The sequence below is a fragment of the Xylanimonas protaetiae genome (assembly GCF_004135385.1).
GTDB classification, from domain to species: Bacteria; Actinomycetota; Actinomycetes; order Actinomycetales; family Cellulomonadaceae; genus Xylanimonas; species Xylanimonas protaetiae.
This window is the reverse complement of record NZ_CP035493.1, coordinates 1,830,734-1,885,958: the sequence shown is the minus strand read 5'-3', so window position 1 is coordinate 1,885,958 and position 55,225 is coordinate 1,830,734. Positions and strand designations below refer to the sequence as shown.

At 71.2% G+C, this 55,225-nt stretch carries 62 protein-coding genes, 1 tRNA gene and 2 pseudogenes (2 of these 65 cut by a window edge); 10 read left to right on the top strand and 55 right to left on the bottom strand.

What is annotated here, in order from left to right:
- The 5 genes from ET471_RS08750 to ET471_RS08730 all read right to left on the bottom strand — a co-directional run.
- Positions 1-536, bottom strand: the 5' portion of a protein-coding gene (locus tag ET471_RS08750) for a peptide deformylase (RefSeq protein WP_129187626.1). The gene continues 133 nt to the left of window position 1, outside the view; 536 of the gene's 669 nt are visible here — the first part of the coding sequence; its start codon is at positions 534-536; its stop codon lies beyond the left edge, outside the window.
- Positions 533-1,897, bottom strand: a complete 1,365-nt coding sequence (gene glmM / locus ET471_RS08745; RefSeq protein ID WP_129187625.1) for a phosphoglucosamine mutase — start codon at positions 1,895-1,897, stop codon at positions 533-535. Before glmM ends, ET471_RS08750 begins: the two co-directional genes overlap by 4 nt.
- Before the next feature lie 156 nt (positions 1,898-2,053).
- Positions 2,054-2,548: a 30S ribosomal protein S9 gene (rpsI, locus tag ET471_RS08740; protein WP_129187624.1), complete on the bottom strand. Its 495-nt coding sequence runs from the start codon at positions 2,546-2,548 to the stop codon at positions 2,054-2,056.
- A gap of 35 nt (positions 2,549-2,583) precedes the next feature.
- Positions 2,584-3,033: a 50S ribosomal protein L13 gene (gene rplM / locus ET471_RS08735; protein WP_129187623.1), complete on the bottom strand. Its 450-nt coding sequence runs from the start codon at positions 3,031-3,033 to the stop codon at positions 2,584-2,586.
- 299 nt (positions 3,034-3,332) lie between these two features.
- Positions 3,333-3,893: a DUF937 domain-containing protein gene (locus tag ET471_RS08730; RefSeq protein WP_129187622.1), complete on the bottom strand. Its 561-nt coding sequence runs from the start codon at positions 3,891-3,893 to the stop codon at positions 3,333-3,335.
- A gap of 164 nt (positions 3,894-4,057) precedes the next feature.
- Here ET471_RS08730 and ET471_RS08725 point away from each other — a divergent pair, with 164 nt between their 5' ends.
- A complete protein-coding gene (locus ET471_RS08725) occupies positions 4,058-4,474 on the top strand; it encodes a DUF5709 domain-containing protein (RefSeq protein WP_129187621.1) in 417 nt (138 codons plus the stop codon).
- Here ET471_RS08725 and truA read toward each other — a convergent pair.
- Positions 4,471-5,364 (bottom strand): tRNA pseudouridine(38-40) synthase TruA, encoded by an 894-nt coding sequence (truA, locus tag ET471_RS08720; protein WP_129187620.1) that lies wholly within the window; start codon positions 5,362-5,364, stop codon positions 4,471-4,473. The two genes, ET471_RS08725 and truA, sit on opposite strands and share 4 nt — an antisense overlap.
- 35 nt (positions 5,365-5,399) lie before the next feature.
- Between truA and ET471_RS08715 the strand changes: the two genes are divergently transcribed.
- Positions 5,400-6,173, top strand: a complete 774-nt coding sequence (locus ET471_RS08715) for an ROK family protein (protein ID WP_129187619.1) — start codon at positions 5,400-5,402, stop codon at positions 6,171-6,173.
- A 77-nt stretch (positions 6,174-6,250) separates the two neighbouring features.
- Here the strand turns inward: ET471_RS08715 and rplQ are convergent, their stop codons facing one another.
- The 48 genes and pseudogenes from rplQ to ET471_RS08480 form a co-directional block, all read right to left on the bottom strand.
- A complete protein-coding gene (gene rplQ / locus ET471_RS08710; RefSeq protein WP_129187618.1) occupies positions 6,251-6,787 on the bottom strand; it encodes a 50S ribosomal protein L17 in 537 nt (178 codons plus the stop codon).
- 91 nt (positions 6,788-6,878) lie between these two features.
- Entirely contained in the window at positions 6,879-7,886 is a 1,008-nt protein-coding gene (locus ET471_RS08705) for a DNA-directed RNA polymerase subunit alpha (protein ID WP_129187617.1), read from the bottom strand.
- A gap of 148 nt (positions 7,887-8,034) precedes the next feature.
- A complete protein-coding gene (rpsK, locus tag ET471_RS08700; protein WP_129187616.1) occupies positions 8,035-8,442 on the bottom strand; it encodes a 30S ribosomal protein S11 in 408 nt (135 codons plus the stop codon).
- A 76-nt stretch (positions 8,443-8,518) separates the two neighbouring features.
- Positions 8,519-8,893, bottom strand: a complete 375-nt coding sequence (gene rpsM / locus ET471_RS08695) for a 30S ribosomal protein S13 (protein WP_129187615.1) — start codon at positions 8,891-8,893, stop codon at positions 8,519-8,521.
- Positions 8,894-9,055: 162 nt separating this feature from the next.
- Positions 9,056-9,169, bottom strand: a complete 114-nt coding sequence (rpmJ, locus tag ET471_RS08690; RefSeq protein WP_009740505.1) for a 50S ribosomal protein L36 — start codon at positions 9,167-9,169, stop codon at positions 9,056-9,058.
- 128 nt (positions 9,170-9,297) lie between these two features.
- On the bottom strand, positions 9,298-9,519 hold the full coding sequence (gene infA / locus ET471_RS08685) for a translation initiation factor IF-1 (protein ID WP_012877432.1): 222 nt from the start codon (positions 9,517-9,519) through the stop codon (positions 9,298-9,300).
- Between the two features lie 241 nt (positions 9,520-9,760).
- Positions 9,761-10,621, bottom strand: coding sequence for a type I methionyl aminopeptidase (gene map / locus ET471_RS08680; protein WP_129187614.1), 861 nt, complete (start codon positions 10,619-10,621; stop codon positions 9,761-9,763).
- Between the two features lie 10 nt (positions 10,622-10,631).
- Positions 10,632-11,267, bottom strand: coding sequence for an adenylate kinase (locus ET471_RS08675; protein WP_129187613.1), 636 nt, complete (start codon positions 11,265-11,267; stop codon positions 10,632-10,634).
- The gene (gene secY, locus ET471_RS08670) at positions 11,264-12,562 is read right to left on the bottom strand and encodes a preprotein translocase subunit SecY (protein ID WP_129187612.1); all 1,299 of its coding nucleotides are present in this window, start codon (positions 12,560-12,562) and stop codon (positions 11,264-11,266) included. Before secY ends, ET471_RS08675 begins: the two co-directional genes overlap by 4 nt.
- A gap of 279 nt (positions 12,563-12,841) precedes the next feature.
- Positions 12,842-13,333 (bottom strand): 50S ribosomal protein L15, encoded by a 492-nt coding sequence (rplO, locus tag ET471_RS08665; RefSeq protein WP_129187611.1) that lies wholly within the window; start codon positions 13,331-13,333, stop codon positions 12,842-12,844.
- Between the two features lie 2 nt (positions 13,334-13,335).
- On the bottom strand, positions 13,336-13,518 hold the full coding sequence (gene rpmD / locus ET471_RS08660) for a 50S ribosomal protein L30 (RefSeq protein ID WP_012877427.1): 183 nt from the start codon (positions 13,516-13,518) through the stop codon (positions 13,336-13,338).
- Positions 13,518-14,177 carry a 30S ribosomal protein S5 gene (rpsE, locus tag ET471_RS08655; protein WP_129187610.1) on the bottom strand — a complete coding sequence of 220 codons (660 nt, stop codon included), beginning with the start codon at positions 14,175-14,177 and terminating at the stop codon, positions 13,518-13,520. Before rpsE ends, rpmD begins: the two co-directional genes overlap by 1 nt.
- Before the next feature lie 46 nt (positions 14,178-14,223).
- Positions 14,224-14,595, bottom strand: coding sequence for a 50S ribosomal protein L18 (gene rplR / locus ET471_RS08650; RefSeq protein WP_129187609.1), 372 nt, complete (start codon positions 14,593-14,595; stop codon positions 14,224-14,226).
- Complete coding sequence (gene rplF / locus ET471_RS08645) at positions 14,595-15,131, bottom strand: 50S ribosomal protein L6 (protein ID WP_129187608.1); 537 nt, start codon at positions 15,129-15,131, stop codon at positions 14,595-14,597. Before rplF ends, rplR begins: the two co-directional genes overlap by 1 nt.
- An 18-nt stretch (positions 15,132-15,149) precedes the next feature.
- Positions 15,150-15,548 carry a 30S ribosomal protein S8 gene (gene rpsH / locus ET471_RS08640; RefSeq protein ID WP_129187607.1) on the bottom strand — a complete coding sequence of 133 codons (399 nt, stop codon included), beginning with the start codon at positions 15,546-15,548 and terminating at the stop codon, positions 15,150-15,152.
- A gap of 93 nt (positions 15,549-15,641) precedes the next feature.
- Complete coding sequence (locus ET471_RS08635; protein WP_012877422.1) at positions 15,642-15,827, bottom strand: type Z 30S ribosomal protein S14; 186 nt, start codon at positions 15,825-15,827, stop codon at positions 15,642-15,644.
- A 1-nt stretch (position 15,828) separates the two neighbouring features.
- On the bottom strand, positions 15,829-16,404 hold the full coding sequence (rplE, locus tag ET471_RS08630; RefSeq protein ID WP_129187606.1) for a 50S ribosomal protein L5: 576 nt from the start codon (positions 16,402-16,404) through the stop codon (positions 15,829-15,831).
- A complete protein-coding gene (gene rplX, locus ET471_RS08625; RefSeq protein WP_129187605.1) occupies positions 16,404-16,745 on the bottom strand; it encodes a 50S ribosomal protein L24 in 342 nt (113 codons plus the stop codon). Before rplX ends, rplE begins: the two co-directional genes overlap by 1 nt.
- 2 nt (positions 16,746-16,747) lie before the next feature.
- Positions 16,748-17,116, bottom strand: coding sequence for a 50S ribosomal protein L14 (rplN, locus tag ET471_RS08620; RefSeq protein WP_129187604.1), 369 nt, complete (start codon positions 17,114-17,116; stop codon positions 16,748-16,750).
- A 204-nt stretch (positions 17,117-17,320) separates the two neighbouring features.
- Positions 17,321-17,608 carry a 30S ribosomal protein S17 gene (rpsQ, locus tag ET471_RS08615; protein WP_129187603.1) on the bottom strand — a complete coding sequence of 96 codons (288 nt, stop codon included), beginning with the start codon at positions 17,606-17,608 and terminating at the stop codon, positions 17,321-17,323.
- Positions 17,609-17,615: 7 nt separating this feature from the next.
- Entirely contained in the window at positions 17,616-17,852 is a 237-nt protein-coding gene (rpmC, locus tag ET471_RS08610; protein ID WP_129187602.1) for a 50S ribosomal protein L29, read from the bottom strand.
- On the bottom strand, positions 17,852-18,271 hold the full coding sequence (gene rplP / locus ET471_RS08605; RefSeq protein ID WP_129187601.1) for a 50S ribosomal protein L16: 420 nt from the start codon (positions 18,269-18,271) through the stop codon (positions 17,852-17,854). The genes rpmC and rplP overlap by 1 nt, the downstream gene beginning before the upstream one ends.
- 2 nt (positions 18,272-18,273) lie before the next feature.
- The gene (gene rpsC, locus ET471_RS08600; protein ID WP_129187600.1) at positions 18,274-19,110 is read right to left on the bottom strand and encodes a 30S ribosomal protein S3; all 837 of its coding nucleotides are present in this window, start codon (positions 19,108-19,110) and stop codon (positions 18,274-18,276) included.
- Positions 19,110-19,478 (bottom strand): 50S ribosomal protein L22, encoded by a 369-nt coding sequence (rplV, locus tag ET471_RS08595; protein WP_129187599.1) that lies wholly within the window; start codon positions 19,476-19,478, stop codon positions 19,110-19,112. Before rplV ends, rpsC begins: the two co-directional genes overlap by 1 nt.
- A gap of 73 nt (positions 19,479-19,551) precedes the next feature.
- On the bottom strand, positions 19,552-19,833 hold the full coding sequence (gene rpsS / locus ET471_RS08590) for a 30S ribosomal protein S19 (protein ID WP_129187598.1): 282 nt from the start codon (positions 19,831-19,833) through the stop codon (positions 19,552-19,554).
- A gap of 15 nt (positions 19,834-19,848) precedes the next feature.
- A complete protein-coding gene (gene rplB, locus ET471_RS08585; RefSeq protein ID WP_129187597.1) occupies positions 19,849-20,685 on the bottom strand; it encodes a 50S ribosomal protein L2 in 837 nt (278 codons plus the stop codon).
- A 33-nt stretch (positions 20,686-20,718) separates the two neighbouring features.
- Positions 20,719-21,021 (bottom strand): 50S ribosomal protein L23, encoded by a 303-nt coding sequence (gene rplW / locus ET471_RS08580; protein WP_129187596.1) that lies wholly within the window; start codon positions 21,019-21,021, stop codon positions 20,719-20,721.
- Positions 21,018-21,713: a 50S ribosomal protein L4 gene (rplD, locus tag ET471_RS08575; protein WP_129187595.1), complete on the bottom strand. Its 696-nt coding sequence runs from the start codon at positions 21,711-21,713 to the stop codon at positions 21,018-21,020. Before rplD ends, rplW begins: the two co-directional genes overlap by 4 nt.
- A 5-nt stretch (positions 21,714-21,718) precedes the next feature.
- Positions 21,719-22,372, bottom strand: a complete 654-nt coding sequence (rplC, locus tag ET471_RS08570; RefSeq protein ID WP_129187594.1) for a 50S ribosomal protein L3 — start codon at positions 22,370-22,372, stop codon at positions 21,719-21,721.
- Between the two features lie 17 nt (positions 22,373-22,389).
- Complete coding sequence (gene rpsJ, locus ET471_RS08565; RefSeq protein ID WP_012877409.1) at positions 22,390-22,698, bottom strand: 30S ribosomal protein S10; 309 nt, start codon at positions 22,696-22,698, stop codon at positions 22,390-22,392.
- A gap of 476 nt (positions 22,699-23,174) precedes the next feature.
- Complete coding sequence (locus tag ET471_RS08560) at positions 23,175-24,110, bottom strand: ribokinase (RefSeq protein ID WP_129187593.1); 936 nt, start codon at positions 24,108-24,110, stop codon at positions 23,175-23,177.
- 127 nt (positions 24,111-24,237) lie between these two features.
- A complete protein-coding gene (tuf, locus tag ET471_RS08555; protein ID WP_129187592.1) occupies positions 24,238-25,443 on the bottom strand; it encodes an elongation factor Tu in 1,206 nt (401 codons plus the stop codon).
- Positions 25,444-25,567: 124 nt separating this feature from the next.
- Positions 25,568-27,685: an elongation factor G gene (fusA, locus tag ET471_RS08550; protein WP_129187591.1), complete on the bottom strand. Its 2,118-nt coding sequence runs from the start codon at positions 27,683-27,685 to the stop codon at positions 25,568-25,570.
- Between the two features lie 73 nt (positions 27,686-27,758).
- Positions 27,759-28,229, bottom strand: coding sequence for a 30S ribosomal protein S7 (rpsG, locus tag ET471_RS08545; protein ID WP_129187590.1), 471 nt, complete (start codon positions 28,227-28,229; stop codon positions 27,759-27,761).
- On the bottom strand, positions 28,229-28,603 hold the full coding sequence (gene rpsL / locus ET471_RS08540) for a 30S ribosomal protein S12 (RefSeq protein ID WP_012877405.1): 375 nt from the start codon (positions 28,601-28,603) through the stop codon (positions 28,229-28,231). Before rpsL ends, rpsG begins: the two co-directional genes overlap by 1 nt.
- 267 nt (positions 28,604-28,870) lie before the next feature.
- A complete protein-coding gene (locus tag ET471_RS08535) occupies positions 28,871-32,746 on the bottom strand; it encodes a DNA-directed RNA polymerase subunit beta' (RefSeq protein WP_129187589.1) in 3,876 nt (1,291 codons plus the stop codon).
- A gap of 31 nt (positions 32,747-32,777) precedes the next feature.
- Positions 32,778-36,278: a DNA-directed RNA polymerase subunit beta gene (gene rpoB, locus ET471_RS08530; RefSeq protein WP_129187588.1), complete on the bottom strand. Its 3,501-nt coding sequence runs from the start codon at positions 36,276-36,278 to the stop codon at positions 32,778-32,780.
- Positions 36,279-36,733: 455 nt separating this feature from the next.
- The gene (rplL, locus tag ET471_RS08525; RefSeq protein WP_129187587.1) at positions 36,734-37,117 is read right to left on the bottom strand and encodes a 50S ribosomal protein L7/L12; all 384 of its coding nucleotides are present in this window, start codon (positions 37,115-37,117) and stop codon (positions 36,734-36,736) included.
- 95 nt (positions 37,118-37,212) lie between these two features.
- Positions 37,213-37,734 carry a 50S ribosomal protein L10 gene (gene rplJ / locus ET471_RS18530; RefSeq protein WP_242496521.1) on the bottom strand — a complete coding sequence of 174 codons (522 nt, stop codon included), beginning with the start codon at positions 37,732-37,734 and terminating at the stop codon, positions 37,213-37,215.
- Between the two features lie 408 nt (positions 37,735-38,142).
- Positions 38,143-40,218, bottom strand: a pseudogene (locus ET471_RS18965) (CHAT domain-containing protein); the annotation flags it as partial.
- Positions 40,219-40,706: 488 nt separating this feature from the next.
- On the bottom strand, positions 40,707-42,608 hold the full coding sequence (locus ET471_RS08515; protein WP_129187585.1) for a S8/S53 family peptidase: 1,902 nt from the start codon (positions 42,606-42,608) through the stop codon (positions 40,707-40,709).
- Positions 42,605-43,105 (bottom strand): hypothetical protein, encoded by a 501-nt coding sequence (locus ET471_RS08510; RefSeq protein WP_129187584.1) that lies wholly within the window; start codon positions 43,103-43,105, stop codon positions 42,605-42,607. Before ET471_RS08510 ends, ET471_RS08515 begins: the two co-directional genes overlap by 4 nt.
- Complete coding sequence (locus tag ET471_RS08505) at positions 43,093-43,746, bottom strand: RNA polymerase sigma factor (RefSeq protein ID WP_242496476.1); 654 nt, start codon at positions 43,744-43,746, stop codon at positions 43,093-43,095. Before ET471_RS08505 ends, ET471_RS08510 begins: the two co-directional genes overlap by 13 nt.
- 304 nt (positions 43,747-44,050) lie before the next feature.
- A complete protein-coding gene (gene rplA / locus ET471_RS08500) occupies positions 44,051-44,767 on the bottom strand; it encodes a 50S ribosomal protein L1 (protein ID WP_129187582.1) in 717 nt (238 codons plus the stop codon).
- Between the two features lie 77 nt (positions 44,768-44,844).
- Complete coding sequence (gene rplK / locus ET471_RS08495; protein ID WP_129187581.1) at positions 44,845-45,276, bottom strand: 50S ribosomal protein L11; 432 nt, start codon at positions 45,274-45,276, stop codon at positions 44,845-44,847.
- 101 nt (positions 45,277-45,377) lie between these two features.
- Positions 45,378-46,190 carry a transcription termination/antitermination protein NusG gene (gene nusG / locus ET471_RS08490; protein ID WP_129187580.1) on the bottom strand — a complete coding sequence of 271 codons (813 nt, stop codon included), beginning with the start codon at positions 46,188-46,190 and terminating at the stop codon, positions 45,378-45,380.
- 50 nt (positions 46,191-46,240) lie between these two features.
- On the bottom strand, positions 46,241-46,501 hold the full coding sequence (gene secE / locus ET471_RS08485; protein WP_129187579.1) for a preprotein translocase subunit SecE: 261 nt from the start codon (positions 46,499-46,501) through the stop codon (positions 46,241-46,243).
- A gap of 91 nt (positions 46,502-46,592) precedes the next feature.
- A tRNA-Trp gene (locus tag ET471_RS08480) sits at positions 46,593-46,668 on the bottom strand.
- A gap of 189 nt (positions 46,669-46,857) precedes the next feature.
- Between ET471_RS08480 and ET471_RS08475 the strand changes: the two genes are divergently transcribed.
- From ET471_RS08475 to ET471_RS08445, 7 genes are all read left to right on the top strand, one after another.
- Positions 46,858-47,763 (top strand): ABC transporter ATP-binding protein, encoded by a 906-nt coding sequence (locus ET471_RS08475; RefSeq protein ID WP_129187578.1) that lies wholly within the window; start codon positions 46,858-46,860, stop codon positions 47,761-47,763.
- Positions 47,760-48,611, top strand: coding sequence for an ABC transporter permease (locus ET471_RS08470; RefSeq protein WP_129187577.1), 852 nt, complete (start codon positions 47,760-47,762; stop codon positions 48,609-48,611). The genes ET471_RS08475 and ET471_RS08470 overlap by 4 nt, the downstream gene beginning before the upstream one ends.
- Positions 48,612-48,744: 133 nt before the next feature.
- Complete coding sequence (locus ET471_RS08465) at positions 48,745-50,004, top strand: sensor histidine kinase (RefSeq protein ID WP_129187576.1); 1,260 nt, start codon at positions 48,745-48,747, stop codon at positions 50,002-50,004.
- The gene (locus tag ET471_RS08460; protein WP_129187575.1) at positions 50,001-50,621 is read left to right on the top strand and encodes a response regulator; all 621 of its coding nucleotides are present in this window, start codon (positions 50,001-50,003) and stop codon (positions 50,619-50,621) included. The genes ET471_RS08465 and ET471_RS08460 overlap by 4 nt, the downstream gene beginning before the upstream one ends.
- Positions 50,622-50,735: 114 nt before the next feature.
- Positions 50,736-51,758, top strand: coding sequence for an adenosine deaminase (locus tag ET471_RS08455; RefSeq protein WP_129187574.1), 1,023 nt, complete (start codon positions 50,736-50,738; stop codon positions 51,756-51,758).
- The gene (locus ET471_RS08450; RefSeq protein ID WP_129187573.1) at positions 51,755-51,967 is read left to right on the top strand and encodes a hypothetical protein; all 213 of its coding nucleotides are present in this window, start codon (positions 51,755-51,757) and stop codon (positions 51,965-51,967) included. Before ET471_RS08455 ends, ET471_RS08450 begins: the two co-directional genes overlap by 4 nt.
- 205 nt (positions 51,968-52,172) lie before the next feature.
- The gene (locus tag ET471_RS08445) at positions 52,173-53,141 is read left to right on the top strand and encodes a L,D-transpeptidase family protein (protein ID WP_129187572.1); all 969 of its coding nucleotides are present in this window, start codon (positions 52,173-52,175) and stop codon (positions 53,139-53,141) included.
- Between the two features lie 4 nt (positions 53,142-53,145).
- Here ET471_RS08445 and ET471_RS08440 read toward each other — a convergent pair whose 3' ends face one another.
- Positions 53,146-54,318 carry a UDP-N-acetylmuramate dehydrogenase gene (locus ET471_RS08440; protein ID WP_129187571.1) on the bottom strand — a complete coding sequence of 391 codons (1,173 nt, stop codon included), beginning with the start codon at positions 54,316-54,318 and terminating at the stop codon, positions 53,146-53,148.
- A gap of 218 nt (positions 54,319-54,536) precedes the next feature.
- On the opposite strand from ET471_RS08440, the pseudogene ET471_RS08435 reads away from it, so the two are divergent.
- Positions 54,537-55,225: pseudogene (locus tag ET471_RS08435) on the top strand (LacI family DNA-binding transcriptional regulator); it runs 459 nt beyond the window's last position.

Here is a 55,225-nt window from a genome sequence, read left to right as displayed (position 1 = left end):
TGGTCGGTCTCGTGCTGGATGATGCGGGCGGGCCAGCCGGTCAGCACCTCGTCGACGGGCGCGCCGTCGACGTCCTGGGCCGTCAGGCGCACGCGGTGATGGCGGGCGACGAGCGCGTGCCACCCCTCGACGGACAGGCAGCCCTCGAAGAACGGCACGCGCCGCGGGGCGCCGCCGTCCTCCTCCTCGACCGGCTCGTACGCCGGGTTGACCAGCAGCCGGAACGGCAGCGGCGTGCGCTCGCGCGGGTCCGTCTCGTTGCCGCGGTCCTCGACCACCGCCAGCGCCAGGCCGATGCCCACCTGCGTGGCGGCGAGCCCGACGCCCGGGGCGGCGTGCATGGTGCGGCGCATGACCTCGGCGAGCCGCGGCAGCAGGTCGCCGAGCTGGCCGGTGTACGGCGCGACCGGGGTGCGCAGCACCGGGTCGCCCGACTGCACGATCGGCAGCACGCCCGTCGGGCCGGCCGCGCGCAGCCGGTCCGCGACGGTGCGGTACAGCTCGTCGTCGACGGGCCCGCCGAACCCCGTGCTCACAGCGCCAGCCGCTCGCGCACGACGGCGGCCAGGGAGTCGGCCACGCCGTCGGCCTGCTGCTGCGTCGCGGCCTCGACCATGACGCGCACGAGGGGCTCCGTGCCGGACGAGCGGAGCAGCACGCGGCCAGTCTCGCCCAGCAGGCTCTCCGCGGCGGCGACTGCGGAGAGCACGCCCTCGTCGCTGGTCGCGCGCGCCTTGTCGACGCCCTTGACGTTGACGAGCGTCTGCGGCAGGCGCGGGATCTGCGCGGCGAGCTCCGCGAGCCGCTTGCCGGACCGCTTGACCTCGGCCGCGAGGTGCAGCGCGGTGAGCACGCCGTCGCCCGTCGTCGCGTGCTCCGCGAGGATGATGTGGCCCGACTGCTCGCCGCCGAGCCCGTGGCCGTTCGCGCGCATCTCCTCGAGCACGTAGCGGTCGCCCACGCCCGTCTGGACCGTGGTGATGCCCGACTCCCGCATCGCGATCAGCAGGCCCAGGTTGCTCATCACGGTCACGACGAGCGTGTCGTTGGGCAGCCGCTGCTCGGCCTTCATGGCCCGGGCGAGGATGCCGAGGATCTGGTCGCCGTCCACCAGCACGCCCCCGTGGTCGACGGCGAGGCAGCGGTCGGCGTCGCCGTCGAACGCGACGCCGAAGTCGGCCTCGGCGGCCACGACGACGGCCTGGAGCTGCTCGGGGTGCGTGGACCCGGCCTTCTCGTTGATGTTGCGGCCGTCGGGGCTCGCGTTCATGACGACGACGTCGGCGCCGGCCTGGCGCAGCGCCTCCGGCCCGACGACGCTGGCCGCGCCGTTCGCGGCGTCGACCGCGATGCGCAGGCCCTCGAGCGGCCGGTGGTCCGCGGTGGTGCCGATGCTGGCGACGAGGTGCTCGACGTACCGCCCGACGGCGCTGCCGTTGTCGACGCGCACGCGCCCGACGCCGGCGCCCGTGGGCAGCTCCCAGGTCTCCTGGATCCACGCCTCGATGCGGTCCTCGACGGCGTCGTCGAGCTTGAGGCCGCCGCGCTGGAAGAACTTGATGCCGTTGTCCGGCATGGGGTTGTGCGAGGCGGAGATCATGACGCCGAGGTCGCAGTCGAGCTCGCTGACCAGGTACGCCAGCGCCGGCGTCGGCAGCACGCCCAGGTCGACGACGTCGACGCCCGCGCTCGCGAGGCCGGCGGTCACGCCGGCGCCCAGGAACTCGCCCGAGGCGCGCGGGTCACGGCCGAGCACGGCCTTGGAGCGGTGGCCGGGAGCCTGGGGGGCCGCGGCGAGCTCGTGGGCGGCCGCGCTGCCGAGGGCCAGGGCCAGCTCCGCCGTCACGTCGCGGTTCGCGAGCCCCCGCACCCCGTCGGTGCCGAACAACCGTGCCATCAGTACTCCTCCTGAAAAAGACGCCGAGCCGATCGTAGCCGCGCTCCCGGCCCGGCCCGGCCCGGCGGCGCACCGTCCCACGGTGGGACGGTGCCCGGGGACGGCGACGGCCCCGCCGGACGATGTCCGACGGGGCCGTCGTGGAAGTGCTGAGGATCAGCGCTTGGAGTACTGCGGGGCCTTGCGGGCCTTCTTGAGACCGGCCTTCTTGCGCTCGACGACGCGGGCGTCACGAGTCAGGAAGCCGGCCTTCTTGAGGGCCGGGCGGTTGGCGTCGCGGTCGATCTCGTTGAGCGCGCGGGCGATGCCGAGGCGCAGGGCGCCGGCCTGGCCGGACGAGCCGCCACCCGAGATGCGGGCGACGACGTCGAAGCGGCCCTCGACCTCGACGAGCTTCAGCGGGGAGTTGACCAGCTGCTGGTGCACCTTGTTCGGGAAGTAGTCCTCGAGGGTGCGGCCGTTGATCTTCCACTGGCCCGTGCCGGGGACGAGGCGCACGCGCGCCACGGCCTCCTTGCGGCGACCCAGGGCCTGGCCCGGGGCCGTGATGGACTGACCGCGGTTGGCGACGGGCGCCTCGGTCTCCGTCGTGTAGGTGCTGGGCGTCTCGTCCAGCTCGGTGTCGATGGTGTCGACGGTGGTCTCTGCCACTTTGCGAATCCTTTGGTGTCGTCTTCAGCAGCGGCTCAGGCCTGCTGCGAAACCTGGGTGATCTCGAACGGCTGGGGCTGCTGGGCCGCGTGCGGGTGCTCCGCACCGCGGTAGACCTTCAGCTTGCCGAGCTGCTGACGGCCGAGGGTCGTCTTGGGGATCATCCCGCGGACGGCCTTCTCGATGGCGCGCTCGGGGTTCTTCTCCAGGAGCTCGCCGTAGGCGACGGAACGCAGACCACCCGGGTAACCGGAGTGGCGGTAGGCCAGCTTCGTGGTCCGCTTGTTGCCGGACAGGGCAACCTTGTCGGCGTTGATGACGATGACGAAGTCACCGCCGTCGACGTGCGGGGCGAAGGTCGGCTTGTGCTTCCCGCGCAGGAGGGTGGCAACGTGGGTTGCCAGACGGCCCAGGACGACGTCGGTCGCGTCGATGACGTACCAGTCGCGCTGAACGTCGCCGGGCTTCGGGGTGTACGTACGCACGGTTCGTAACCTTTTCGTGTTCGGTGTCGTCGGGCTAGAAGCGGTGCCCGAAGAGTCGGTGTTGTGCGCGGGAGGTTCCATGACTGACGTCCCGGCCTTGCGACCGCATGTGCGAGTGGGCGCGCTGCGATCGCGGGACGTCGGAACTAGAGCACAACGACTGGATATCTTAGCCCGACCTGCGACCGATCTCCAAAGCGAGACGGGTCGCCCCGGTCACAGCGCGCCCGGCACGCCGACGCCCCGCCGGCCGTCCTCCGGGCCGACGGGGCGTCGGGGCCGTGCGTCGAGGCGCCAGGTCAGCGCCGGCCGCCGCCCAGCAGGCCGCCGAGCCCGCCCAGCAGGCCGCCGATGTCGAGGCCGCCCCCGCCGGAGCCTCCCCCGCCCAGGAGCCCGCCCAGCAGGCCGCCGAGGCCGCCCGGCTCCTCCTGCGCGGCCGCCTGGGGCGCCGCGGCCTGCTGCTTGCCCTGCAGCTGCTTGGCGATGAACGACATCGCGATCGGCGCGAGCGCCGGGAGCAGCTTGCTGAGGATGTTCGGCTGCTGGCCGGTCGTCTCCGCGACCTTGGCTACGACGGCGTCCTTCTGGTCGCCGAAGATGTGCCCGGCGATCTTGTCGCCGTCGTCGGTGTCGACGTCGTCGATGTTGATACCGCCCTCGACGAGCTGCGGGCTGTGCTGCGTGAGCGCCTCCTGGAGCGAGGCGGCGCCCGCGGGGTCGTCGGCGTTGGCCTTGAGGCCGCCGAGGATCGCGGGGAGCAGGCCGCCCGCCGCCGACTGCACGGTGCCGGCGTCGACGCCGAGCTTCCCTGCGATCTGGTCGAGCGGGAGCGACGTGAGCAGGTCGTCCAATCCAGCCATGTGGGGCTCCAGTGTCCGTGGGCGCTCCCGGGTCGCGCCCCTGAGACCGACGGTAGCCCCGGGGCCCCGCGCCCGCGCGCGGGGTCGCGCGGCCCCGCGGCCTGGCGGCCCACCCGGTGACGTCTCGTGCTGCGGACCTCCGCGCAGGGGAGGATCGTGGGCACATGAGCGAGCAGACTCCTGGCACGGCCCCGGATCCCGAGACCGGGGCCGAGGGCGACAGCGACCAGCTGTCCGCCGACGACACCCTGTTCGACCGCGGGAGCTACGACCCGCTCGACGAGGGCTACTCACCGCCCGAGCGGTCGCGCGCCAACCACTGGGGCGAGACGGCCTGGGAGCAGTCGCACGACGAGCCGCTGGACGCCCGCCTCGCGGCCGAGGAGCCCGACTGGTGGGAGACCGAGCGCCAGCGCCCGCAGGACACGTCCCGCGCGGGCCGCCTCGTGGCCGACGACGACGCCGACCCGGACGGCGACGGCGCCGCCCGCTCGAACGACCTCTACGGCCAGGACGCGGGCGTCGACGGCGCCGCGGCGACGGCGGAGGAGGCCGCGATGCACTGGACGACCGACATCTAGGGCGTGTCCCAGACGTCCTCGTCCATCCGCATCGCGCGGATGCGGTCCGCCCGGGCCGCAAGCTCGTCGTCGGGCGGGTAGACGACCTCCTCGAGCGTGAGCCCGTGCGCGGGCACGACGGCGGCGTTCAGCTCACGCCGCCGCGACGCGAGCACCTCGGACGGCCAGGCGACGTCCTTGCGCCCCTCCCCCACGGCGATCGACGCCCCGACCAAGGAGCGCACCATGTTGTGGCAGAACGCGTCCGCCACCACGCGGGCGACGACGAGCCCCGCGTCCGGCCCGCCGGCGGGCCGCTCCCAGTCGAGCTCCTTGAGCTCGCGGATGGTCGTCGCGCCCGGCCGGGGCTTGCAGTAGGCGGCGAAGTCGCGCACGCCGCGCAGCGCCTGGACGGCGTCGTGCATCGCGACGACGTCGAGCGGCCGCCGGTGCCAGAGCACGTGCGTGCGGCGCAGCGGGTCGCGCAGGGCGGCGTCGTCGGCGATCCGGAACGCGTAGCGGCGGTAGAGCGCGGAGAACCGCGCGTCGAACCCGGCGGGTGCGAGGGTGGCGCGGTGCACGACGACGTCGGGCGGCAGCACCCCGGCGAGCCGCGCGACGAGCGACTCGCCCGGCCCTCGGTCGGAGCGGCCCGGCAGCGCGTCCCAGCGCGCGACGGGGATGTCGACGTGCGCGACCTGCCCGCGGGCGTGCACCCCGGCGTCGGTGCGCCCGGCGACCGTCAGGCGCGGCGCGGGCAGCCCGAGCGCCGTCGTGCGCAGCAGCCGCTCCAGCCCCTCCTCGAGCGCGCCCTGCACGGTGCGCAGCGTGGGCTGCCGCGCCCAGCCCGCGAAGAGCGTGCCGTCGTAGGCGAGGTCCAGGCGGACGCGGACGGTCTCGACGTCGTTCACCGGGCCATTCTCACCGACTCGGCGATGATGGCAGGGTGTCCGAGACGTTCACCCTCGCGGTCGACTGCGGCGGCGGCGGCATCAAGGCGGCGGTCCTCGACGAGGCCGGCACCGCCCACGCCGCCCCGGTCCGCGTGCCGACGCCGTACCCGCTCCCCCCGGCGCTGCTCGTCGACACCATCGCGGACATCGCCACGGGCCTGCCCCGCGCGCACCGCGTGACCGTGGGGATGCCGGGCGTGATCCGCCACGGCGTCGTCGTGCACACGCCGCACTACATCACCCGGTCCGGGCCCCGCTCGCGCGTGGAGCCCGAGCTGCGCGACGCCTGGGAGAGCTTCGACGTGCGTGCCGCGGTCGCCGAGCGGCTCGGCATCCCGGCGCTGGTGCTCAACGACGCCGAGGTCCACGGCGCCGGGGTCGTCGCAGGGTCGGGCTTCGAGCTCGTCCTCACGCTCGGCACGGGCCTCGGCGCCGCCCTGTTCGACGGCGGCCGCCTCGCGCCGCACCTCGAGTGGTCCCGCGCGCCCGTGCGCCGCGGCGCCACGTACGACGAGTACATCGGCGAGCCGGAGCGGCGCCGCCTGGGCGACGGGCTGTGGTCGCGGCGCGTCCTCACGATGGTCGAGGGGCTGCGGCCGGTGTTCTGGTGGGACCGGCTCTACCTGGGCGGCGGCAACTCCCGCCGCATCACGCCGACCGTCCTGGGCCGCCTCGGCGACGACGTCGTCGTCGTGCCGAACTCCGCCGCCCTCGTGGGCGGGGCGCGCGCGTGGGAGCTGCCACGGGAGACCCTCGGGCTGATCTGACCGGCCCGGGAACGCGAGAGGGCCCCGCACCGTGACGGTGCGGGGCCCTCTCGACGCGGCGCGGGAGGCGCGGAGGCTCAGGCCTCCTTGGTCTCCTCGACCGTGGTCTCCTCGGCGGCAGCCTCGACGACCTCGGTCTCGACGGGAGCCTCGACGGTCTCCTCGACGACGGTCTCCTCGACCTTCGCGGCCTTCTTCGGCGCGGCCTTGGCGGTGGCCTTCTCGGCCTCCTTGACGACGGCCTGCTTCGGGCTGACGGGCTCGAGGACGAGCTCGATCACGGCCATGGGAGCGTTGTCGCCCTTGCGGTTGCCGACCTTGGTGACGCGCGTGTAGCCACCGTTGCGCTCGGCCACGGCCGGGGCGATCTCGGTGAACAGCGTGTGCACCACGCCCTTGTCGCGGACCACGGTCAGGACGCGACGGCGGGCGTGCAGGTCGCCGCGCTTGGCGAACGTGATGAGACGCTCGGCCAGCGGCTGGACGCGCTTCGCCTTGGTGACGGTGGTGGTGATGCGGCCGTGCTCGAAGAGCGCCGTGGCGAGGTTCGCGAGGATGAGACGCTCGTGAGCCGGGCCACCGCCGAGCCGCGGACCCTTGGTGGGGGTAGGCATGTCAGGTTCTCCTTGAGGGGGTTCCCTGCCGGGGGCTCAGCGCGCGCCCGGCAGGCCTGCGCCAGGTCGCTCGGACCTGGCGCAGGGAATGTCAGTACGACTGCTCGTCGTAGGCCGCGTCGTCGCCACCGTCGTAGAACGCGGCGGACGGGTCGAAGTCGAGCGGCGAGTCCTTGAGCGCCAGGCCGAGCTCGGCCAGCTTCTCCTTGACCTCGTTGATCGACTTCGCACCGAAGTTGCGGATGTCGAGCAGGTCCGCCTCGCTGCGCGCGACGAGCTCACCGACCTGGTGGATGCCCTCGCGCTTGAGGCAGTTGTACGAGCGGATCGTGAGGTTGAGCTCCTCGATCGGCAGCGCCAGGTCCGCGGCCAGCGCGGAGTCCGTCGGCGACGGGCCGATCTCGATGCCCTCGGCCTCGACGTTCAGCTCGCGGGCCAGGCCGAACAGCTCGACGAGCGTCTTGCCGGCGGAGGCGAGAGCGTCGCGCGGCGTGATGGCCGGCTTGGTCTCGACGTCGACGATCAGCTTGTCGAAGTCCGTGCGCTGCTCCACACGGGTGGCCTCGACCTTGTACGTGACCTTGAGGACCGGCGAGTAGATCGAGTCGACCGGGATGCGGCCGATCTCGGCGTCCAGCGACTTGTTCTGCGCCGCGGAGACGTAGCCACGACCGCGCTCGACGGTCAGCTCGATCTCGAGCTTGCCCTTCTCGTTGAGCGTGGCGATGTGCAGGTCGGGGTTGTGCACCTCGACGCCCGCCGGCGGGACGATGTCCGCGGCGGTGACGGCCCCGGCACCCTGCTTGCGCAGGTACATGACGACCGGCTCGTCGTTCTCCGAGGAGACGACCAGGTTCTTGATGTTGAGGATGATCTCGGTGACGTCCTCCTTCACCCCCGGCACGGTGGTGAACTCGTGGAGCACACCGTCGATGCGGATGGAGGTGACGGCCGCGCCCGGGATGGACGACAGCAGGGTGCGGCGCAGCGAGTTGCCGAGCGTGTAGCCGAAGCCGGGCTCCAGCGGCTCGATGGCAAACCGGGTGCGGTGCTCCGAGATGACCTCTTCGGTCAGGGTGGGGCGCTGTGCGATCAGCACTGTGGTTGTCCTTTCGGTGTGCGTCCGCTATTTGACGCATCACAGGTTGCGCGGGACATCTGCTCGCGAAGGCCGGGTCGGACCAGGTCCGTCCGCCCGACCAGGGTCGACCGGCCGGGCACCGTCGGTGCCCGGCCGGTCGGGTAGGTCAGACGCGGCGACGCTTCGGCGGGCGAACGCCGTTGTGGGCCTGGGGCGTCACGTCCTGGATCGAGCCGACCTCGAGGCCGGTCGCCTGCAGGGAGCGGATGGCGGTCTCACGACCGGAACCCGGGCCCTTGACGAAGACGTCGACCTTCTTGACACCGTGCTCCTGGGCGCGGCGGGCGGCCGACTCGGCGGCGAGCTGCGCGGCGAACGGCGTCGACTTGCGCGAGCCCTTGAAGCCCACGTGGCCGGCCGAGGCCCACGAGATCACGGCACCGGTCGGGTCCGTGATGGACACGATGGTGTTGTTGAACGTCGACTTGATGTGCGCCTGGCCGACGGGGACGTTCTTCTTGTCCTTGCGGCGCGGCTTGCGCGTGCCGGCAGCGGCACGAGACTTGGGAGGCATGTGCTCGTTCTCTCCTAGTACTGAGGTCGTCGGACCGGAGCGGGCCGTGAGGCCCGGCTACCCGGACTGCTAGACGTCAGCGGGCCTTCTTCTTGCCCGCGACGGTGCGCTTCGGACCCTTGCGGGTGCGCGCGTTGGTCTTGGTGCGCTGACCGCGCACCGGCAGCCCGCGACGGTGGCGCAGACCCTGGTACGTGCCGATCTCCACCTTGCGGCGGATGTCGGCGGCGACCTCGCGGCGGAGGTCACCCTCGAGCTTGTAGCTGCCCTCGAGGTAGTCGCGGAGAGCGACGAGCTGGGCGTCGTCGAGGTCCTTGACGCGGACGTCCGAGCTGATGCCGGTCGCAGCCAGCGTCTCGGTCGCGCGGGTACGGCCGACGCCGTAGATGTAGGTGAGCGCGATCTCGACCCGCTTCTCGCGGGGGAGGTCGACGCCGATAAGACGTGCCATGTGCCTGACGGCTCCTGTACTTCACCGGAGGTCTTCCGCATCGTCGTCCCGCGGAGCTGCGGGCCCCGGCCTCCGGGCCGAGGGTTCCACCGCCTCCTTCGTCAGGGGCGGACTTGTGGCGATGCGCTGGCGGCGACGGCTAGGCCGTCACCAGGTGCTGCGTCAGCCCTGGCGCTGCTTGTGGCGCAGGTTCTCGCAGATCACCATGACGCGACCGTGCCGGCGGATCACCTTGCACTTGTCGCAGATCTTCTTGACGCTGGGCTTGACCTTCATGGTTCTTTCCTTCGCCGCCTCGGCCCCGCACTACCGTCACAACGGTGCGAGGACCCCGCAGGTGCTGCGGGAGTCGGCGTGGTTGAGGGGTGGATCCGCCCGGAGACCCGGGCGGACGTGACGGGTGACTACTTGTAGCGGTAGACGATCCGGCCGCGAGACAGGTCGTACGGGCTCAGCTCCACCACGACCCGGTCCTCGGGGAGGATGCGGATGTAGTGCTGACGCATCTTGCCCGAGATGTGAGCGAGAACCTTGTGACCGTTGGCCAGCTCCACGCGGAACATCGCGTTCGGCAGAGCCTCGATCACGCTGCCCTCGATCTCGATGACGCCGTCCTTCTTTGCCATGTCCTCCGCTAACTCTTCGTCCTGACTGCTTCCTTCGGCCCCCGGGCGAACCCGGCCGCACCGCGCGGCATGTGGCCGACGGCGTGACACCGGTGGTGGGACGTGGGATGTCGTGTGCTGCCGCCCGTCCCGGCCGGAAGACCGGCTGGGGGCGCGAGCGGACTACACCCAAAGAACTAGCCTACCGGACCGATCCAGGTGGTGGAAACCGAACGGACGGTGCCGTGGCTCACGTCCCGCGTCAGTCGACGACGACGACGTCGACACCCAGCTCCTTGAGGCGCTCCGCCCCGGCGTCGGGGGCCGTGAGCACGGTGATGCCGTCCTCGAGGATCGCGACCGAGTGCTCCCAGTGCGCGGAGCGCGAGCCGTCCGTCGTGACGACGGTCCAGCCGTCCTCGAGCTCGCGGGTCGCCCCGCTCCCCCGGGTCACCATGGGCTCGATCGCGAGGCACATGCCGGTCTTGAGCGGCATGCCGCGGCCGCGCTCGGCGTAGTTCACGACGTCCGGCGGCTGGTGCATCGCCGTGCCGATGCCGTGGCCCACGTACTCCTCGACGATGCCGAGGGCGACGCCCGTCGCCGCGGAGGCTACCTCGACCGCCGTCTCCACCGCGCGGCCGACGTCGTTGAGCCGGCCCCGGGCGGCCAGCGCCGCGATGCCCGCCCACATCGCCGCCTCGGTGGCCCGCACCAGCGCGTCGTCGGCGGGGTCCGCGTCGGGCGAGCCGGGCGGCAGGGCGCCGTCGGCACCCAGCACGAACGTCGTCGCGGAGTCGCCGTGCCAGCCGTCGACGACGGCGCCGGCGTCCACGGACACGACGTCCCCGGCCTGCAGCACGCGCGGGCCGGGGATGCCGTGGATCACCTCGTCGTCGACCGAGGTGCAGATCGTCGCGGGGAACCCGTGGTACCCCAGGAAGTTGGACGTCGCCCCCGCCCGGTCGATGACCTGGCGGGCGACGACGTCGAGGTCCGCCGTCGTCATGCCCGGGCGGGCCGACGCGCGGACGGCCGCCAGCACGTCGGCGACGACGAGACCGGCGCGCCGCATGACGCGCACCTGCTCGAGCGTCTTCAGCTCGACGCGCTCGCGACCCATGAAGGCGGCCTCAGCCGAACTGGGCCTGGAGACCGGCCACGATGCGGTCGGTCACCTCGGCGACCTCGCCGATGCCGTCGACCTGCACCAGCAGGTCGCGCTCGCCGTAGGCGGAGGTCAGCGGGGCGGTCTGCTCGGCGTAGATGTCGAGGCGGCGCGCGATGGCCTCCTCGGTGTCGTCCGCGCGGCCCTCGAGCTCGGCACGCTTGGCGATGCGGCTCAGCAGCTCGGCGCGGTCGGCGGTGAGCTCGATGACGCCGTCGAGCGACCAGCCGAGCTCGCCCAACGTGGCGTCGAGCGCCTCGACCTGGTGCGCGTTGCGCGGGTAGCCGTCGAGGATGAAGCCCGCCTTTGCGTCGTCCTCGCCGAGGCGGGAGCGGACCATCGAGTCGGTGACCTCGTCGGGGACGAGCTCGCCCTTGTTCGTGTACTCCTGCGCCAGGCGGCCCAGCTCGGTGCCGCCCTTGATGTTGGCGCGGAAGATGTCACCGGTCGAGATCGCGGGGATCCCGAAGACCTCGGCCAGGCGAGCCGCCTGCGTGCCCTTGCCGGAGCCCTGCGGGCCCATGATCAGCAAGCGGGTCGCGCGGCCCTCGGGGCCGGACGCGGGGTGCAGGTCGTGGCGCGAGGGGACGTTCTCTGTCAACGGAGGAACCCTTCGTAGTGACGCTGCTGCAGCTGCGAGTCGATTTGCTTCACCGTCTCGAGGCCGACGCCCACGATGATCAGGATCGACGTGCCGCCGAACGGAAGGTTGGCCGTGATGTCGAGGAACACGACCATCAGCGTCGGGATGAGTGCGATGACCACGAGGTAGAGGGCGCCGGCCGACGTGATGCGGTTGCTCACGTAGTCCAGGTACTCCGCGGTCGGGCGGCCGGCACGGATGCCAGGGATGAAGCCGCCGTACTTCTTCATGTTGTCGGCGACCTCGTCCGGGTTGAACGTGATCGACGTGTAGAAGAAGCAGAAGAACAGGATGAGGACCGAGTACAGCGCGATGTAGAGCGGCGCGTTCTGGTGGGCCAGGTGCGCCGAGATCCACTGGACCCACCCCGCGCTCTGGTCGCCGAACTGCGCGATCAGCGTCGGGATCGACAGGATCGACGACGCGAAGATCACCGGGATCACGCCGGCCATGTTGATCTTGATCGGGATGTACGTGCTCGTCCCGCCGTACATGCGGCGGCCCACCATGCGCTTGGCGTACTGGACCGGCACGCGGCGCTGCGACTGCTCGACGTAGACCACGAGGCCGATGACGAGGACGATCACCGCGACCACGATGATGATGTTGCGGATGCCGTTGTTGCCGCCGGCGACCGACCAGAGACCGGTCGGGAAGCTCGCGGCGATCGACGTGAAGATGAGCAGCGACATGCCGTTGCCGACACCGCGCTCGGTGATGAGCTCGCCCAGCCACATGATCAGGCCCGTTCCGGCGGTCATGGTGATGACCATGAGCAGCATCGTCACGACGGAGCGGTCGGCGATGACGTCGAGGTTGCAGCCGGGGAAGAGCAGGCCCTGGCGAGCCGTCGTGATGACGGTCGTGGACTGCAGGATCGCGAGCGCGATCGACAGGTACCGGGTGTACTGCGTGAGCTTCGCCTGACCCGCCTGACCCTCCTTGTGAAGGACCTCGAAGCGGGGGATCACGACGCGCAGCAGCTGGATGATGATGCTCGCGGTGATGTACGGCATGATGCCGAGCGCGAAGACCGACAACTGCAGGAGCGCGCCACCGCTGAAGGTGTTGACGAGTCCGAGGAGCGACGTGCCACCGGCCGAGTCGGCGATGCACTGGCGGACGTTCGGGTAGTTCACGCCAGGCGTCGGGATGAACGAACCGACGCGGAAGATCGCCATGATCGCGATCGTGAACAGCAGCTTGCGCCGCAGGTCAGGCGTCCGGAACGCCCGGACGAATGCGCTGAGCACCTAGTCCTCCTGGCCCGCCGAAGGGGCGGGTGACTCGTGTCGCCGGACCCCGGCGAGGTGTGGCGTCGTCGTCGTCGGGCGGTACGCCCGACGCCGTCGGCGCCGGATGGACACGGTCCGGGCCAGGTCGCGTGACCCGGACCGCGCGCCGCACCAGAGGTACGACAGGACCGCAGGGATTCTATGCGGAAGTGGGGGTGTCTTGACCAGCGACGTGGCCAACGATGACAGCACACAGGGCCGGGGGCGACAACGCGCCTCCGGCCCTGTGTGATGGTGTCAGTCCTCCGAGACCGAACCGCCGGCCGCCAGGATCTTCTCCTTGGCGGAGCCGGACAGCGCGTCGACCGCGACGTCCAGCTTGACGGTGATCTCGCCCGTGCCCAGCACCTTCACCGGCTGACCCTTGCGGACCGCGCCCTTGGCGACGAGGTCCTCGACGGTGACGGAGCCACCCTCGGGGTACAGCGCGGCGAGCTTGTCCAGGTTCACGACCTGGAACTCGACGCGGAACGGGTTCTTGAAGCCGCGCAGCTTCGGGAGGCGCATGTGCAGAGGCATCTGCCCACCCTCGAAGCGCTGCGGGACCTGGTAACGAGCCTTCGTACCCTTGGTACCGCGGCCCGCGGTCTTGCCCTTCGAGCCCTCACCGCGACCCACACGGGTCTTCGCGGTCTTGGCACCGGGGGCAGGACGCAGGTGGTGGACCTTGAGGGGGTTGACCTTCTCGGTCACCTCCGCCTCAGCCACCTTCTTCTTGGCCTCAGCCATGGTCAGTCGACCTCCTCGACGGTCACGAGGTGCGAGACCGTGTTGACCATGCCGCGGATCTCGGGACGGTCCTCCTTGACGGCGGTGTCACCGATCCGCTTGAGGCCCAGGGTCCGCAGCGTCTCGCGCTGGTTCTTCTTGCCGCCGATGGCGGACTTGGTCTGGGTCACCTTGAGACGAGCCATCACGCACCCACCTTCTCGGCAGCGTCCTTCTTCGCCGCGATGCCGGCGGCCTGCGCGCGCAGGAGCGCGGCCGGGGCCACGTCCTCGAGCGGCAGCCCACGGCGCGCGGCCACGGCGGCCGGCTCCTCGAGCTGCTTGAGCGCCTGCACCGTCGCGTGGACGATGTTGATCGAGTTCGACGAGCCGAGCGACTTGCTCAGGACGTCGTGGATGCCCGCGCACTCCAGCACGGCGCGCACCGGACCACCGGCGATCACACCGGTACCCGGCGACGCCGGACGCAGGAACACGACACCGGCAGCGGCCTCACCCTGGGTGGGGTGCGGGATGGTGCCCTGGATGCGGGGGACGCGGAAGAAGTTCTTCTTCGCCTCCTCGACACCCTTGGCGATCGCCGCGGGCACCTCCTTGGCCTTGCCGTAGCCGACGCCCACGGTGCCGTCACCGTCGCCCACCACGACGAGCGCGGTGAAGCTGAAGCGGCGACCGCCCTTGACGACCTTCGCCACACGGTTGATCGTGACGACGCGCTCGACGAACGCGGACTTCTCCGCCTCGCGGCGGTCGTTGCGGCGGTCGTCGCGGCGGTTGCTGCGACGTCCGTCGTTGTTGCTCTCGTTGGCGCCCTGGGGGGCGCCGGTGCGCTGCCCTGCAGCCATCAGAGGTTCTCCATCTTCCGGTCGGTCTTCGAGGCGATCGCCGCCATCACAGTGCCAGCCCGTTGTCTCGTGCACCGTCGGCGACCGCAGCCACACGACCGTGGTACTTGTTGCCGCCGCGGTCGAAGACCACGGACTCGACGCCGACAGCCTTGGCACGCGCGGCGACGAGCTCGCCGACCTTGCGGGCCTTGGCCACCTTGTCGCCGTCGAAGGCGCGCAGGTCGGCCTCGAGGGTCGACGCCGACGCGACGGTCTTGCCGACCGTGTCGTCGACGATCTGAGCGACCATGTGGCGGTTCGAGCGCGTCACGACGAGGCGCGGACGAGCAGCGGTGCCGCTGATCTTCTTGCGCAGACGAAGGTGACGGCGCTGCTTGGCAACGGCCTTGCCCTTGCCCAGGATCTTGATAGCCATCACTTACCAGCCTTTCCGACCTTGCGGCGGACGACCTCGCCGGCGTAACGCACACCCTTGCCCTTGTACGGCTCGGGCTTGCGGATCTTGCGGATGTTCGCCGCAACCTCGCCGACCTGCTGCTTCGAGATGCCGGCCACCGTGAACTTGGTGGGGCTCTCGACCGAGAACGAGATGCCCTCGGGAGCGGAGACGACGACCGGGTGCGAGAACCCGAGGGCGAACTCGAGGTCCGAGCCCTTGGCCGTGACGCGGTAACCCGTGCCGACGATCTCGAGCTTCTTCTCGTAGCCCTGCGTCACGCCGGTGACGATGTTCGCCAGCAGCGTGCGGGTCAGGCCGTGCAGCGCACGGGAGTCACGCTCGTCGTTGGGGCGCGTCACCACGAGGGTGGCGTCCTCCTGGACGACCGTGAGGGGGGCGGGGACGTTGTGCTCGAGGGTGCCCTTCGGGCCCTTCACGGTCACGAGCGCACCCGAGATGGTGACGTCCACGCCGGCGGGAACCGGAACGGGGATCTTGCCGATTCGAGACATGGCTTATCTCCTTTCCGATTACCAGACGTAGGCGAGGACCTCGCCACCGACGCCCTTGGCCTGAGCCTGGCGGTCGGTGAGGAGGCCGGAGGAGGTCGACAGGATCGCGACACCGAGGCCACCGAGGACCTTGGGGAGCTCCGTCGACTTCGCGTACTTGCGAAGACCCGGCTTCGAGATGCGGCGGATGCCCGACAGGGCGCGCTCGCGGTTCGGGCCGTACTTCAGGGTGATGGTGAGGTTCTTGCCCACCTTCGCGTCCTCGACGACGAAGCCGGCGATGTAGCCCTCCTTCTGAAGGATCTCCGCGATGTGGAGCTTCAGCTTGGAGGACGGCATCGTCACGGTGTCGTGGTGCGCCGAGTTGGCGTTCCGCAGACGCGTCAGCATGTCTGCGATCGGGTCAGTCATCGTCATCTGGGCTCTTGCCCTTCCTCGTCGCGGTTTCCGGCCGGCTCAGCATGGACGGATTGCCATGCGGTCCCGGCCGGACCTACGACGTCGTAGGTGTTACCAGCTGCTCTTGGTGACGCCAGGGAGCTCGCCGCGGTGGGCCATCTCCCGGACGCAGATACGGCACAGGCCGAACTTGCGGTAGACCGAGTGGGGTCGGCCGCAGCGCTGGCACCGGGTGTAGGCGCGGACCGCGAACTTGGGCTTCGCGGCGGCCTTGTTGATCAGGGCCTTCTTCGCCATGTCAGTTCTCCTCCTTGAAGGGGAAGCCGAGACGGCGGAGCAGGGAACGGCCCTCGTCGTCGGTGTTCGCCGTGGTCACGACCGTGATGTCCATACCGCGGACACGGTCGATCCTGTCCTGGTCGATCTCGTGGAACATCGACTGCTCCGTGAGGCCGAACGTGTAGTTGCCGTGGCCGTCGAACTGCTTGCCCGACAGACCGCGGAAGTCACGGATACGGGGCAGGGCGATCGACAGCAGACGGTCGAGGAACTCCCACATGCGGTCACCGCGCAGCGTCACGTGGGCGCCGATCGGCATGCCCTCGCGCAGCTTGAACTGGGCGATCGACTTGCGGGCCTTGGTGACCTGCGGCTTCTGGCCCGTGATGGCGGTGAGGTCGCGGATGGCGCCCTCGATGAGCTTGGAGTCCTTGGCGGCGTCGCCGACACCCATGTTCACGACGATCTTCGTCAGACCGGGAACCAGGGTGACGTTCGGGTAGCCGAACTCCTCGCGGAGCGCGGTCAGGATCTCCTCGCGGTACTTCTGCTTGAGGCGCGGGGTGGCCGGGGCCTCGAGAGTGGTCTCGGTCATCAGACGTCCTTCCCGGAGCGCTTCGCGACGCGGACGCGAACCGTCTTGGTCTTGCCGTCGCGCTCGACCTGCTCGAGGCGGAAGCCGACGCGGGTGCCCTTCTTGGTCTCCGGGTCGACGAGCATGACGTTGGAGACGTGGATCGGGGCCTCGACGGTCTCGATGCCACCGGTGCGGGTGCCGCGGGCGGTCTGGCCGGCCTTGACGTGCTTGGTCACACGCTGGACGCCCTCGACGACGACGCGGTCGGAGTCCTTGAGGACCTCCAGGACGCGACCGGTCTTGCCCTTGTCACGACCGGCGATGACGACCACCTGGTCGCCCTTCTTGATCTTGGCCATGGTCAGAGCACCTCCGGCGCGAGCGAGATGATCTTCATGAACTTCTTGTCGCGAAGCTCGCGACCGACCGGACCGAAGATGCGGGTGCCACGAGGCTCGCCGTCGTTCTTGAGGATGACAGCGGCGTTCTCGTCGAACTTGATGTAGGAACCGTCGGGACGGCGGCGCTCCTTGGCGGTCCGGACGACGACGGCCTTGATGACGTCGCCCTTCTTCACGTTGCCGCCGGGGATAGCGTCCTTGACGGTGGCGACGATGACGTCACCGATACCGGCGTAGCGACGGCCGGAACCACCGAGAACGCGGATGCAAAGGATCTCCTTGGCACCCGTGTTGTCGGCGACCCGGAGTCGCGACTCCTGCTGGATCATTCAAATGCTCCTGTCGTCGAGCTGGTTCTCCCGCGCGCGCCCGCGTACCAGGACGCAGACAGGCGAGGGAGCCTGGCCGAACGGATTGATGGTTGTGGCCACCCGCACGCATACGTGTGTCACGCCGCGGGCAGGCCAATGGGAGAGTCTACGCCGCCCGGGCCCCCGACGGGGACCCGGGCGACGAAGATCACTCTCTGGGTGTCACTTGGCCTTCTCGAGGATCTCCACCAGGCGCCACCGCTTGGTCGCGGACAGCGGGCGGGTCTCCATGATCACCACGAGGTCGCCGATGCCGGCGGTGTTCTGCTCGTCGTGGGCCTTGACCTTGGTCGTGCGACGCATGACCTTGCCGTAGAGCGGGTGCTTCACCCGGTCCTCGACCTCGACCACGATGGTCTTGTCCATCTTGTCGCTGACCACGTAGCCGCGGCGGGTCTTGCGAATGCCGCGCTCCTCGGCCTCAGGGGCCGCAGTCGTCTCGTTGCTCATCTCTGCCTCACTCAGCGCTCGGAGCCGTACGGATGCCGAGCTCGCGCTCACGCAGGATCGTGTAGATCCGCGCGATGTCGCGCTTGACGGCCTTGATGCGGCCGTGCGACTCCAGCTGGCCGGTGGCCGACTGGAAGCGGAGGTTGAACAGCTCCTCCTTGGCCTTCTTCAGCTCGGCGACGAGCTTCGCGTCGTCGAAGCCGTCCAGCTCGGTCGGGGCCAGGCCCTTGGTACCGATAGCCATCAGTTCGCACCACCCTCGCGCACCACGAAACGGCACTTCATCGGGAGCTTGTGGATCGCTCGGCGCATGGCCTCACGAGCCAGGGGCTCCGGGACGCCGGCCAGCTCGAAGAGAATGCGGCCGGGCTTGACGTTGGCGACCCACCACTCGGGCGAGCCCTTGCCGGAACCCATGCGGGTCTCGGCGGGCTTCTTGGTCAGCGGACGGTCCGGGTAGATGTTGATCCAGACCTTGCCGCCACGCTTGATGTGGCGGGTCATCGCGATACGAGCAGCCTCGATCTGACGGTTGGTGACGTAGGCGGGCTCGAGAGCCTGGATGCCGAAGTCACCGAACGAGATCGTGTTGCCACCCTTCGACGCGCCGGAGCGGCCGGGGTGGTGCTGCTTGCGGTGCTTGAGCCTGCGGGGAATCAGCATGCTCAGGCCTCCGTTCCGGTCTCAGCCGGCGCCTCAACGGCGGGAGCGGCGGCCTCGGCCGGCGCATCCGTCGACGGGGCAGCCGAACGGTCGTTGCGGCGACCGCCACGACGGTCGCCACCGCGCTCGCCACCACGCTCGGCGCGCGGGCCACGGCCCTGGCGCGGAGCGGAGGTGGCCTGCTGGGCGGCGAACTCCTTCTCGGTGACGTCGCCCTTGTAGATCCACACCTTCACGCCGATGCGGCCGAAGGTGGTGCGGGCCTCGAAGAAGCCGTAGTCGATGTTCGCGCGGAGCGTGTGCAGCGGCACGCGACCCTCGCGGTAGAACTCCGACCGGCTCATCTCGGCGCCGCCGAGACGGCCCGAGACCTGCACGCGGATGCCCTTCGCGCCGGCACGCTGCGCGGACTGGATGCCCTTGCGCATGGCTCGACGGAAGGAGACGCGCGAGGCGAGCTGCTCGGCGATGCCCTGGGCGACCAGCTGAGCCTCGATCTCGGCGTTCTTGACCTCGAGGATGTTCAGCTGGACCTGCTTGCCCGTGAGCTTCTCGAGCTCGCCGCGGATGCGGTCGGCCTCGGCGCCACGACGGCCGATCACGATGCCCGGACGCGCCGTGTGGATGTCCACGCGGACGCGGTCGCGGGTGCGCTCGATCTCGACCTTGGCGATGCCGGCACGCTCGAGGCCGGTGGCCATGAGCTTGCGGATCTCGACGTCCTCACGGACGTAGTCGCGGTACCGCTGGCCAGGCTTCGTGCTGTCGGCGAACCAGCGCGACCGGTGGTCGGTGGTGATGCCGAGGCGGTACCCGTGCGGGTGAACCTTCTGCCCCACTATCGGGCCCCTTCCTTCTTCTCGCGCGGTGCGACCACCACGGTGATGTGCGAGGTCCGCTTGAGGACCTGGGCCGCACGGCCCTGGGCACGCGGGCGGAACCGCTTCAGGGTCGGGCCCTCGTCCACGAACGCGGCGGAGACGACGAGGTCCTGCTCGTCGAAGCGCTCGCTCGCGCGGTCGGCCTTCACCCGGGCGTTGGCGATCGCGGACTCCACGACCTTCAGCACCGGCTCGGCGGCGGCCTGCGGCGCGAACTTCAGCACCGCGACGGCCTCGCCGGCCTGCTTGCCACGGATGAGGTCCACGACGCGCCGGGCCTTCATCGGCGTCACGCGGACGAACCGCGCCTGCGCCTTGGCTTCCATTGCTGTCCTGCTTTCCTGTATCGAAGACAGTCCAGGTTCATCGTCACTGAGCTATGCCTGTCAAGGCATCGGCTCAGCGACGACGACCCTTCTTGTCGTCCTTCACGTGGCCGCGGAAGGTCCGCGTGGGAGCGAACTCGCCGAGCTTGTGGCCGACCATCGACTCGGTCACGAAGACCGGAGTGTGCTTGCGGCCGTCGTGCACGGCGAAGGTGTGACCGAGGAAGTCGGGCGTGATGACCGACCGACGGGACCAGGTCTTGATGACGTTCTTGGTCCCCTTCTCGTTCTGCACGTCCACCTTCTTCTGGAGGTGGCCGTCGATGAAGGGGCCCTTCTTCAGGCTACGAGGCATGTTCCAGGCTCCTTATCAGCGCTTCTTGCCAGTGCGGCGGCGACGAACGATCAGCTTGTCGCTCGGCTTGTTCGGACGGCGGGTACGGCCCTCCGGCTGGCCCCAGGGGCTCACCGGGTGGCGACCGCCGGACGTCTTGCCCTCACCACCACCGTGCGGGTGGTCGATCGGGTTCATGGCGACACCACGCACGGTCGGGCGGACGCCCTTCCAGCGCATGCGGCCGGCCTTGCCCCAGTTGATGTTCGACTGCTCGGCGTTGCCCACCTCGCCGACCGTGGCGCGGCAGCGCAGGTCGACGTTGCGGATCTCACCGGACGGCATACGCAGCTGGGCGTAGGGGCCGTCCTTGGCGACGAGCTGGACCGAGACACCGGCCGAGCGGGCGATCTTCGCGCCGCCACCGGGACGCAGCTCGATGGCGTGGATGACCGTACCGGTCGGGATGTTGCGCAGCGGCAGGTTGTTGCCGGGCTTGATGTCGGCGCCGGCACCGGCCTCGACGACGTCGCCCTGCGACAGCTTGTTCGGCGCGATGATGTAGCGCTTCTCGCCGTCCGCGTAGTGCAGGAGGGCGATGCGCGCGGTGCGGTTGGGGTCGTACTCGATGTGAGCGACCTTGGCCGGCACGCCGTCCTTGTCGTGACGACGGAAGTCGATCACGCGGTACTGGCGCTTGTGGCCACCACCCTTGTGTCGGGTCGTGATGCGACCGGTGTTGTTGCGGCCACCCGTCTTCGACAGGGGGCGGACCAGCGACTTCTCCGGCTGCGAACGGGTGACCTCGACGAAGTCCGCCACGCTCGAGCCACGACGGCCAGGCGTAGTCGGCTTGTACTTACGAATACCCATGGGATTCAGTCCTCGATCTTCTTCAGTACCGGGTCAGCCGACCGGACCGCCGAAGATGTCGATCGAACCCTCGCGGAGGGTGACGATCGCACGCTTCGTGTCCTTGCGCTTGCCCAGGCCAAAACGCGTGCGGCGCGTCTTGCCCTTGCGGTTGATCGTGTTGACCGAGTCGACCTTGACGCCGAAGACCTGCTCGACAGCGATCTTGATCTCGGTCTTGTTGGCACGCGGGTCCACGACGAAGGTGTACTTGCCCTCGTCGAGGAGGCCGTAGCTCTTCTCGGAGACGACCGGCGCGAGCAGGATGTCGCGCGGGTCCTTCTGCACGGTGGTCACTTGGTGGCCTCCTCAGCGGCCTCGACGGCCTCGCTCTCGGTCGCGACGGCCTTCGCGCCCTTGGCAGGGCCGGCGAGGAACGCGGCGAGCGCACCCTCGGTGAAGACGATGTCGTCCGAGACGAGGACGTCGTACGTGTTCAGCTGGTCCGCGACGAGCAGGTGGACCTCGGGCACGTTGCGCAGCGACAGGATCGTCGCCTCGTCCGTGCGCTCGGTCACCACGAGGACGTGGGGACGCTCGGTCAGCAGGGCCAGGGTCTGGAGCGCGGTCTTGGTCGACGGCGTGCCGTCGATGCCGAAGCCGGAGACGACGTGCACGCGACCGGCGCGAGCGCGGTCGGAGAGGGCGCCACGCAGAGCGGCGGCCTTCATCTTCTTCGGGGTGCGCTGGTCGTACGAGCGCGGCTGCGGGCCGTGGACGGTGCCACCGCCGGCGAACTGCGGAGCGCGGGTCGAACCCTGACGGGCGCGGCCGGTGCCCTTCTGCTTGTACGGCTTCTTGCCACCACCGCGGACCTCGCCGCGGGTCTTCGTGGCGTGCGTGCCCTGACGGGCAGCGGCACGCTGCGCGACGACGACCTGGTGGATCAGCGGGACGTTGGTGACGACGTCGAACACCTCGGCGGGAAGCTCGGCCTGGCCGGCCTTCTTGCCCTGGGCGTCGAGAACGTCAACGATCTGTGCGGTCATGCTTTTCACGCACCCTTCGCGGCGGTCTTGACGACGACGACGCCACCCTTGGGGCCGGGAACCGCGCCCTTGACGAGCAGCAGACCCTTCTCGACGTCGACCGCGTGGACGGTCAGGTTCTGGGTGGTCTGACGCTCGGCGCCCATGCGACCAGCCATGCGCAGGCCCTTGAACACGCGCGACGGCGTCGACGCGCCACCGATCGAGCCCGGCTTGCGGTGGTTGCGGTGCGAACCGTGCGAGGCGCTCACGCCGGCGAAGCCGTGACGCTTCATGACACCAGCGGTGCCCTTGCCCTTGGTCGTCCCGGTGACGTCGACCACGGCGCCGGCCTCGAAGGCGGCGGCGGTGATCTCCTGACCGACCGTGTAGGTGGCGGCGTCAGCGGTGCGGATCTCGGCCACGTGACGGCGCGGCGTGACGCCGGCCTTCTCGAAGTGGCCCTTCAGCGGCTTGGTGACCTTGCGCGGGTCGATCTGGCCGGCGGCCAGCTGGACGGCCGCGTAGCCGTCGGTCTCGGGCGTGCGGACCTGGGTCACCACGTTGGTGTCCACCGCGACGACCGTGACGGGCACGAGGCGACCGGCCTCGTCCCACAGCTGCGTCATGCCGAGCTTCTTGCCCAGCACCGCGGTCACGTTCTTCTGCAGGTTGCTCATCTTCTCGCTCCCCTGCCTCAGAGCTTGATCTCGATGTTCACGTCGGCAGGCAGGTCGATACGCATGAGCGAGTCGACGGCCTTCGGCGTGGGATCGATGATGTCGATGAGCCGCTTGTGCGTGCGCATCTCGAAGTGCTCGCGGCTGTCCTTGTACTTGTGAGGCGACCGGATCACGACGAAGACGTTCTTCTCCGTCGGGAGCGGCACCGGGCCCACAACAGTCGCACCGGCACGCGTGACCGTGTCAACGATCTTGCGCGCCGAGCTGTCGATGACCTCGTGGTCATAGGACTTGAGCCGGATGCGGATCTTCTGTCCCGCCATGGCGTCGTCTGACTCTCTCTCTAGAACCGCTACTGTCCGACCCCCGCGCTCGGGCGTGTCGCGTGTGCGACCCGCACGAAGCCTTGGAGGCCGTTGATTGTGATCGCACCGGAAGGGCGACCACGACGTGTGTCTGGCCTGTCGAACCCTCCCCTGGAGGACGTGTGTCCACCGAAGCTCGGTCGTTGCGGAGCGCTCATGTGTTCGAACAGAGGGCGACCCCGCGAACCCCTCCACCGGAGGGGGACGGCTTTCAGCCGGCTCGACGGACCGCCCGGACCGAGATCCGAGGGGCTCCGCGCGGCTGCGGTGCAACACACTGTTCGACACGAGAAAGAACGCGCCCGTGACAGGCAACCTGACTAGTGTGCCACACGCCCCAGCCGATCCCAAGCCGAGCGGCTGTGACGCTGCACCCAGCGCCACAGGTCAGACGGCCCCGCGCCCCGAGGTCGTGCATCTGCCTCCTAGGAGCGTCATGCGTCCGTCCCCGGGAGCGTGTCGCCCGCGGACGGGTACGACGGCTGCGCGCCGACGCTCGTCGCGGCGAAGGCGCCGACCCGGTTCGCGAACCGCACCGCATCGAGCAGGCGGTCGCCCGCTGCGAGCCGGTGGGTGAGCGCGCCCACGAACGCGTCGCCCGCGCCCGTGGTGTCGACGGCGGTGACGCGCGGCGCCTGGACGTGCTCGACGCCGTCTCGCCCCTGGAGGGCGACGAGCGCGCCTCGTGCGCCGAGCGTCAGGACGACCGAGCGCACCCCGGCCGCGACGAGCGCCGACGCGACGGCCGCGTCGTCGGCCGTCCTCCCGGTCGCGGGCCGGGACGGGTGCTCGGCGCCCAGGACCTCCAGCGCGCCGCGGGCCTCGTGCTCGTTGACGACGAGGGGGTCGGCGAGCCGGACGACGTCGGGGTCGAGCGCCACGGCAGGGGCGAGGTTGAGCAGCACCCTCCCCCGTGCGGCGCGCGCCGCGGCCTCGACCGTCGCGCGCGGCAGCTCGCACTGGAGCACGACGACGCCGGCGGCGGCCAGGGCGGGGCCGTGCTCGCCCACCGTCGTCGGGCTCACCGAGCCGTTCGCGCCGGGCACGACGACGATGGCGTTCTCGCCGTCGTCGGAGACGGTGACGAGCGCGATGCCCGTGGGGCCGGGCACGCGGGCCACGGCGGTCGTGTCGACGCCGGCCGCCGCGAGGCCGGACAGCGCCACGGGCGCGAACGCGTCGTCGCCCACCGCTCCCACGAGCGCGACGTCGCTGCCCAGGCGCGCGGCGGCGACCGCCTGGTTGGCGCCCTTGCCGCCCGGCAGCACCGCGAGGTCGACGCCGAGCACGGTCTCGCCGGGTCGAGGATGCCGTGCGACACGGGCGACGAGGTCGGCGTTGACGGAGCCGACGACGACGATGCGAGCCACGGACCCAGCCTGCCGGTCCGCGGCCGAGCCGGCCCGGCGACGTGCCGGAGCAGCACGAAGGCCCCGGCTCCCTCGCGGGAACCGGGGCCTTCGCGGCTGATCAGGTCAGCCAGCCATCAGCACAAGATCACTTGATGATCTTGGTGACACGGCCCGAGCCGACGGTGCGGCCACCCTCGCGGATGGCGAAGCCGAGGCCCTCCTCCATGGCGATGGGCTGGATGAGCTGGACCGTCATCTCGGTGTTGTCACCGGGCATGACCATCTCGGTGCCCTCGGGCAGCTGGATGACGCCGGTGACGTCCGTCGTGCGGAAGTAGAACTGCGGGCGGTAGTTCGAGTAGAACGGGTTGTGACGGCCGCCCTCGTCCTTGCCCAGGATGTAGACCTGAGCCTCGAAGTCGGTGTGCGGGGTGATCGAACCCGGCTTCACGACGACCTGGCCACGCTCGACGTCCTCGCGCTTGATGCCGCGCAGGAGCAGACCGGTGTTGTCACCAGCCTGAGCCTGGTCCATCGACTTGTGGAAGGTCTCGATGCCCGTGACCGTCGTCTTCTGCGGGGTGCGGATACCGACGATCTCGACCTCGGAGTTGACGTTCAGCGCGCCACGCTCGACCTTGCCGGTGACGACGGTGCCACGACCGGTGATCGTGAAGACGTCCTCGATCGGCATCAGGAACGGCTTGTCGAGGTCACGAACGGGCTCGGGCACGTTGTTGTCGACGGCCTCCATGAGCTCGAGGACCTTCTCCTGCCACTCGGGGTCACCCTCGAGGGCCTTCAGGCCGGAGACGCGGACGACGGGAGCGTCGTCGCCGTCGAAGCCCTGCGACGACAGCAGCTCGCGGACCTCCATCTCGACGAGCTCGAGGATCTCCTCGTCGTCGACCATGTCGGCCTTGTTGAGCGCCACGAGCAGGTAGGGAACGCCGACCTGGCGGGCGAGCAGGACGTGCTCACGCGTCTGGGCCATCGGACCGTCGGTCGCGGCGACCACGAGGATCGCGCCGTCCATCTGGGCGGCACCGGTGATCATGTTCTTGATGTAGTCGGCGTGACCCGGGGCGTCGACGTGCGCGTAGTGACGGTTCGGCGTCTCGTACTCGATGTGCGAGATGTTGATCGTGATACCGCGCTGCTTCTCCTCGGGCGCCTTGTCAATGCCGTCGAAGTCGACGACCTGGTTGGCGAGGTAGCCCTCCGACGCCGGGTACTTCTCGGCGAGGGTCTTGGAGATGGCAGCGGTGAGCGTCGTCTTACCGTGGTCGACGTGACCGATGGTGCCGACGTTGACGTGCGGCTTGGTCCGCTCGAACTTGGCCTTAGCCACTGGGGTCCTCCTGGGACTGGGTAGATGTTCCCGAACGTTGCGAGACTCGGCACAAGAGCCTACCTCGCGGGGCGACGGGGTTTCCTACAGGGTGATTGGTGGAACTGGTCGACCTAGTGGGAACTCACTCGCCCCGGGTCTTCTTGATGATCTCGTCAGCGACGTTGCGAGGAACCTCGGCGTAGCTGTCGAACTGCATCGAGTACACCGCGCGACCCTGGGTCTTCGACCGGAGGTCGCCGATGTAACCGAACATCTCGCTCAGCGGCACCTGGGCGCGAACGACCTTGACGCCGGTCGCGTCCTCCATGGACTGGATCATGCCACGGCGGGAGTTGATGTCGCCGATCACGTCGCCCATGTACTCCTCGGGCGTACGCACCTCGACGGCCATGATCGGCTCGAGCAGAGCCGGGTCGGCGCGCTTGACGCCCTCCTTGAGGACCATCGAGCCGGCGATCTTGAACGCCATCTCGGACGAGTCGACCTCGTGGTACGCACCGTCGAGCAGCGTGGCCTTGACGCCCACGAGCGGGAAGCCCGCGAGGACACCCTGCTGGAGGGCGGCCTGGATGCCGGCGTCGACCGACGGGATGTACTCGCGCGGGATGCGGCCACCGGTGACGGCGTTGACGAACTCGTAGAGCTCGCCCTCGGTCGTGTCGAGCGGCTCGAAGGTCACCTGGACCTTGGCGAACTGACCCGAACCACCGGTCTGCTTCTTGTGCGTGTAGTCGACCTTCTCGACCGTGCGGCGGATGGTCTCGCGGTACGCGACCTGCGGCTTGCCGACGTTGGCCTCGACCTTGAACTCACGACGCATGCGGTCGACGAGGATGTCGAGGTGGAGCTCGCCCATGCCGCCGATGACGGTCTGGCCGGTCTCCTCGTCCAGCTTGACGCGGAAGGTCGGGTCCTCCTCGGCGAGCTTCTGGATCGCCGTCGAGAGCTTCTCCTGGTCGGCCTTCGTCTTGGGCTCGATGGCCACGTCGATGACCGGCTCGGGGAAGGTCATCGACTCGAGGATGACCTGCGCGTTCGCGTCGCACAGGGTGTCACCGGTGGTGACGTCCTTGAGGCCGATGAACGCGTAGATGTGACCGGCGGTCGCCTCGTCGACAGGGTTCTCCTTGTTGGCGTGCATCTGGAAGATCTTCCCGATGCGCTCCTTCTTGCCCTTGGTCGAGTTGATGACCTGGGCGCCCTGCGTCACCTTGCCCGAGTAGACGCGGATGAAGGTGAGCTTGCCGAAGAACGGGTGCGCGGCGATCTTGAACGCGAGAGCGGCGAACGGCTCCGTGGCGTCCGGGTGGCGCTCGACGACGACCTCGGGGTCCTTGACGTCGTGGCCCTGGATGGCCGGGACGTCGAGGGGCGAGGGGAGGTAGTCGACGACGGCGTCGAGCATGGGCTGGACGCCCTTGTTCTTGAACGCCGAACCGCACAGGACGGGGAAGGCCTCGCCCGCGACGGTGAGCTTGCGGATGCCGGCCTTGATCTCGGCCAGCGTCAGGTCCTCGCCACCGAGGAACTTCTCGAGCAGGTCGTCGTCGGTCTCCGCGACGGCCTCGAGGAGCTCGGCGCGGTACTGCTCCGCCTTCTCCGCGAGATCGGCCGGGATCTCCTCGATGTCGTACTTGGCGCCCATCTCGGTCTCGCCGCGCCACACGAGCGCGCGCATCTCGACCAGGTCGACGACGCCGATGAAGTCGTTCTCGGAGCCGATCGGGAGCTGGATGACCAGCGGCTTGGCCTTGAGGCGGTTCACGATCGTGTCGACCGTGAAGTAGAAGTCCGCGCCCAGCTTGTCCATCTTGTTGACGAAGCAGATGCGGGGGACCTCGTACTTGTCCGCCTGGCGCCACACCGTCTCGGACTGGGGCTCGACGCCCTCCTTGCCGTCGAAGACGGCGACCGCGCCGTCGAGGACGCGCAGCGAGCGCTCGACCTCGACCGTGAAGTCCACGTGACCGGGCGTGTCGATGACGTTGATCTGCGTCTCGTTCGGCTTGCCCTTGTTCCAGAAGGCGGTCACAGCAGCGGACGTGATCGTGATGCCACGCTCCTGCTCCTGCTCCATCCAGTCGGTCGTCGAGGCACCGTCGTGCGTCTCGCCGATCTTGTAGTTGACGCCCGTGTAGTACAGGATCCGCTCGGTCGTCGTCGTCTTGCCGGCATCGATGTGCGCCATGATGCCGATGTTCCGGACCTTGCTCAGGTCCGTCAGCACGTCAAGTGCCACGGTGTTCCCCTTGTCGGTGGAGAGGGTGGGACGCCTGCGGCCCCGGGGGTGGTACCCCCAGGGCCGACGACGATTACCAGCGGTAGTGGGCGAACGCGCGGTTCGACTCGGCCATCTTGTGCATGTCCTCGCGGCGCTTGACCGCGGCACCGAGGCCGTTCGAGGCGTCGAGGATCTCGTTCATGAGACGCTCGGTCATCGTCTTCTCCCGGCGGGCGCGCGAGAAGTCGGTCAGCCAGCGCAGGGCCAGCGTCGTCGAGCGCGTCGGGCGCACCTCGACCGGGACCTGGTAGGTCGCGCCACCGACGCGGCGGCTGCGGACCTCGAGGGCCGGGCGGACGTTCTCGAGCGCACGCTTGAGGACGACGACGGGGTCCTGGTCGGTCTTCGCACGGACACCCTCGAGGGCGCTGTAGACGATGGCCTCGGCCGTCGACTTCTTGCCGTCGAGCAGGATCTTGTTGATCAGCTGCGTGACGACGGGCGACCCGTAGACGGGGTCGGAGATGAGCGGCCGCTTCGGGGCCGGACCCTTACGAGGCATCAGGCCTTCTCCTTCTTGGCGCCGTAGCGGCTGCGAGCCTGCTTGCGGTTCTTGACGCCCTGCGTGTCGAGGGCACCACGGACGATCTTGTAACGGACACCGGGAAGGTCCTTCACACGGCCGCCGCGGACGAGCACGATCGAGTGCTCCTGCAGGTTGTGGCCGACGCCCGGGATGTAGGCCGTGACCTCGATGCCGGAGGAGAGCTTCACACGCGCGACCTTACGGAGCGCCGAGTTCGGCTTCTTGGGGGTGGTGGTGTACACACGGGTGCACACGCCGCGCCGCTGCGGGGAACCCTTGAGCGCGGGAGTCTTCGACTTCCCCGGCTTCGTGGTCCGGCCCTTGCGGACGAGCTGCTGGATCGTAGGCACTACGTCTCCGTCGTCTTCTTGGACTCACGGAGGCCGGCCGGCCCCCGTCGAAAGGTGAAAAGGCTGTGCGTGCCGGACAGGACACGGCGCGCAGCCCTCACGAGTAGACCGTCAGGGACCGCAGCCACGTACCACCGGCTCGATGGCCCGGGCCTTGCGGACTCCGGGACCTGACCTTGTCCGGAGACACGCCAGGCACAGCCAGGGAGTTTACACGACGACGGCGGGCCCGGTCAAAACGACCGGGCCCGCCGTGGTCTGGCTAGGTCAGCGGAAGTCGCCGAAGTCCAGGTCCTCGAGCGGGATCGCCTCGCCCGAGCCCATGCCGAGCGTCGGGAAGTCGATCTCGTCGTAGCCGAAGCTCGGGTAGAGCTCGGCCTTGGCCTGCTCGGTGGGCTCGACCTCGATGTTCCCGTAGCGGGACAGGCCCGTTCCGGCGGGGATGAGCTTACCGATGATGACGTTCTCCTTGAGGCCCAGCAGCGGGTCCCGACGGCCGCTCATGGCCGCCTCGGTGAGCACGCGGGTCGTCTCCTGGAAGGAGGCGGCCGAGAGCCACGAGTCGGTGGCGAGCGAGGCCTTCGTGATGCCCATGAGCTCCGGGCGACCGGAGGCCGGGTGGCCACCCTCCGCCACGGCGCCGCGGTTGGCGTCCTCGAAGCGCGTGCGCTCCGCGAGCTCGCCCGGCAGCAGCTTCGTGTCACCCGAGTCGAGCACGGTCACGCGACGCAGCATCTGCCGCACGATGACCTCGATGTGCTTGTCGTGGATGTCCACGCCCTGGCTGCGGTAGGTCTCCTGGACCTCGTCCACCAGGTGCTTCTGCGCGGCGCGCGGGCCGAGGATGCGCAGGACCTTCTTCGGGTCCACCGCACCCTGCACCAGCTGGGTGCCGACCGTGACGTGCTGGCCGTCCTCGACCAGCAGGCGCGCACGCTTCGACACCTGGTAGCGCAGCTCCTCCGAGCCGTCGTCGGGCGTGAGGACCAGGATGCGCGAACGCTCCATGTCCTCGATCGCCAGGCGGCCGGTGTACTCGGCGATGGGCGCCTCACCCTTGGGGGTGCGGGCCTCGAAGAGCTCGGTCACGCGGGGCAGACCCTGCGTGATGTCCTCGGCCGAGGCGACACCACCGGTGTGGAACGTACGCATCGTCAGCTGCGTGCCCGGCTCACCGATCGACTGGGCCGCGATGATGCCGACGGCCTCGCCGATGTCCACGAGCTTGCCCGTGGCCAGGGAGCGGCCGTAGCACTTGGCGCAGGTGCCGACACGCGACTCGCAGGTGAGCACCGAGCGCACCTTGACGTTCTCGACGCCCGCCGCGAGCAGCGCCTCGATCTCGGCGTCGCCGGCGTCCTCGCCACCACGGGCGATCACGTTGCCGTCGGCGTCCGTGACGTCCACGGCCAGCGTGCGCGCGTAGATCGACGTCTCCACGCGGGGGTGCGGCACCAGCGCGTCGCCGAGGCGCTCGCCCACGGGCAGCGTCAGGCCGCGCTCCGTGCCGCAGTCCTCCTCGCGGATGATGACGTCCTGCGAGACGTCCACGAGACGACGGGTCAGGTAGCCCGAGTCGGCCGTACGGAGGGCCGTGTCGGCCAGACCCTTACGGGCACCGTGCGACGCGATGAAGTACTCGAGGACCGAGAGGCCCTCGCGGTAGTTGGACTTGATCGGGCGCGGGATGATCTCGCCCTTCGGGTTCGCCACGAGGCCGCGCATACCGGCGATCTGGCGGACCTGCATCCAGTTACCACGGGCACCCGACGACACCATGCGGTACAGGGTGTTGCGGGCGTTCGACTCGAGGTTCTCGCGCATGACCGAGGCGACCTTGTCGGTGGCCTGGGTCCAGATCTCGATGAGCTCCTGACGGCGCTCGTCGTCGGTGATCAGACCGCGGTCGAACTGCTGCTGCACCTTGAGCGCACGCGCCTCGTGCTCGTCGAGGATCTCGTCCTTGACAGCCGGCATGGCGACGTCGGAGATGGCGATCGTGACGCCCGAACGGGTCGCCCACTTGTAGCCGGCGTCCTTCAGCGCGTCGAGCGACGCCGCGACCTCGACCTTCGGGTACGACTCGGCGAGGTCGTTGACGATCTCCGAGAGCTCCTTCTTGCCGATCACCCGGTTCTGGTACGGGTAGTCGACGGGGAGCGCCTCGTTGAAGACCGTGCGGCCCAGCGTCGTCTCCTTGAGCTCGGCCTGACCGGGCTCCCAGCCCTCGGGCTCCTCGCCCGGCTCGTACACGACGTCGTCCATGCGGATCTTGACGGTCGCGTTGATGTCCAGGTCGCCGCGGTCGAACGCCATGATCGCCTCGGCCTGCGACGAGAACACGCGGCCCTCGCCGACGGCGCCCGGGCGGTCCGACGTCAGGTGGTGCAGGCCGATGATCATGTCCTGCGAGGGCATGGTCACCGGACGGCCGTCCGACGGCTTGAGGATGTTGTTGCTCGAGAGCATGAGGATGCGCGCCTCGGCCTGGGCCTCGGCGGACAGCGGCAGGTGGACGGCCATCTGGTCGCCGTCGAAGTCCGCGTTGAACGCGGCGCAGACGAGCGGGTGCAGGTGGATGGCCTTGCCCTCGACGAGCTGCGGCTCGAACGCCTGGATGCCCAGGCGGTGCAGGGTGGGGGCACGGTTGAGCAGCACGGGGTGCTCGGTGATGACCTCCTCCAGCACGTCCCACACGACCGAGCGGGTGCGCTCGACCATGCGCTTGGCCGACTTGATGTTCTGCGCGTGGTTGAGCTCCACGAGACGCTTCATCACGAACGGCTTGAACAGCTCGAGCGCCATCTGCTTGGGCAGACCGCACTGGTGCAGCTTCAGGGTCGGGCCGACGACGATGACCGAACGGCCCGAGTAGTCGACGCGCTTGCCGAGCAGGTTCTGGCGGAAACGACCCTGCTTGCCCTTGAGCATGTCCGAGATGGACTTCAGCGGGCGGTTGCCCGGGCCCGTCACCGGACGACCGCGGCGACCGTTGTCGAACAGCGAGTCGACGGCCTCCTGGAGCATGCGCTTCTCGTTGTTCACGATGATCTCGGGCGCACCGAGGTCGAGCAGGCGCTTCAGGCGGTTGTTGCGGTTGATGACGCGGCGGTACAGGTCGTTCAGGTCCGACGTCGCGAAGCGGCCACCGTCGAGCTGCACCATCGGGCGCAGGTCCGGCGGGATGACCGGGACGGCGTCGAGCACCATCGCGGTGGGCGAGTTCGTCGTCGTGAGGAACGCGTTGACGACCTTGAGGCGCTTGAGGGCGCGGGTCTTGCGCTGGCCCTTGCCGCTGCGGATGATCTCGCGCAGGTTGTCGGCCTCGGCCTCCAGGTCAAACGACTCGAGACGCTTCTGGATCGCGTTCGCGCCCATCGAGCCCTCGAAGTACGTGCCGTAGCGGTCCTGGAGCGAGCGGTACAGCATCTCGTCGCCCTCGAGGTCGGCGACCTTGAGGTTCTTGAAGCGGTCCCACACGTTCTCGAGACGCTCGATGTCGGCGTCCGCGCGCTTGCGCAGGTTCGCCATCTCGCGCTCCGCGGCGTCGCGCACCTTGCGGCGCGCGTCCGCCTTGGCGCCCTCGGCCTCGAGCTCGGCGATGTCCGCCTCGAGCTTGACGGCGCGGGCGTTGATGTCGTTGTCGCGGCGGTCCGCGATCTCCTTCTTCTCCAGGTCGATCTCGTTCTGGAGACGCGGCAGGTCCTCGTGACGGCCCTCGTCGTCGACCCACGTGATCATGTAGGCCGCGAAGTAGATGACCTTCTCCAGGTCCTTCGGCGCGAGGTCGAGCAGGTAGCCCAGGCGGGACGGCACACCCTTGAAGAACCAGATGTGCGTGACCGGGGCGGCCAGCTCGATGTGGCCCATGCGCTCACGGCGCACCTTGGACCGCGTGACCTCGACACCGCAGCGCTCGCAGACGATGCCCTTGAAGCGCACGCGCTTGTACTTGCCGCAGTAGCACTCCCAGTCGCGAGTCGGGCCGAAGATCTTCTCGCAGAAGAGGCCGTCCTTCTCGGGCTTGAGGGTGCGGTAGTTGATGGTCTCGGGCTTCTTGACCTCGCCGTGCGACCAGGCACGGATGTCGTCGGCCGTGGCCAGGCCGATACGCAGCTCGTCGAAGACGTTGACGTCGAGCAAAGTGTCCTACTTCCTAAAACCTGGGTCGCTATCAGATCTCGTCGATGCTGCTGGCAGCGTTCGGCCGGCGGGAGAGGTCGATGCCGAGCTCCTCCGCGGCGCGGTACACCTCGTCGTCGCTCTCCTTCATCTCGATGGAGGAGCCGTCCGAGGACAGGACCTCCACGTTCAGGCAGAGCGACTGCATCTCCTTGAGGAGCACCTTGAAGGACTCCGGGATACCCGAGTCGGGGATGTTCTCGCCCTTGACGATGGCCTCGTAGACCTTCACGCGGCCCGGGACGTCGTCCGACTTGATGGTGAGGAGCTCCTGCAGCGTGTAGGCGGCGCCGTACGCCTCCAGGGCCCACACCTCCATCTCGCCGAAGCGCTGGCCGCCGAACTGGGCCTTACCGCCCAGCGGCTGCTGCGTGATCATCGAGTACGGGCCGGTCGAGCGGGCGTGGATCTTGTCGTCGACCAGGTGGTGCAGCTTGAGGATGTACATGTAGCCGACCGACACCGGGTCCGGGAACGGCTCGCCGGAGCGGCCGTCGAACAGGTGCGCCTTGCCGTCCTCGCCGACCATGCGGTCGCCGTCGCGGTTCGGGAGCGTCGTCGACAGCAGGCCGCGCAGGGCCTGCTCCTCGAGGCCGTCGAACACCGGGGTGGCGACCGGGCTGAACGGCGCCGACTTCTTGGCGACGTCCGGCACGTGCGAGAGCCACTCGGCCTTCTGGTCCTCCGCCAGGTCGGTGTCCCAGCCGCGGCTGGCGACCCAGCCGAGGTGCGTCTCGAGCACCTGGCCGACGTTCATACGACCGGGGACACCGAGCGGGTTGAGCACGACGTCGACGGGCGTGCCGTCGGGGAGGAACGGCATGTCCTCCTGCGGCAGGATCTTCGAGATGACGCCCTTGTTGCCGTGACGGCCGGCGAGCTTGTCGCCCACCGTGATCTTGCGGCGCTGGGCGATGTACACGCGGACCAGCTGGTTCACGCCGGCGGGCAGCTCGTCGCCGTCCTCGCGGTTGAACTCGCGGACGCCGATGACGGTGCCCTGCTCGCCGTGGGGCACCTTGAGGGACGTGTCGCGCACCTCGCGGGCCTTCTCGCCGAAGATGGCGCGCAGCAGGCGCTCCTCCGGGGTCAGCTCGGTCTCGCCCTTCGGGGTGACCTTGCCGACCAGCACGTCGCCGGCGCCGACCTCGGCACCGATGCGGATGATGCCGCGCTCGTCGAGGTCCGCCAGGACGTCCTCGGAGACGTTCGGGATGTCCCGCGTGATCTCCTCCGGGCCCAGCTTCGTGTCGCGGGCGTCGACCTCGTGCTCCTCGATGTGGATCGAGGAGAGGACGTCGTCCTCGATGAGGCGCTGCGACAGGATGATCGCGTCCTCGTAGTTGTGGCCCTCCCACGACATGAACGCCACGAGCAGGTTGCGGCCGAGCGCGAGCTCGCCCTCGTCCGTCGCGGGGCCGTCGGCCAGGACCGAGCCCGGCTCGACGCGCTGGCCCTCGTCCACGACCACGCGCTGGTTGTAGGACGTGCCCTGGTTGGAGCGCACGAACTTCGAGATGCGGTACGAGGACGTGGTCGCGTCGTCGTTCGCGACGAGCACCAGGTCGGCCGACACCTCGGTGACGACGCCGGCCTTGGTGGCCAGGACGACGTCGCCGGCGTCGACGGCCGCGCGGCGCTCCATGCCGGTGCCGACGAGCGGCATCTCGGAGCGGACCAGCGGCACGGCCTGGCGCTGCATGTTGGCACCCATGAGGGCGCGGTTCGCGTCGTCGTGCTCGAGGAACGGGATGAGCGCGGTCGCGACCGACACCATCTGGCGCGGGGAGACGTCGATGTAGTCGACCTCGCCCACCGGCACGTCGGACGTCTCGCCGCCCTTGACGCGCACCAGGACGCGGGGCTCCTGGAAGTGCCCGTCGACCGTCAGCGGCGTGTTCGCCTGGGCGATGACGTAGCGGTCCTCGTCGTCGGCCGTCAGGTAGTCGATCTGGTCGGTGACCTGACCGCCCTCGACCTTGCGGTACGGCGTCTCGATGAAGCCGAACGGGTTGATGCGACCGAAGGACGCGAGCGAGCCGATCAGACCGATGTTCGGGCCCTCAGGGGTCTCGATCGGGCACATGCGGCCGTAGTGCGACGGGTGGACGTCACGGACCTCCATGCCGGCGCGGTCGCGCGACAGACCACCCGGGCCGAGCGCGTTCAGGCGACGCTTGTGCGTCAGGCCCGCGAGCGGGTTGTTCTGGTCCATGAACTGCGACAGCTGCGAGGTACCGAAGAACTCGCGGATCGACGCCACCACGGGGCGGATGTTGATCAGCGTCTGCGGCGTGATGGCCTCGACGTCCTGCGTCGTCATGCGCTCGCGGACCACGCGCTCCATGCGGGACAGGCCCGTGCGCACCTGGTTCTGGATGAGCTCGCCGACGGCGCGGATGCGGCGGTTGCCGAAGTGGTCGATGTCGTCGGTCTCGACGCGCACCTCGACGGGCTGGCCGTCGCGCGTGCCGTCCAGGGTGGCGACGTCGGCGTGCAGCGCGGCGAGGTACTTGATCGTCGCGACGATGTCGGCGCGGGTCAGCGTCGAGTCCGTCAGCGGGGCCTCGATGCCGAGCTTCTTCGACACCTTGTAGCGGCCGACCTTCGCGAGGTCGTAGCGCTTCGGGTTGAAGTAGAAGTTCTCGAGCAGCGCGCGGCCGGCCTCGACCGTGGGCGGCTCGCCCGGGCGGATCTTGCGGTACAGGTCGACCAGGGCCTCGTCCTCGGTGTGGACGTGGTCCTTCTCGAGGGTGTCGAGGACGGCCGGGAACTGCGCGAACTCCTCGCGGATCTCCGACTCGGTCATGCCGAGAGCCTTGAGCAGCACCGTGACGGACTGCTTGCGCTTGCGGTCGACGCGCACGCCGACGGCGTCGCGCTTGTCGATCTCGAACTCGAGCCAGGCGCCGCGCGACGGGATGATCTTCGACGTGAAGATGTCCTTGTCCGACGTCTTGTCGGGGGTGCGCTCGAAGTACACGCCCGGGGAGCGGACGAGCTGCGAGACGACGACGCGCTCGGTGCCGTTGATGATGAATGTGCCGCGAGGGGTCATGAGCGGGAAGTCGCCCATGAAGACCGTCTGCGACTTGATCTCACCCGTCGTGTAGTTCACGAACTCCGCGGTGACGAACAGCGGAGCGGCGTAGGTGAAGTCCTTCTCCTTGCACTCCTCCGGCGAGTACTTCGACGGCTCGAAGCGGTGGTTCGAGAAGGAGAGCGACATCGACTGACCGAAGTCCTCGATGGGGGAGATCTCTTCGAAGATCTCCTCGAGGCCGGACGTCGCGGGCACCGCGGACGAGGCGGCGGCCACGCGGGCCTGCCAGGCCTCGTTCCCCAGCAGCCAGTCGAAGCTCTCGGTCTGCAGGCCGAGAAGGTCAGGGACCTCGAGGGGCTCGTAGATCTTGGCGAAGGAGAGGCGGCGAGAGGCGGTGCGGTTTGCGATCGCGTCGGCGGAGGGAGCAGAAGGGGTGCGCGAGGCAGCCAAGAGGGGTCCTTCCCTGCAGTTCGATGGCACGCTGTACGCTTCGTGCACCGAACGGGCCACCGCTCCGGGCGTCAGAAGTCATACCGGTGTCCACTGCAGGGAAGCGGGGGACGTGGCGGCGGCTGACGGGGTCGGGGATGGCATCGAGGGCACACGCGAGCGCAAAGCGCTAGCATAACCGACCCTGTCAAGTTCGTCCACTGCGCGAGGGCGCGCCGAAGGACGCCAGGCTGGGCCGGTCACATTCCGTGGGGTCGAAGACCCCAGGGACCGGGAGTTTGCGAGGCGTTGTCTCGGTGGCCGCCATATGCCGCCCAAGAACAGCGGTGCCGGAGAGTCTACGCCTCCGGCGAGACGAAGACCCCGCCCCCACCGAGGTGGGGACGGGGTCTCGTCAGTGAGTTGCGCCACGAACGATGTCGCGGCAGCGACGCGAGCGGCTGACGCCGCTCAGGTCACTTGAGCTCGACGGTGGCGCCGGCGCCCTCAAGCTGCGCCTTGGCCTTCTCAGCCGCCTCCTTGTTGACGGCCTCGAGAACGGGCTTCGGGGCGCCGTCCACGAGGTCCTTGGCCTCCTTGAGGCCGAGCGACGTGAGCGCGCGCACCTCCTTGATGACCTGGATCTTCTTGTCACCGGCGGCGGTGAGGATGACGTCGAACTCGTCCTTCTCCTCCTCGGCCTCGGCGGCAGCGGCGACGGGGCCGGCAGCGGCCACGGCGACGGGGGCGGCAGCGGTGACCTCGAAGGTCTCCTCGAAGGCCTTGACGAACTCCGACAGCTCGATGAGGGTCAGACCCTTGAACTGCTCGATGAGCTCCTCGGTGGTGAGCTTCGCCATGATGGCGTCCTTTCGTTCACAGCTTCCTGGCACGCTCGGCGCCGGTCAGAAGCAGAGGGGTTGAGTGGTTTCGCTGGACGACCCGCGGGTGCGGGTCAGGCAGCGGCTTCCTGCTTCTGACGCAGGGCGTCGATGACGCGAGCGACCTGGGCGGGCTTGGCGGTGAAGGCGTAGGCAGCCTGGCTGATCTTGGCCTTCATCGCGCCGGCCGCCTTGGCCAGCAGCACCTCGCGGGACTCGAGGTCCGCGAGCTTCGTGATCTCCGCAGCGGTCAGGGGGCGCCCGTCGAGGACACCGCCCTTGATGACCAGTGCGGGGTTCGCCTTGGCGAAGTCACGCAGGGCCTTCGCGGACTCGACCGGGTCACCGGTCACGAACGCGATGGCGGACGGGCCCTTGAGGTCGGCGTCGAGACCCTCGACACCCGCCTCCTTGGCCGCGATCTGGGTGAGCGTGTTCTTCACCACGGCGTAGGTTGCGTTGCCGCCGAGCGCCCGCCGCAGCTCCTTGAGCTGCTTGACGGTGAGCCCGCGGTACTCGGTCAGCACGGCCGCGTTGGACTCGCGGAGCTTGTCCGCGACCTCTGCGACAGCGGCTGCCTTGTCCGGCCTCGCCATGGCAATCCTTCCGATGGTGGTCCCGCCGGATCCAGGATGGCGAAGCCCCGGAAAACGAAGGAGCCCCGGCGCAGGCGCGCACCGGGGCTCGTACAAGCTGGTGTCACCTGCGCAGGCCCCCGCGTGCTCTGCGGGACTTCGGTCAGCGACCGCCCTGGAAGGGCAGCCGGAGACGACCGGCGGTCTTGGGTTACCCGAGAACTGTACCGGACGCAGGCCGGAACCCGAAACCGGCGCCGGGCGACGCCGGTCACATCGCGCCGGCGGCGCTCCGCACGGCAGGCGGGCTCGTGCGACGAGCGGGCTCAGACGGCAGGCGGGCTCACACGACGAGCGGGCCGAAGCACACCAGCGGCACCGGCAGCGCCTCGCCCGCCGTCGCGGCGGCGAGCGCCGTGCCGGGGGCAACCCGGCGCGCAGGCCCTCGTGGAGCCGGGGCATGACGCGGACGGCGACGTCGTCGCGCAGCGGGGCGACGGCCGCGACGACCGCGCTGGCGCCGTGGCGGAGCAGGACGCTCGCGAACCCGAGCTCCTCTCCCCCGACGTCGGACGTCGACTGGCCGAGGTCGCACGCGGAGAGCACGACGACGGCGCCCGTGAGGTCGATGCCGTCGAGCTCGTGGGCGAACAGCGGGCCGTCGGCGAGCCGCAGCGTGGAGAACATCGCGTTGTCCGCCGCGTGGCCGCCGTGCGCGGCGATGTGCACGACAGAGGCGGCGTGCAGCGCGTCCGCCGTCGCCGCCGTCGTCGCGCCCGGGCCGGTGAGCAGCGTGGCACCCGGCCACACGCCGGCGACGGCCTCCGCCTCGTCGGACCCGCCGTCCGTCCCGGGCCCGGCGACGACGACCACGCCGCCCGACCGTGCGGCGCCGGCCGCGACGAGGCCGGGGCTGAGGTCGACCCGGTCCCGCACCCAGGTGCGCAGGCCGGCGCGGGACGGCAGGGCCGACCAGGGCAGCGTGAGCAGGCGGCCGCGCGCGACGACGTGCAGGTCCCCGTCGACGCCGAGCGGGGCGAGCAGCAGCTCGTCGAGGCGGCCGAGCGTCCGGGCGAGGGACGCACCCGCGGCGTCGCCCAGCGCCCGCGGGATGAGGGGGTTGGCGAGGACGGCGAGGTCGGCGCGCGCGCGCCGGGTCAGCTCCATGACCTGGCCGCGCCGCCCGAGCGCGTGCAGCGACGGCCCGCTGGCGTCGACGCGCACCGCCATCGCGTGGCCGCCGATCGTGGCGAAGGAGACGACGACCGGGCGCGCGTCCGCGGCGGAGTCGCGCAGCGCGGCGCGGACGGCCCGCGCCGTCGTCGGCTCGACGGGCCGTCGCTCCCCCTCGATCTGCCACGACCGCTCGCGCGCCTCCGCCTCGTAGCGGCGGGCCTGGACGAGGTGCTGGCGCTTGCGGCGCAGGCCGTCGGGATCGCCCGTCGGGCCGAGGGCGAGCGATGCCTGGTGCTCGGCGCGTGCCTGCTCGAGCAGCCCTGCGAGCACCGCGTCGTCGGGCGGGACCAGGCGGGCGGCGCCCGCCGCGGCGGCCCGGCCGCGCTCAAGCGCGTCGAAGAGCGCGGCAGCGTCGCCCGTGTCCAGGGCGGCCTGGGTGTCGACGAGGTTGAGGTGCATGAAGTGGACGCCGCTCGCGGCGACAGCCTCGACGGAGCCCAGGCCGCGGTGCTCGGCGAGGACCGTCTGGCCGTGCCGGATCGCGCGCAGGCCCGCCGCCCGGCGGCCCTCCGCGAAGGCCACGCGGGCGACGACGGCCGACCGGGCGAGCCGCAGGGTGAGCGGGGCCATGTCGAGCGTCGCGGGCACGCGGCCCAGATGGGCGCGCGCCGCGTCGAGGTCGCCCGCGAGCACCGACCACTCCGCGGCCGCGAGCAGCGACGGGTACGCCACCGTCAGGCGGCCGACGAGGCCACCCGACTCCCCGTAGGCGGCCAGCTCGACGGCGCGGGCGGCCCGCTCGCGCAGCGTCTCCGCCCGGGCCCGCGTCCGCGTGAAGCGGTCCGCGGCGAGCTCGGACTCGAGCACCATGACGCGCGCCCGCGCCGCCCAGCCCGGGTTCTCCGCGCGCTCGAAGGTGCGTGCGGCGCGGGCGGCGGCCGCGGCAGCCTCCTCGTGCCGGCGCAGGTCGAGCAGGCAGCGCGCGAGCTCGAGCTGCGCCTCGGCGGCGGTGAGCGCGTCCGACCCGGCGAGCGTGGCCGCCTCCGCCAGCGCGGCGGCGGCGTCGGTCACCAGGCCGGCGTCGGCCAGGACGCGCCCGCGGTCGAGGGCCGTGACGGCCTGGTCGAGGTCGCCCGCGACCTGGCCCATCTCCCGCAGCGCGCGCGGCAGGTCGCCCTTCCGGAAGGCCGCGCAGCCGAGGTTGTGCCGGGCGGCCGCGAGCAGCGGGGCGTACCCGGTCTTCTCCGCGACCTCGGCGGCCAGGAGCAGGTCGGGCTCCGCGGCGTCGGGGTCGCCGGCCTCGAGGTGGAACGCGCCGCGGTTGAGCATCACGATGCCGAGGTCGAGCGTGAGCTCCGCGTCCGGGCCGGGCGCCACCTTGTCCAGCGCGACGATCGCGGCGTCGAGGTCGCCGGCGCGCAGCAGCAGGAGGCCCCGCTGCCCCTGGACGGCCAGGAGGTCGTCGGGCAGACCGTCCCGCTCGCAGCGCTCCTCGGCGCCGTCGAGCAGGGCGAACGCCGCGGGCTTGTCGCCGTGCAGCTCGTAGAGACACCGCGCCTGCCCGAGCCACGCTCGCACGAGCAGCGCCGACGCGTCGCGCGACCGTCCGTCCAGGGCCGGGCCGTCGAGGACCTCGGCCACGGTGCGGTACCCGTCGAGCGCGTCGGAGAAGCGTCCGGCGTTGTCGGCGGCGTGGGCCGTCTCGTAGAGCGCCCGGGCGTGCTCGATGGCCTGGACCACCAGCCGAGGGTACGACGGAGCCCCCGGACGCCGGGAGGGCTTTCCCCGATGCCGGCCCCGTTTTTCACCCGCTCGCGTCAGCCGACGGCGCCTCCCGGGGACGTCCCGGCCGGCTCGTACGTCAGGCCCGTCGCGGCGGTCACCGCACGCCACACGCGCAGGCACCGGTCCGGGTCGCCGCCCGCGACCGGCGCGGTCGGCGCGGGGATCCCGATCTCGAGCAGCAGCGCGGCGAGCTCGCCCGCGAGCACCGGGGCCGCGAACGAGGTGCCGCTCCACACGGCGAACCCGCCCTGGAAGCCCTCCGGGTCGATCGTGGCGCGCGCGCCGCGCGAGAACAGCTCGGGCATGTGCCGCGTCGGGGCGACCACGCCGTCGATCGTGATCGGGGCCGTGCTGATCAGCGACGCGCCGGGGCGCAGGCACGTGACCCAGTCGCCGTCGTTGCTGAACAGGGCCGTCGTCCCGTCGGGGTTGCGCGCCCCGACGGCGAGGACGGGCGGCTCGGTCGGGCTGAGCGGCGCGCGCGGCGTCGGCGGCTCCGTGCGTCGGTCCAGGCGCGGTGCGAACGCGGCCGGATAGGTCTCGCGCACCTGGCCGTCGTTGCCCGTCGAGCACACGACCAGCACGCCCCAGCGGCGCAGCTCGTCGACGACGGTGCCGAGCGGCAGGTCGAACGCGGCGTCCTCGGGGCGCTCGTGGTAGTAGCCGAGCGAGAGGACCGCGACGTCGACGGGGCTGTACCCGGTCACGCCGGCCAGCCCGAGCAGGTGCCAGAGCAGGAGCCGGCGCAGGGACCGCAGCAGGTCCCGCTCCGGCACGACGCCCGAGCCCGCGTACACGCGCGGGGCGAGGATGACGGCGTCGGGGCACGCCTGGTGCACCAGGCCCGCCATGAACGTGCCGTGCCCGGCGACCGGGTCGAGCGGCCCGGTGAGCGGGTCGATGGACACGCCCCCGATCTCGGTGTCCTCGTACCGCGTCGCCGGGTCGGGGCACAGGCCCATGGGGCGCCCGAGCACGCGCGGGTGGCGGACGACGACGTCGGGGCGCGCCCGGTCGTCCTCCGTCCAGGCGACGTGGGCCGGGCGCTTCTCCCCCTCGAGCCCGAACCACGGGTGCGGCCCCACCCCGGTGTCCATGAGGGCCACCACGGGGCGGCGCTGCTCGCCGGGACCACGGAAGGGGTCGCCCGGGACGGCCGGGATCGTGCCCCGCGGCGCCGGGCCGGTCCAGGCGACGGGCTGGCGCCCACCCCAGCCCTGCACCGCGTACTCCGCCAGCCCCGTCACGGGGTGGCCGATCGTCGCGGTGTGCCCGATCGTGGCCGGGTGACCGATCGTGGCGGTCTGCCCCAGGACGGGGTGCCCGATGGTCGCGGTCTGCCCGACGATGAAGGGCTGCGTCGCCGTGAAGGGCTGCGGCTGGACCCCCGTGGCGCCGCCGATGGCGCCCGGGACGATGACGTGGTCGAGCGCGACCGCGTGCGGTGCCGGCAGGTCGCCCAGCGCGGCCGGGTTGACGGCCGACTGGTCGCGCAGCGCGCGCACAGCGGCGAGCAGGTCCCAGCCGTCGGGGAGCTGGCCCTCCGAGCGGCGCACGAGCACGGCGGACGTGCCCATGACGCGCCGCAGGTGGTCGCGGAGCTCGGTGCCGAACCCGCCGGCCTGCGCCGCCTCGTCGAGCAGCTCCAGGTCGTCGTAGGTCTCCTGCTCGATCTCGACGCGCAGGCCGAGCGGCTTCGCCACGCGGTTCAGCGGCCGCAGCCACTCCTTCGCGTCGTCCGGCGCGGGGGCCGCGGCGTCGAGCAGCAGGCGGTCCCCCACGTACCACGTGGGCTGCGGCGACGCGTGGCCCGCCGACCGCCGCGCGGTCGTCGGGTCCAGGGCGCGCGTGCGCCACTGGAGCCGGCGCGGCGTGTCCGGGTCGCGCCGGTCCGCGACGTACCCCCGGTGGTCGTGGTGCTCGCCCCCGCTCACAGCTCGACCACCGGGGTCGTCACCTTCGTACCCTCGTCGGCCAGCCGGATGAGCAGCGACGCGGGGCCGCGGTCGGCCGCGTCGAACGAGAAGCGGCCGTCGTCGTCGGCCGTCGTGGACTGGTCGCCGTCCGGCTGACGGAGCTCGACGACGAGCGGTGCCGCCGGCGCCAGCCAGCCGTCCACGCGCACGCGCCCGTCGTCCGACGGCGAGAGCGCGATCATCACGGTGAGCGACTCGTGCGTGAAGGTGATCGTGCGCGCCTCGACGGGCGCGGTGTCGCCACGCACCGCCCCCGCGAGCGCCTCGACGTGCGCCATGGCCATCACCTCGGCAGCCTCTTCCTCCAGCGCCGCGAGCGTCATCGCGAACTGCGACCGCTCCACGAGACCGTCGGGGACCGGGTCGAGCTCCGCGAACGCGCGCCCCAACGACGCGAGGACGGCTACGTCGCCGTCGTCGAGCGGCGCGTCCGGCGAGAAGGTCAGGCTGTCCATGGGTCCTCCCCCATGTCGTGGAGGACGGATCTCAGCTTCGCGAGACACCGCCCTCGGGTGGCGCCGATGCTGCCCACCGGCATGCCGATCGCCGCGGAGATCATCCGGTAGTCCGGACGGTTCGCGAGCGAGACGAGTCGCAGCAGCTCCTGGCACCGCTCGGGGAGCCGCTCCAGGGCACGCCAGACGGCCCGGTCGCGCTCGTCGCGCAGCACGTGCGCGTCCGGGCCGGGCTCGGGGGCGGGCAGCACGTAGGTGCTCGTCGGCGAGTCGTCCGGGAGCTCCGAACGGCGCCGCTGGTCCTCGCGCGCGCGGCGCACGGACTCCCACGCCGCCCGGCGGGCCGTGACGAGCAGCCACTTGAGCACGGCGTGCGGCTCCGCGATCGTGTGCGCGTGCCGCACCAGCGCCGCCCAGACGCCCTGCACGACGTCGTCCGCGGTGTCGCGGTCGACGCCCTGGGCGCGCACGGTGTGCCACAGGAGCGGGGTGGCCTCGCGGACCAGCTCCGTCAGCGCCGCGGTGCGACCCTCCCGGAACTCCAGGAGCGCGACCGCCGCCCGGTCCCCGAGCGTCTCGGGTACCGGGATGCTGTCGTCGTCCTCGGGAAGGTCGGCGGGCACGACGTCGTCTGCAGTCATCCATTCCTCGAACGAGATCGCCGGTGCACCCTGGCCCCCTCCCGGTCGCGACGAGCCTAGGGGGGTCCGTGTGTCGACGAGAGGGGTGGAGTGCCGGTCGGTCCGCATTTCACCCTCCAGGTCGGTCCGCTGCTGTCACGAGGAGGGAGCGGTCCGAGGACCGTCTGATACACGATCTCCGGGATGTGCTCGGAGCGCCTCCGGGAACGGCGAAGGCCCGCCCCGTCCAGATGGACGGGGCGGGCCTTCGTCAGGAGGAACCGCCTCAGGCGGGTTGCTGGCCGCATGAGGCTTCGTCTCCGCCTCAGGCGGGGGTCTCCTCCGTGAGCTTCGTCGTGCGCGACGGGTCGACCGGGATGCCCGGGCCCATCGTCGTCGAGATCGTCGCCTTGGTCAGGTAGCGACCCTTCGACGTCGACGGCTTGAGACGCAGGATCTCGTCCAGGGCCGCGGCGTAGTTCTCCACCAGCTTGGCCTCGTCGAACGAGACCTTGCCGATGATGAAGTGGAGGTTCGCGTGCTTGTCGACGCGGAACTCGATCTTGCCGCCCTTGATCTCGGTGACGGCCTTGGTGACGTCCATGGTCACGGTGCCGGTCTTCGGGTTCGGCATGAGGCCGCGCGGGCCCAGCACCTTGCCCAGACGACCGACCTTGCCCATGAGGTCCGGGGTCGCGACGGCCGAGTCGAAGTCCGTGAAGCCCGCGGCCACGCGCTCGATGAGCTCGTCGCCACCGACGATGTCCGCACCGGCGGCCTCGGCCTCGGCGGCCTTCGGGCCGTTCGCGAACACCAGGACGCGGGCGGTCTTGCCCGTGCCGTGGGGGAGGTTGACCGTGCCGCGGACCATCTGGTCCGCCTTGCGCGGGTCGACACCGAGACGGAACGCGACCTCGACGGTGGCGTCGTACTTGGTGGTGGACGTCTCCTTGGCCAGGCGCACCGCGTCGAGCGGGGCGTAGAACGAGTCGCGGTCGATCTTCTCCGCGACGGCCCGGTAGGCCTTGCTGTGCTTCGCCATGATGGCTTCTCCTTGAGTGGTCGTAGCGGGCCGGACGGGCCCTGCCACAGGTGGTGTTACAGAGATCGAGCTCAGGGTCAGAGCTCGGTGGTGATGCCCATCGAACGCGCGGTGCCGGCGACGATCTTCATCGCGGCGTCGATGTCGTTCGCGTTGAGGTCCTCCATCTTGGTCGTGGCGATCTCGCGGACCTGGTCCGCGGTCAGCTTGGCGACCTTGACGGTGTGCGGCGTGGCGGAGCCCTTGGCGACGCCTGCAGCCTTCTTGATGAGCTCGGCGGCCGGCGGCGTCTTCGTGATGAAGGTGAACGAGCGGTCCTCGTACACCGTGATCTCGACGGGCACCACGTTGCCGCGCTGCGACTCGGTGGCCGCGTTGTAGGCCTTGCAGAACTCCATGATGTTCACGCCGTGCTGACCGAGCGCGGGGCCGATCGGCGGGGCGGGCGTGGCCGCACCGGCCTTGATCTGGAGCTTGATGAGGCCGGCGACCTTCTTCTTGGGAGGCATGGGCCTTCCCCTTTCTTGTTCGTGGTCCGACGCCGTGGGCGATGAACCGGTTGCATGCCGAAGCCCGCGGAAGACCGCGGGCTGTCAGCGCCGTCGTGCGGTCAGATCTTGGCGACCTGGTTGAACGACAGCTCGACCGGGGTCTCCCGGCCGAAGATGGAGACGAGGACCTTGAGCTTCTGGGCCTCGACGTTGATCTCGGAGATCGTGGCGGGCAGCGTGTCGAACGGGCCGTCCGTGACGGTGACCGACTCGCCGACCTCGAAGTCCACGACGACCGCGGCAGCCTTGGCCTTCGCGGCAGCCCCGGTGGACTTGCCCGCGGCAGCCGGCGCCTCGACCATGACGGGCGCGAGCATCGAGAAGACCTCGTCGAGCGTCAGCGGCACCGGCTGGTGCGTGTGGCCGACGAAGCCCGTGACGCCCGGCGTGTGACGCACGGCGCCCCACGACTCGTCCGTGAGGTCCATGCGCACGAGGACGTAACCGGGGATGCGGACGCGGCGGACGGTCTTCTTCTGCGCGTTCTTGATCTCGGTCACCTCCTCCATGGGGACCTCGATCTGGAAGATGTAGTCCTCCATGTTCAGGCTCTGGATGCGGTTCTCCAGGTTGGCCTTCACACGGTTCTCGTAGCCCGCGTAGGAGTGGATGACGTACCAGTCGCCGAGCTGCGAGCGCAGGGTGCGCTTGAACTCCTCGGCCGGGTCCTCCTCGACCTCGCCCTCGGTCTCGTCACCCTCGACGTCCGCCTCGTCGGCGATGTCGTCCGTCTCGTCGGCGATGTCGCCGGCGTCCTCGGAGGCCTCGACGACGTCGGCGGCGGTCTCGTCCGCGGGCGCGCCGAGGTCGGCCGTGGCCTCGACAGGCTCCACGGCGTCGACGTTCTCCTGGTCCAGAGGCTCCTGGGACACGAACGAACCTGCTTTCGGCTAGCGGTGTGGGTGGTGCGAGGTGGCGTCGGTCAGCCGAGCAGGTGGAAGACGCCCAGCCCGATGAGGTAGTCCAGCAGCCCGACGAACGCCATCACGATGGCGACGAAGACGAGCACGACACCCGTGTAGGTGAACAGCTCCTGACGGGTCGGCGAGACGACCTTCTTGAGCTCGGCGACCACCTGGCGCACGAACAGCGCGATGCGCGCGAAGACGCCCTTGCGCGACGGCTCGGCCTTCTTGCTCGCCGGCGCGCCACCAGACGCAACGGCTTCGGTCGACTCGCTCACTGGCCCAACCTCGCACTTCCGACGGCGCCCGTGTCGCCTGCCGGCGACGCTGGGCGGCACTGACACCTTGACGTTCCGGGTCATAGACCCCTGGCAGGGTAGACAGGACTCGAACCTGCAACCTGCGGTTTTGGAGACCGCTGCGCTGCCAATTGCGCCACTACCCTTGGAGCTCGACAGCCTGCTGACACCGCCCTAGGGCGTGGTCGAGCATCGTGGCCGTCTACCACCGAGCGACAACTGTACGCGACGGGGAGGGATGGGTCGAACCACGTCCCCGGTCCACCGTTCGGTGGACGCCAGGTCCCACCGTCGGGTCGTCCCGCGCGAGGTGCCCTGCCGGGCACGGTGGAGGCATGACGACGACAGCTCTCCCGGCCGCGGCCGGCACCCGCACGGGGTCCACCGCGGCCCTCCGCGTGCGCGGCCTGCGCAAGCGGTACGGCACCCACCAGGCGCTCGACGGCGTCGACCTCGACGTCGCACGCGGCGAGATCTTCGCCGTCCTGGGCCCCAACGGGGCCGGCAAGACCACCACCGTCGAGATCCTCGAGGGCTTCCGGTCGCGCGACGACGGCGAGGTGAGCGTCCTCGGTCAGGACCCCGCCACGGCGGGCCGGGACTGGCGGGCGCGTCTCGGCGTCGTCCTGCAGGAGGCGCGCGACCTCACGGAGCTCACGGTCGCGGAGACGGTCCGCGCCACCGCGCGCTACTACCCCGCGCCCCGCGACCCCGCCGAGGTGATCGCCGCCGTCGGGCTCGAGGAGAAGGCCGGGAAGCGCGTGCGCACGCTCTCGGGCGGCCAGCGGCGTCGTCTCGACGTCGCCCTCGGCATCGTCGGGCGCCCCGAGCTGCTCTTCCTCGACGAGCCCACCACGGGCTTCGACCCCGAGGCACGGCGCGCGTTCTGGGACCTCGTGCGGTCGCTGCGCGACGACGGCACGACCGTCCTGCTCACCACCCACTACCTCGACGAGGCGGCGCAGCTCGCCGACCGTGCCGCCGTGGTCAACGCCGGGCGCGTCGTCGCCGTCGGCACGCCGGAGACGCTCGGCGGGCCCGGGGCCCGCACGCCCGTCGTCCGCTGGTACGACGACGGCCAGCCCCGCACGGAGCGCACGACGACGCCGACGGCGCTCGTCGCCCGGCTCGCCGCGGCGGCCGGGACCGGCCGCGAGATCGACGGCCTGACCGTCACCCGGCCCAGCCTCGAGGACGTCTACCTCGACCTCATCCGCACCCGTCCGGAGGACCCGTCATGAGCACCGCCACCGTCGTCACCGCCCCGCGCCTGCCGGGACTCCTGCCGCTGGCCCTCGTGCGCGCCGGCGTCGAGCTGCGCGCGTTCCTGCGCGAACGCGACGCGGTGATCTTCATCCTGGCCTACCCCGTGGTGATGTTCGCGATCTTCGCGAGCGTCTTCGGGGCGGACCAGCAGGTGGCCCAGACCGGCGGCGGGGAGGTCTCCGTCGGCTTCGCGCAGTACTTCCTGCCCGGCATGCTCGCCACGGGCCTCATGCTCACGAGCTTCCAGTCGCTGGCCGTCTCCGTGGCCCTCGAGCGCGACGACGGCACGCTCAAGCGGCTGCGGGCCACGCCCGTGCCGGCCGCGGCCTACTTCCTGGGCAAGGTCGGGCAGATCCTCGCCGTGTCGGTCGTGCAGGTCGCGGCGCTGCTCGCGCTCGCGCACTACGGGTTCGACGTGCCGCTGCCGACGACGGCCTCCGCGTGGGCGACGTTCGCGTGGGTGTTCCTGCTCTCGACGGCGACCGGGGCGGTGCTGGGCGTCGCGTTCTCGTCGGTGCCGCGCTCGGGGCGCTCGGCGGCCCCCGTCGTCACCTCGGTCGTGCTGGTGCTCCAGTTCGTCTCGGGCGTGTTCTTCGCGTTCTTCAGCCTGCCGACGTGGATGCAGACCGTCGCGTCGGTGTTCCCGCTCAAGTGGACCGCCCAGGGCATGCGCTCGGTGTTCCTGCCCGACGAGGCGAGGCTGCTCGAGGTGTCGGGGTCGTGGCAGCACGGCCTGACGGCTGCGATCCTGGTCGCATGGCTGGTGGTCGGGCTGGTGGTCGGGGTGCGCACGTTCCGCTGGCGGCGTCGTGACGACGGCTGATCCCGGAGGCGCAGCGGAGGGTGAGGGCCGAGGCACGAGGCACTCGCCCGCAGCGGAGCCGCAGGGCTCAGCCGCAACGGGCACGGCTGATCCCGGAGGCGCAGCGGAGCCGCCCCTCTGGGCGGACGGGTCGGTGCCGGGCGGTCCGCTGACCGACTGGGACCGGCTCGTCGTGTGGTGGGACGTCGCGTTCTACGTGAGCCTCGGGCTCGTCGCGCTGTCGCTCGTGTTCGACGGATCGTGGGGGCGGGCCCTGACGGTGCAGCTCGTCTGCGTCGCGGCGATCGCCGTGGCGTACGCGCTGCTCGGCGCCCGGGCGGCGCGCCGGCGCGACCCCGCGGCCCGGTGGGCGTACCTGGCGGTCCTGGTCGTCGGGCTGACCGTCGCGACGGCCCAGGGCGAGCTGGCGTCGCTGCTGCTGTTCGTCGCCTTCGCGCACGCGTGGATGCTCAGCGAGCGACGACGCGAGGGCGTCGCCGTCGTCGTGGTGCTCACGGTCGGCACGTTCCTGGCCATCTGGGGGTCGCAGGGCTGGACGGCTCCCACGCTGACCGACCTGGCGCCACAGTTCCTGGTGACGCTCGCGTTCGCCGTCGGGCTGGGGCTCTGGGTGGCACGCACGATGCGGCAGTCCGCGGAGTACGCGGCGCTCGTGGACACGCTGCGGGCCGCGCAGGCGGAGCTCGCGGCGACCCAGCACGCCGCGGGCGTCGCGGCCGAGCGGGAGCGGCTCGCGCGCGAGATCCACGACACGCTCGCGCAGGGGTTCATGAGCGTGGTCACGCAGGCCCAGGTCGCGTCCGTCGCGCTGGACCGCGGCGCCGACGACGTCGTCCGCGAGCGCCTGGCCACGATGGAGACGACGGCGCGCGACAACCTCGCGGAGGCGCGCGCCCTGGTGGCGGCGTTCGCGCCGGTCCCGCTCCAGGGCGCGTCGCTGGTCGACGCGCTGCGGCGGCTTGCGGAGCGCTGGGCGGCGGAGACGGGCCTGCGCGCGGTGGTCGAGGCCGGCGACGTCGGACCCCTCGCGGCGGGTGACGAGGTGGTGCTGCTGCGGGCCGCGCAGGAGGCGCTGACCAACGTGCGCCGGCACGCGGGGGCGTCGGCGGTGTGGCTGACGCTCGACGGCGGCGGCGCCGAGCGTGTGCGGCTCGAGGTGGTCGACGACGGCGCCGGCATCCCGCCCGGCGCCCCCGAGGGGTACGGGCTGCGCGGCATGCGCGACCGGGTCGTCGCCGTCGGCGGCACGCTCGCCGTCACGTCCGGCGGCGACGGCGGGACGGTGCTCACCGTGCTGCTGCCGGCGCGGGGCCTCGGTGCGTCTCCGGCGCGCGAGGCGGACGCGTCCCCGGCACAGGCCGCGGGCCGGGTGCCCGGGCGGGGCGCGCCGTGAGCGGCGTCGTGCGGGTGCTCGTGGTGGACGACCACCCGGTGGTGCGCTCGGGCCTGGTGGGCATGCTCGCGGTCGAGCCGGACCTCGAGGTGGTGGGCGAGGCCGGCGACGGTCACGAGGCCGTGCGGCTGGCCGCGGCGCTGGCCCCCGACGTCGTGCTCATGGACCTGCGCATGCCGGGGCTCGACGGCGTCGGCGCGACGACGGCGATCGCCGGGACGGGGCCGCGCGTGCTCGTGCTGACCACCTACGACACGGACGCGGACATCCTGCGTGCGGTCGAGGCCGGGGCGACCGGGTACCTGCTCAAGGACACGCCGCGGGACGCGCTGGTGCGCGGGATCCGCGCGGCGGCGCAGGGGCAGACGGTGCTGGCGCCGACGGTCGCGACGCGGCTCGTGGGGTCGGTGCGCACGTCGGCCGAGCGGCTGACGCCGCGCGAGGCGGAGGTGCTCGGGCTGGTCGCGGAGGGCTGCTCGAACGCGGAGGTGGGCCGCCGGCTGTTCATCGCGGAGGCGACGGTCAAGACGCACCTGCTGCGGGCGTTCGCGAAGCTCGGCGCCGACGACCGCACGGGGGCGGTGACGGAGGCGCGGCGCCGGGGCTGGCTGGCGTGACCGGCTCGGCACGGGCGATCGGAACGTGTGTCTCGGATCGGAGCGTGCGGCGGACCGCACGCTCCGATCGCGACGGCACGTTCCGATCGGGTGGCAGGGTGCGAGACTCGGGCGATGCGTGACCTTGCCCGGCTGCCCAAGGCGCACCTGCACCTGCACTTCACCGGGTCGCTGAGCGTGCCTTCCCTGCGCGACCTGGCCGCCGCGCGCGGGATCCGGGTGCCTGCCGCGCTGCTCGACGGCGACCCGCTGCGCGTGCCCGCCACGCAGCGCGGCTGGTTCCGGTTCCAGCGGCTGTACGACGCCGCGCGCGCCTGCGTGCGGTCCGAGGCCGACATGCGCCGCATCGTCGACGAGGCCGCCGCGGCCGACGCCGCCGAGGGGTCGGTGCGGCTCGAGCTCCAGGTGGACCCGACGTCGTACGCGCCGTTCGTCGGGGGCATCACACCGGCCGTCGAGATCGTGCTCGACGCCGCGAAGGCCGCGAGCGCCGAGCACAGCCTGGAGGTGGCCGTCGTCGTCGCGGCGTCGCGGATCCGGCACCCGCTGGACGCGCGGACGCTGGCGCGCCTGGCTGCCCGGTACGCGGGAGAGGGGCCGGGCGAGGTGGTCGGGTTCGGGCTGAGCAACGACGAGCGGTCGGGGCGCACGGACGCCTTCGCGCCCGCGTTCCGCATCGCGCGCGACGCCGGGCTGGCGGCCGTCCCGCACGGCGGCGAGCTGCTCGGCGCGGACCACGTGAGCGTGCTCGTCGACGAGCTGCGCCCCGACCGGCTGGGCCACGGCGTCCGGGCGAGCGAGGACCCGGCGGTGCTCGCCGACGTCGTCGCGCGCGGCATCGCGCTGGAGGTGTGCCCGGCGTCGAACGTGGGCCTGGGCGTGTACGCGGACGCCGCGGCGGTGCCCCTGCGCACGCTCGTGGACGCCGGGGCGACGGTGGCGCTCGGGGCGGACGACCCGCTGCTGTTCGGGTCGCGGCTCGTGGACCAGTACGAGGCGGCGCGCACGGTGCACGGGTTCGACGACGCCGGGCTCGCCGACCTGGCGCGCGGCTCGATCCGGGCGTCGCGCGCGTCGGCAGCCAGCAAGACGCGGATGCTCGCCGGGGTGGACACCTGGTTGGATGCGCCGGCATGAGGCATGGCGAGCGACGTTGGCCCACGGTCGACGTCGTGTGGCTCGTCGTCGCGTTCCTGTGCGGCGTCGTGTCGCTGGCGCTCGTGGTCGGGGTGGCCCTGGGGCGCGGGGACTCGCACGACCGTCCGTCCGGAGCCCCGAGGGCCTCGGAGGCATCCGCCCCCGAGCCGGCCGGCATCGGCCACAAGCCCCCGGCCGACGGTCGGTAGCCGGGGCCGGGGCGACGCCCAGCACCGGACAACGTTTCCGCCCCCTGGGACGTTCTAGGTACCGAGCACCCACGCACGGACGACGTGGGACGGTGGAGATCACGACTGCGTGACGATGCGTGCCACGCACTGCGACGGCGCGGCGAGTCGGGCAGGCTGAACGCCCGGTGTGCGCGGTCGCACCGGAACGAGGAGGGCGACGGGCATGACGGACCGGGAGAAGCACAGCAAGGGCGCCGGGGCGTCGCGTCGCGCCCGGCGGGGCAAGGCGCTCGCGCCGCTGCTCGCCCTGGCCCTCGCGGCGTGCGCGTGGCCGGGACAGGCCGCGGAGCAGCCGGAGGCCGGTCCGAGCGCGCCCGCGTCCGCGACGCCGAGCGCCACCCCCAGCCCGGCGCCCACGCCGTCGGACCCGACGCCGAGAGCGTCCGCGACCACGCCGGCCGAGGCGTCCGCGCCGCCGGAGGCCTCTCCGCCTCCCGCCGACGCGTCCGCACCCCCGGCCGAGGCACCCGCCACCGAGGCACCCCCGGCCGAGCCCACGCCCACCCCGACCCCTACCGATCCGCCCGCCCCGTCGTACCCGCAGCGCGGGTCGTCGGGCCCCGAGGTGCTCGCCCTCCAGCAGCGGCTCCAGGAGCTCGGCTACGGCTTCGTCAAGGCCGACGGCGACTACGGCTCCGGCACCCAGCAGGCCGTGTGGGCGTTCCAGAAGGCGGCGGGCCTGCGCCGCGACGGCGTCGTCGGGCCGAAGACGCAGCAGCTGCTGGACGAGGGGTTCCGGTCGCAGGCGCGCTCGTCGTCGGGCAAGGTCGTGGAGATCGACATCGACCGGCAGATCCTGCTCGCCGTCGAGGACGGGCACGTGGTGCGCATCATCAACGCCTCGTCCGGCAACGGGAAGACGTTCGAGGCGAAGGGCCGCAGCTACCGGGCCGTGACGAACCGCGGCACGTTCAAGGTGACGTCGCAGGAGAACGGCATGCACGCCTCCACCCTGGAGCTCGGCGACATGTGGCGGCCCAAGTACTTCAACGGCGCGATCGCCGTGCACGGCTCGGGGTCGATCCCGCCCTACCCCGCGTCGCACGGCTGCGTGCGCGTGAGCAACGGCGCCATGAACTGGCTCTGGGACACGTGGGGCATGCCGATCGGCACGCCCGTGCTCGTCTACTGAGCCGCTACAGCGAGACGCCGACCAGCACCGGCTCGGGCTCGAGCGCGATCCCGTACGCGTCCAGCACGCCGTCGCGGACGGTGCGGGCGAGGGCGACGACGTCGTCGGCGCTCGCTCCCCCGCGGTTGGTCAGGGCGAGCGTGTGCTTGGTGGACAGCGTCGCGGCGCTGTGCGGGCCGGCGACGCCGTAGCCCTTGCCGAAGCCGGCGTGGTCGATGAGCCACGCCGCCGACGTCTTGACCAGGGTGGGGTCGACCGCGCCGAGGCTGGGGCCCGTCGTCGTCATCGGGACCGCCGAGCGGACGGGGTAGCGCGGGGCGTCGGGCGGCAGCAGGTCGGCGTGGTCGACGTGCACGATCGGGTTGGTGAAGAAGGACCCGGCCGACCAGCGGTCGTGGTCGGCGCCCGGGGCGGAGCCGAACCGGCCGTCCTGGAGCATGCCCTTGCCGGCCCGCAGCTCGAGCACGGCCTCGCGCAGCGCGGCCGACGAGGCCCGCTCGCCCACCTCGACGCCGAGCCGCTTCGCGAGCTCGGCGTAGCCGACCGGGGCGGAGTGCGTGCCGAGCCGCATCTGGAAGGTCACGTCGAGCACGACGTACCGCGGCGTCGGGTACCAGGGCGCCTGCGGGTCGTCGGCCGTGGGCGCGCCGCGCATCGACTGCTTGAGCAGCGACGCGCGGTAGCCGAGCGCGAGCTCGCCGACGGCGAAGGTGCGCACCCGGCCGCGCAGCCGGTCCCAGGTGCGGACGGTCGACAGCGCCCCGGCCACCTCCTGCCCGTACGCGCCGATGTTCTGCACGGGCGCGGCCCCCACGGTGCCGGGGATGCCGGACAGCGCCTCGACGCCCACCCAGCCGTGCTCCACGGCGGCCGCCACGAGGTCGTCCCAGTCCTGCCCGCCGACGGCGGTGACGCTCGCCCCGCCACAGGAGTCCTCGGAGTCCAGCGCGAACCCTGAGCGCGCGTCGCGCACGACGACACCGCCGAACCCCTCGTCGGCCACGAGCAGGTTGGACCCGCTGCCGACCACGAGCACCGGGGCCCCGGCGTCGTCGGCCGCACGGAGCGTGTCGATGAGCTCGGCCTCGGTGGTCGCCTCGACGTAGGCGTCCGCGGGGCCGCCCACCCGCAGGGTCGTCAGCTCGGCCAGGGACGGTGCTGCGGTGGAGATGCTCACGCGCCCAGCGTAGCCACCCGCGCCCGCCCACCGGCGGCGGGCTGCGACGGCGCGCGCCACGTCGTGGGCCACCTCAAATCGTTTCGTGCCTGGTCGGCACGCCCCGGGTAGGCTCGCGGCACGCTCGTCCCCGCCGGCAGCCCCGCCGACAGCCCCGCCCGCAGCCGGACGCAGCCGGACGCGCCGCACGACGAGCCGCCACGACGACAGGAGACACGATGGCCCGACCCGCAGGCCGCCCCACGCTCGCGAGGGTCGCCGAGCGCGCCGGGGTGTCCGTGTCGACGGCCTCGCTCGCCTTCTCCGGCGCCGGCCCCATCACGCCCGAGACGCGCGACCGCGTGCTCGCCGCCGCCGCCGAGCTCGGCTACGCCGGCCCCAACCCGCTGGGCCGCCAGCTGCGCTCGGGGCGCTCCGGCATCGTCGGCGTCGTCATCGGCGACAACCCCGGGCGCGCGTTCCGCGACCCCGTGTCCGTCAAGGTGCTCGACGGCCTCATGGAGGTGCTCGGCGAGCAGCGGCTCGGCGTGCTGCTCGTGCCGGGGATCCGCCCCGCGGCGAACGCCCCGTGCACCGACGCCGCCGGGCACGGCGACGCACCCGATATCCCCGCCGGCGACGCCCCTCGCGTCGCTCCCGTCGACCCGCTCGTCGAGTCCGCGGCGATGGACGTCGCCGTCCTCGTGTGGGGCGTCGTGACCGACGACCCCAACGTCGCCGCGCTCCAGCGCCGCGGCGTGCGCATCGTCGTCGGGGAGGGCCACGCGATCGACGGCGCCCCGCTCGTGCGCATCGACGACCGGGCCGGGGCCGCCGAGGCGGTCCGCCACCTGCGCGACCTCGGGCACACGCGCATCGCGGAGATCGCGCTGCCGTTCGGGCGCGGCGAGCGCTCCGGGCCCGTCGA

What these genes read in the sequence shown, in the direction of transcription:
- glmM (WP_129187625.1), bottom strand. Translation starts at nt 1,897, where the DNA reads ATGGCACGGTTGTTCGGCACCGACGGGGTGCGGGGGCTCGCGAACCGC.
- ET471_RS08730 (WP_129187622.1), bottom strand. Translation starts at nt 3,893, where the DNA reads ATGGCTGGATTGGACGACCTGCTCACGTCGCTCCCGCTCGACCAGATC.
- ET471_RS08725 (WP_129187621.1), top strand. Translation starts at nt 4,058, where the DNA reads ATGAGCGAGCAGACTCCTGGCACGGCCCCGGATCCCGAGACCGGGGCC.
- rplQ (WP_129187618.1), bottom strand. Translation starts at nt 6,787, where the DNA reads ATGCCTACCCCCACCAAGGGTCCGCGGCTCGGCGGTGGCCCGGCTCAC.
- rpsK (WP_129187616.1), bottom strand. Translation starts at nt 8,442, where the DNA reads ATGCCTCCCAAGTCTCGTGCCGCTGCCGGCACGCGCAAGCCGCGCCGC.
- rpsM (WP_129187615.1), bottom strand. Translation starts at nt 8,893, where the DNA reads ATGGCACGTCTTATCGGCGTCGACCTCCCCCGCGAGAAGCGGGTCGAG.
- rpmJ (WP_009740505.1), bottom strand. Translation starts at nt 9,169, where the DNA reads ATGAAGGTCAAGCCCAGCGTCAAGAAGATCTGCGACAAGTGCAAGGTG.
- infA (WP_012877432.1), bottom strand. Translation starts at nt 9,519, where the DNA reads ATGGCAAAGAAGGACGGCGTCATCGAGATCGAGGGCAGCGTGATCGAG.
- map (WP_129187614.1), bottom strand. Translation starts at nt 10,621, where the DNA reads ATGGGTCGCGAGCGCGTCGAGCTGAAGACGCTCGAGCAGGTGCGCGTC.
- rplO (WP_129187611.1), bottom strand. Translation starts at nt 13,333, where the DNA reads ATGGCTGAGGCCAAGAAGAAGGTGGCTGAGGCGGAGGTGACCGAGAAG.
- rpmD (WP_012877427.1), bottom strand. Translation starts at nt 13,518, where the DNA reads ATGGCTCGTCTCAAGGTGACCCAGACCAAGTCCGCCATCGGCGGCAAG.
- rpsE (WP_129187610.1), bottom strand. Translation starts at nt 14,177, where the DNA reads ATGGCTGCAGGGCAGCGCACCGGCGCCCCCCAGGGCGCCAACGAGAGC.
- rplR (WP_129187609.1), bottom strand. Translation starts at nt 14,595, where the DNA reads ATGGCTATCAAGATCCTGGGCAAGGGCAAGGCCGTTGCCAAGCAGCGC.
- rplF (WP_129187608.1), bottom strand. Translation starts at nt 15,131, where the DNA reads ATGTCTCGAATCGGCAAGATCCCCGTTCCGGTTCCCGCCGGCGTGGAC.
- rpsH (WP_129187607.1), bottom strand. Translation starts at nt 15,548, where the DNA reads ATGACGATGACTGACCCGATCGCAGACATGCTGACGCGTCTGCGGAAC.
- ET471_RS08635 (WP_012877422.1), bottom strand. Translation starts at nt 15,827, where the DNA reads ATGGCGAAGAAGGCCCTGATCAACAAGGCCGCCGCGAAGCCCAAGTTC.
- rplE (WP_129187606.1), bottom strand. Translation starts at nt 16,404, where the DNA reads ATGACCGAGACCACTCTCGAGGCCCCGGCCACCCCGCGCCTCAAGCAG.
- rplX (WP_129187605.1), bottom strand. Translation starts at nt 16,745, where the DNA reads ATGGCCAAGATCAAGAAGGGCGACCAGGTGGTCGTCATCGCCGGTCGT.
- rplN (WP_129187604.1), bottom strand. Translation starts at nt 17,116, where the DNA reads ATGATCCAGCAGGAGTCGCGACTCCGGGTCGCCGACAACACGGGTGCC.
- rpsQ (WP_129187603.1), bottom strand. Translation starts at nt 17,608, where the DNA reads ATGAGCAACGAGACGACTGCGGCCCCTGAGGCCGAGGAGCGCGGCATT.
- rpmC (WP_129187602.1), bottom strand. Translation starts at nt 17,852, where the DNA reads ATGGCTATCGGTACCAAGGGCCTGGCCCCGACCGAGCTGGACGGCTTC.
- rplP (WP_129187601.1), bottom strand. Translation starts at nt 18,271, where the DNA reads ATGCTGATTCCCCGCAGGCTCAAGCACCGCAAGCAGCACCACCCCGGC.
- rplV (WP_129187599.1), bottom strand. Translation starts at nt 19,478, where the DNA reads ATGGAAGCCAAGGCGCAGGCGCGGTTCGTCCGCGTGACGCCGATGAAG.
- rpsS (WP_129187598.1), bottom strand. Translation starts at nt 19,833, where the DNA reads ATGCCTCGTAGCCTGAAGAAGGGCCCCTTCATCGACGGCCACCTCCAG.
- rplB (WP_129187597.1), bottom strand. Translation starts at nt 20,685, where the DNA reads ATGGGTATTCGTAAGTACAAGCCGACTACGCCTGGCCGTCGTGGCTCG.
- rplD (WP_129187595.1), bottom strand. Translation starts at nt 21,713, where the DNA reads ATGACCGCACAGATCGTTGACGTTCTCGACGCCCAGGGCAAGAAGGCC.
- rplC (WP_129187594.1), bottom strand. Translation starts at nt 22,372, where the DNA reads ATGAGCAACCTGCAGAAGAACGTGACCGCGGTGCTGGGCAAGAAGCTC.
- rpsJ (WP_012877409.1), bottom strand. Translation starts at nt 22,698, where the DNA reads ATGGCGGGACAGAAGATCCGCATCCGGCTCAAGTCCTATGACCACGAG.
- rpsG (WP_129187590.1), bottom strand. Translation starts at nt 28,229, where the DNA reads ATGCCTCGTAAGGGTCCGGCCCCGAAGCGGCCGCTCATCTCCGACCCC.
- rplL (WP_129187587.1), bottom strand. Translation starts at nt 37,117, where the DNA reads ATGGCGAAGCTCACCACCGAGGAGCTCATCGAGCAGTTCAAGGGTCTG.
- rplJ (WP_242496521.1), bottom strand. Translation starts at nt 37,734, where the DNA reads ATGGCGAGGCCGGACAAGGCAGCCGCTGTCGCAGAGGTCGCGGACAAG.
- ET471_RS08510 (WP_129187584.1), bottom strand. Translation starts at nt 43,105, where the DNA reads ATGGACAGCCTGACCTTCTCGCCGGACGCGCCGCTCGACGACGGCGAC.
- ET471_RS08505 (WP_242496476.1), bottom strand. Translation starts at nt 43,746, where the DNA reads ATGACTGCAGACGACGTCGTGCCCGCCGACCTTCCCGAGGACGACGAC.
- rplA (WP_129187582.1), bottom strand. Translation starts at nt 44,767, where the DNA reads ATGGCGAAGCACAGCAAGGCCTACCGGGCCGTCGCGGAGAAGATCGAC.
- rplK (WP_129187581.1), bottom strand. Translation starts at nt 45,276, where the DNA reads ATGCCTCCCAAGAAGAAGGTCGCCGGCCTCATCAAGCTCCAGATCAAG.
- ET471_RS08475 (WP_129187578.1), top strand. Translation starts at nt 46,858, where the DNA reads ATGACGACGACAGCTCTCCCGGCCGCGGCCGGCACCCGCACGGGGTCC.
- ET471_RS08470 (WP_129187577.1), top strand. Translation starts at nt 47,760, where the DNA reads ATGAGCACCGCCACCGTCGTCACCGCCCCGCGCCTGCCGGGACTCCTG.
- ET471_RS08455 (WP_129187574.1), top strand. Translation starts at nt 50,736, where the DNA reads ATGCGTGACCTTGCCCGGCTGCCCAAGGCGCACCTGCACCTGCACTTC.
- ET471_RS08450 (WP_129187573.1), top strand. Translation starts at nt 51,755, where the DNA reads ATGAGGCATGGCGAGCGACGTTGGCCCACGGTCGACGTCGTGTGGCTC.
- ET471_RS08445 (WP_129187572.1), top strand. Translation starts at nt 52,173, where the DNA reads ATGACGGACCGGGAGAAGCACAGCAAGGGCGCCGGGGCGTCGCGTCGC.